The organism is Bacillus cereus group sp. BfR-BA-01382, assembly GCF_022663475.1.
In the GTDB taxonomy this organism is placed as follows: Bacteria; Bacillota; Bacilli; order Bacillales; family Bacillaceae_G; genus Bacillus_A; species Bacillus_A thuringiensis_S.
The window spans coordinates 57,672-111,534 of sequence record NZ_JAKUFQ010000009.1; the positions used below are offsets into that span (position 1 = coordinate 57,672).

The following is a 53,863-nucleotide window of genomic DNA, read 5'->3' on the forward strand; positions in this document are numbered from 1 at the left end:
GCGAACATATATTTATGAAACCGTCAAAAGCATTCATATTCATTTTAGTAGGCTTATTAGCTGTACGCGTGGCATTAAAGTCATATTTAAGCCAATCAATTGATTTGGCAGAGTTAAGCGGAATGTTTTTCTTACTTGCATTTGCGATGATTGTGTCGTGGAGAATTGCGATGTATCGCTCGTTTACTAAATTAGAAAAGACAATAAACAGAGCTGGAATTTCTATATAGGAAATCCAGCTCTGTTTATGTTTTATTAAAATTCTTTAGCGCGGAGCTCATTTGCTTAATTTTAAACGTATTTGAGCATCTTGTAATGCGGCTGGTGTAACGTTAAGACCATTTTGATCAACAATTTTTGTGTTTAATAAAATGGAATCTAAGCTTCCACGAAATGTTTGTGTATAGTTTTGACGCAACATTTGTTGTTCTTGTTTTTCATCAACTGTTAATCCAGTTGCTTTTTCTTTTTTTGACAATTCGTTAATACGGAATAAAATGTTTTGCATTTTGTTCACCTCTTATTTAAATTTAAATTAGTAACTTACTAATTTATAGTTATTGTAACTTGTTTAGTTGTCTGTGTCAATACTATCTAAAATTTAGTTAAAAATTGACGAAAAATTATAACAATAATAGAATGAAGTGTATTGAATAATTAGTTTCACAATTATACATAAAACGCTAGGGGGATTATTATGAAATCAACATTTTTTGCTCAAAATAGAGAACGATTAGCAAACACATTACCAGAGGAATCCATTACGATTTTATTTGCTGGACAAGCACCTCATATGTCAGCCGATGCACATTATAAATTTGTACCGAATCGTAATTTTTACTACTTAACGGGAATCGGTGAACCAAATGTTATTTTTATGCTGAAAAAGTTTGGGAATAGTGTAGAAGAGACACTTTTCATTGAAAAATCAGATCCAGTAATGGAAAAATGGGTTGGGAAAACAGTTTCTAGCGAAGAAGCAGAGGGAATTTCAGGTATAAAGAAAGTTGTGTATTTAGATAGCTTTGAAAAGACAATGTCAAATATACTTTTTACAGAAAATGCGAAGCATCTATATTTAGATATAGAAAGTCGTGAGTGGAATGGTATGGAGACAAAAACATTAGCATTTGCTAAACATGTAAGAGAAAAATTCCCACACGTAACAATTGGTAATGTATATCCGAACATTTGTGAATTACGAGTATTTAAAACAGAAGAAGAAATTGAAATTATTAAAGAAGCGATTGCTATAACGAAAGACGGTATTTACAACGTACTTAAGCATGCAAAAGCAGGCATGATGGAGTATGAATTAGAAGCACAATTTGATTTTACACTGAAATCATCTGGCATTAAGCACCATGCATTCAATACAATTTTGGCGAGTGGGAAAAATGCTACAGTTCTTCATTATGAAGATAATGATGCACAAATTCAAAATGGTGATTTAGTATTGCTAGATTTAGGCGCTCAAAAAGACTACTATAACGCTGATATTAGTTATACATTCCCGGCAAATGGAACATTCTCTAGTCGCCAAAAACAAATTTATAATATTGTATTAAAAGCATTAAAAGAAACAACAGAGATTATTAAGCCAGGATTAAAGTTCGCTGCATTAAATGAGCATACAAAAAAGGTACTGGCAGAAGAGTGTAAAGCAATTGGTTTAATTCAAGAAGATGAAGAGTTATCAAAATACTATTATCATGGTGTCAGCCATTTCCTTGGTTTAGATACACATGATGTAGGAACATATAAAGATAGAGTGTTAGAAGAAGGTATGGTTATAACAATTGAACCTGGTCTTTATATTGAGGAAGAGTCGATTGGTATTCGAATAGAAGATGATATTCTTGTAACGAAAGACGGGTATGAAAACTTATCAAAAGATATCATTAGAGAAGTTGAAGAAATTGAAGAATTTATGAGTGTAAATAATGAACATGTAAAAGGAAACCAAGCTGTAGTTAAATAATAAAAAAGTCATCACTAATTTATTTGAACTTTATCTCGAATCGTGGACAATTAAAAAATCCAGGATTCGGGATAGGGTTCTTTTTATCTTCGAAATACTAATCTTTAATTATTAATCCTAATAAAGTTGCAAACTGAACAGCTTGATATGTTGATACTTTACATCCTCTTAAATCGTTCACTGAAACTGTAAGTGTATCAAAGGTAGAAGAACTAATATCTATCCCCTTCAGTGATGTCTGATCAAAATTAGCTTCATCAAGACTACATAATTGGAATTCAACTTTTTTAAGTTTACAGTCAAAAAAATCTGCATTATTTAATGAAGTTTCATTAAATATAATTTTTTCTAGTTTAGAATTCCCAAATGCTGCTAAATTCAAAATTGAATTCTCAAATTTAACATTTCCTAAGCTAGATTCTGTGAAATTTACTCCGATTAATTTACTGTTTTTAAATTCGACTCTGTGAACAGAAGAATTGCTTAAATTAACATTTGATAAATCACAGTTTTCAAAACAAACATCTGTAATATCAATATTGCTAAAGTCTGTATTAGTAAACTTACAGTTTTTTATCACCGCATCATATAATCGTACTCTATCTACAGATTCATTTTCGAAAGTGGAGTCTATAATTTCACACACTTCCAATGTTGGATCTTCTTCATAAAAAATATCTTGAAAATTCTTTGAAGATAACTCTGGTGAAATTTTTGGTCTATCAATTTTCATCGTATATCAATCCTCTTCTATTTGATATATTTGTGTAATTTGAGTCTATTGTCTTCTTGTAAGGAACATTAGTTCTTATTATACAAAAATGTAAGTTCTTTTGTGAAGAGCATTTTAGCTACATTTTTCTTATTTAATAATAGAAGTGTTATTGTTTCTTAAGAAATAACGTCAAAACAAATACGAGAACGGCTAATATAGTCGCTACAAGGAAAGCATTTTGTATTTCTAAAATATTCGCCTCTTGTAATGTCTCCGCTTTTAGTAATCTTCCAATTAGCTTACGTAAGATCTAATTACATCTCCTTATTTTCTTGAAAATCAACTTCTATAATGATTTTGAAAAAGAAAAAGGGGGGATTTTCCATGAAGCGATTTGTATTAGCAGCCGTTACAGTCTATGTAATATTTTTAATTGCTGCCTGTTCTGTGACGACAAATACAACAAATGATCATAAAAATATGAATGATAAAAAAACAATACAGACTGAAACAGCTACAACACCATTGAAGGTTGAAAAAGGACCAGAAGTTACTTTAATAGCGAAAGAAGAAAAGCAAAAATTAAGTAACGGTGTTATTGTTCCAGTCTGGACATTTAATGGCTCATCTCCTGGTCCAGAAATTCGGGTGAAAAAAGGTGAAAAGGTGAAAGTGACATTAAAAAATGAATTATCTGTACCAGTATCTATTCATTGGCATGGATATCCTGTCCCAAATAACATGGATGGAATTCCAGGCGTGACACAAGATGCAGTTGAACCAGGAAAAAGTTTCACTTACGAATTTGAAGCGAACGTACCAGGAACGTACTGGTATCACTCGCATCAAGATTCTGTAAATCAATTAGATAGAGGTTTGTATGGAGCGCTCATTGTAGAAGATGCAAAGGAAAAATATGATAAAGATTACACATTAATGTTGGATGAATGGGTTACAGATAAAGAAGAAATTAAAAAGCAGTTAAAAGAAATGACAAAAGGGCAAATAGGTAATAAATCTAAAGGTGATGAAAATACGAAAAAGAATGACGATAAGAACGGCATGGATCATTCCGGTATGGACATGGACAGTGATCAAAAAGACTCTGGCAATATGACAGGAATGGACCATGGAAATATGAAGATGGAAGGTCATGATATGAGTATGTATGATTTATTCACAATCAATGGAAAAAGCGGTGATTTAGTAGCGCCATTAAAAGTGAATAAGGGAGATAACGTTCGTCTTAGACTCGTCAATGCTGGTTATCTATCACATGATATACATGTTCATGGTCATGATATAAAAGTAATTGCGACAGATGGTCAACCAATAAACGATCCAAAAGTTATAAAGGATAAAGTAATTTCAATCGCACCGGGTGAACGTTATGATATTGAATTTACTGCTAATAATCCTGGGAAGTGGTATGTTGAAGACCATTCAAAAAATAAAGGTGCAAAAGGAATGAAAGCTGTTATTGAGTATGATGGTAGCAAAGAGATGAAAGATAAAGCAGACGAAAAAGAAAAACTACCGAAAGTAGATATAATGAAATATGGTACTAAAAAATTAGGTAGTTTCACGTTAAATCAAGAGTATACTGCCACATATAATATGGACTTAAATACGCAAATGAATGGAAATGAAATGGTATATACAATTAACGGAAAGGTATTTCCGGATATTGACCCAATTCAAGTGAAAAAGGGTGATTTAGTAAAAGTGAAGTTGGTAAATCGTTCTAAAATGGATGATCACCCAATGCATTTACACGGGCACTTCTTCCAGGTGTTGAGTAAAGATGGAAAACCGATAAAAGGTTCTCCAATTGTAAAAGATACATTGAACTTAAAACCGGGTGAAGAATATGAAGTAGCCTTTGTAGCAGACAATCCGGGTGAGTGGATGTTCCACTGTCACGACCTACATCATGCTTCAGCAGGGATGGTAACGGAAGTGAACTATACAGATTATAAATCTGACTATGTTCCAAACCAAAACATTCCTAATAAGCCAGAATAATAGGAAGCAGTTATCCTATGGATAGCTGCTTATTCATTTTTGTTGCAAGTACTAATGTATATGTTGATTATGCCCAGGTGAAGGAGTATGATCTGGGAATGTCGCGAATACGGCAACGATAATTACTACACTAATTGAAAGTAATAACAAAAAACGCTGTTGGATAAAAGTAGAAAAGTTCTCCGATAACAATTGAATCACACAGGACATAGTAATCGTTATAGTAAGTAAAAGGCTAATGAACAATATACTATGAGCTTGTTGAGCGTTTAACATTTCTGTAATCATTGCTCCCATCGTACTTGCCATTAATCCAGAGAACATTCCTTCTAAAGCAGTATATAGGTGAAAACGTAGACCGATTAAGAAACCGATAAAACCACTAATTAAAATAGCAAGCAAAGTAGAATATAGTAATTCCCCCTTAAAGAGAATGCCTAAGTAAAAACCAATACTTAAACCGATACTCATACTAAAAGACATAATAAATACCATATACTCCATTAGGGTACTCTTACGTTTAGAAATATTGGATGCAATAAGAATTGAGGTACAGCAAAGTGTTAAGGTAGTTAACGTATAAGCAAACATTATGATACCTCCTTGTCCTATCGTTCATTTCATCATATGTTTATATGGAGAGTACTTATGCTTATTAATATCTGCATATTATCTGCACAATTTCATAGATGTAAGCAAAGGAACGCTTGATTTTTTAGGGCGTCTTTTTTAATTGTAAGCATGTGAAAGAAATTGTTATATTATGAGTTTCTATTGTGAAGCCATAAAGAATAAGCGTATAATATTATAGGTCTCACATTTGCGAGACAAACCGCGAATGATAAATAAGATTGTTGTTTTATCATCGCTTCTAAACATATATACAATGAAAGTAACACTGGAATACAGATAGGGAGTTATAAAATGAAATTAATTATTGCCGAGAAACCAGATCAAGGGTTGGCTCTTGTTTCACAGTTTAAATATCGCCGGAAAGATGGATATTTAGAAGTAGAAGCGAATGAGTTATTTCCAAATGGAGCGTACTGTACATGGGCAATTGGTCATTTGACGCAGTTATGTAATCCAGAGCATTATCACGCAGAGTGGAAAAAATGGTCACTTAATACGTTACCGATGATTCCAGAGCGTTTTCAATTTGAAGTTACAAAGTCAAAGTATAAGCAATTTAACGTTGTGAAACAGCTGTTACATAATCCACAGGTAACAGAAATTATTCACGCAGGCGATGCTGGGCGTGAAGGGGAACTGATCGTACGAAATATTATTAATCTTTGTAACGTGCAAAAGCCGATGAAGCGTCTATGGATTTCGTCTTTAACGAAGCAAGCAATTTATCAAGGGTTTAAAAATTTACTTGATGAATCAGATACAATTAATACGTATTACGAAGCATACACAAGATCTTGTGCTGACTGGGTTGTTGGCATGAATGCATCACGTGTGTTTAGTATTTTGTTAAAGAAAAAAGGAATGAATGATGTATTTTCTGCTGGTCGTGTCCAAACACCAACGTTAGCATTGATTGTAAAGCGTGAGAAAGAAATTGAAAACTTTAAGTCAGAGCCTTTCTGGGAAGTGTTTGCAACCTTTAATATAGAAGGAAAGAAATATGACGGGAAATGGGAGAAGGATAATGAATCCCGCTTAAAAGACCCTGATATGGCGAATAAAATTGCGGCATTTTGCCAAGGGAAACCGGCTGTTGTGAAGGAAATGAAAACGGAGCGTAAAGAGTTTCAGCCGCCGCTTTTATTCAACTTATCATCACTGCAAGCAACGGCAAATAAAGCCTTTAAGTTTTCACCGAAAAAGACGCTTGATATAACGCAAGCACTCTATCAAAAAGGGATTGTTTCTTATCCACGTTCAGATTCTAACTATGTTACTCAAGGAGAAGCAGCGACTTTCCCTGATATTTTACAGAAGTTAAGTCAGTTTGATGAATATAAAGGTTTATTACCGGCTCCGGTTGAATCCATTATGAACAATAAGCGTTATGTAAATGAAAAGAAAGTAACAGATCACTACGCGATTATTCCGACAGAGCAAGTTACAAACCCAAGCAGACTATCAGGTGATGAAAAGAAAATATACGATATGATCGTAAGAAGGCTTATTGCAGCTCATTATGAAGTTGCAATCTTTGACTATACAACGATTGTAACGCTTGTAGATGAACGTGCTGAATTCATTTCAAAAGGAAAACAGCAAATTCAAGAAGGTTGGCGTAAAGTTATTTTCCAAGACGATAAAGATGACGAAACCATTCTTCCAATTGTAGCTGAAGGTGAAGAAGGAAAAGTTGTAAAGGTGAAAGTGAAAGAAGGAAAAACACAGCCACCGAAGCGTTATACAGAAGGACAACTTATTACGTTAATGAAAACAGCCGGTAAGTATTTAGAGAATGAAGAGCTAGAGAAGGTATTGAAGAAAACAGAAGGTTTAGGTACGGAAGCGACCCGCGCGGGTATTATTACGATGCTGAAAGACCGTAAATATATAGATGTAAAGAAAAACCAAGTGTATGCGACTGATAAAGGAAAAGTATTAATTACCGCAATTGGTGACAAAATACTAGCTTCACCGGAAATGACTGCGAAATGGGAACAACGTCTTGCGGAAATTGGTGAAGGTACAGCTTCACCAGCTACATTTATGGAACAGACGAAAAAGCTATCAGCTAAAATTATTGAAGACGCAGTGGAAATGTCTGAGAAGTGGGATTTCACGGGACTACATGTTGAATCGATTGAACGAAAAGGATCGAAATTTACAACGGGTAAAAAGGTTGGTAGCTGTAAAAAATGTGATGGCGATGTAATTGATAAGTCAACGTTTTACGGTTGTTCTAACTATAATACAACGCAATGTGATTTCACCATTTCAAAGAAGATATTAAGTAAAACAATTTCGCAAAAGAATATGACAAAGCTCTTAAAAGGTGAAAAGACTGATTTAATTAAAGGCTTTAAAAAGGGCGAGAAAACGTTTGATGCGAAATTAGAGTGGAAAGATAATAAGATTAATTTTGTATTTGAGAATTAATTTGTTAAAAGAGCATGACAGTTTTATGTCATGCTCTTTTGTTTTTTCTTTTATATAAAATTTAACGATAAAAAAAATCCTTTAAATAATAATTTTTTATTGTAAAACGATAAATTTTGTATTAAAATCAAAATCATAATAAATGAGTGAGGTGCTTTTGTTAAAAGGTAACAACCTTATTTTTAAAATTAGAGGAGGTATAACTATGAACAGTAACAATTTGATTGTTAAACATATGGATAACCCCCATGAGTTGGAGAAGATGTATAGAAAAGATCCGAAAGCTTTTAAAAAAGCATTCTCACAAGCATGGGACCAAAACCCTGATTCTCAAATTCTAGGTGCTTGGTATGAAAGGTTGCATTTTAAGGAGAAAGTAAATAAAGAAAAAACATCTTTGTTTCAAAAAGGTTTCTTATTCATGGGCCTTTTAGCTATTCTGGCCGGCATAAGCACTAGAATCATTTTCCACTTTGTTGAGCAGGAAGCAATTGCTCCAATTAATTTGGCTTTTGGTGTAATTCCCTTTATTGCTGCTTATTTTGTTTACAATAATAAGCCGAAAAAAAGTATTATTTATTCCCTTATAGCGTTATTCCTAGTTTCCGGGGTGTATCTTAATACGTTGCCAATAAATTATAAAGACAGTACCATACTTGCGTATTTACATCTTCCTATATTTTTATGGGTCTTAGTAGGGCTTGCATTTACAGGAAATGAATATTCAAAAGGCAGTACAAGATTAGCCTATATTAAATTTAATTTAGAATATTGTCTTCTCTACGGGAGCATGGCAGTGAGCGGAATGATACTAGCAATATTCACCATGCGTTTATTTAGCTTTGTTGACTTAGATATAGGAGAATTCTATTTTAGTAATGTTGTTTTATTTGGAGCAGCGGCTCTCGCTATTGTGACTGCATACTTAGTATCAATGAATCTTAAGCTTGCTAAAAATATTACACCATACATATCTAAAATTTTTAGTCCTCTCGTCCTGATTACCTTGCTTATCTATCTTATAACGGTAATTTTGGTCGGGAAAAATCCATTCTTGGATCGCAATTTCCTAATGGCCTTCAACGGAATACTGCTTGGTGTATTGGCTGTTACTATATTTTCTATCGTTGAGAGTGACTCAGACGAGAAAAAGAGTATTTCAGATTATATAAATTTTGCCTTAATTGTTCTGGCACTTATTATTGATACTGTTGCATTGTCAGCCATCGTATTTAGACTTTCTTCTTACGGGATTACACCTAATAGACTAGCTGTTTTAGGTGTAAACATACTGATCTGGGCAAATCTAATTTGGATTATGTTTTCCTATATGCGTTTCTTGCAAAATAAATCAGGACCAAAAGCTATCCAAGATGCCGTTACGAAGTATTTGCCAATATACGGACTTTGGGCAGCTTTCGTCATATTTACGTTTCCTATCATTTTTAATTAGAAAGGATCTGTTAATGCGGGAGTGGTGAGGGCTAATAATCATTGGGGGAGGAACAAAACCCCCAATGATTAAAGTTTCACTTTATTATAATTGGTATTATTACGTTTGTAGTTTCGGTAATTTCATTTGTAATGATAAATAAGAAATAAGTGTTGTATGTAATCTTTCCATAATAAAAAACGTCCCAAAATGGGACGTTTTTTATTATGCGTATTGCCGTTTTTTCTTAATAAGCAACAAAACTTGTGACACACAAGCTAGTACTGGTAACTCAATCAATGGTCCAATAACGAGTGCAAGTGCGATAAGAGGCTCATCTGGAAAAGCGGTCACAGCGATAGCGAGTGCAACAGGTGAGTTTCTTGCTAACGTTGTTAAGCTTAGACTTACTGTATCTTTGTAAGATAAATGCATCATGCGCCCGATAAATTGTCCTAGTAAAAAATTAATGATGAAGAACAATAGAACAGGAACGAGTAATAATAAAACGACATTCATATTTTGCAGTAAATATTTACCTTGTGATGCAAACATCGCTACTATTGCTAAACTTAAAAATACAATTTGAGCAGAGCTGAAAAACGGAATGAGTTTATTCTCGAGAGTTTCAGCTTTTTTCATTTTATTCATAATGAATTTTGTAGCGTGTGCAAGTATAAATGGTAAGACGATTACGATAACAATACTTTCTAATAAAACAAAAACCGCTACAGTTTTCATGACACCAGCAAATAAAAATAAATAAATTGGAAGGAGTAGAACTTGCAAAATTAAATTTACAGGTAAAATTGCAGTAGAAAGTGCTACATTTCCTTTCGCTATTTCAGTAAAGATTAAGTACCAATCTGTGCATGGAGTAACCATTAACATTATAAATCCAACCCAAAGTGCTGGATGATCTGAAAGAAATAGTGCCCCTAACCCCCAAGCGAGTAAAGGTGTCCATAAGAAGTTAATAGTAAGACTTGTTCCAGCAAATTTTAAATTGCGAAATCCGTTTTTTATTTCTTTTAATGGGATGCTGAGGAATAATCCATATAGCATAAAAAATAAGAAGGGAACAATAAACTTGTCTGAATACGTATGTATCATATTAAATTGTCCGAGTACGATGCCGCATGTAACAGCAAAAAGAATAATAAAAGTTTGAATCTTTTCTATAGTGCTCATGAATAAATCCTTTCTATATATGAATTTTCCTCTCTAAGTTTATTATACAAGTAATAAAGATGTATTTGGTGTTCAATTGTATTTTAGTTAATATTTTTAAATTGAGATTTTGTTTTTTATTAAAAGTTACTTGACTAAAGTAAGTTGCTATATTACAATCACTTACATAAGGTAATTAAATAACAAAAAGTTTTGATTGGCTTTACTTAAGGTATCAATTGGAACTTTTTATTAGAATAAGAATTTTTATGATGATGAATAATGAATATGATAAGAAAGTTTAGGTGAAGAAAATGGGATTATTTAGCTCGTTATTTGGTAAAAAAGAAGAAAATAAGAATGTAGAGGGGAATAAAAAAATGTCAAAAGTATTATTTGTAAAAGCAAACGATCGTCCAGCGGAGCAAGCAGTTAGTTCAAAAATGTATGAAACATTTGTAAGTACTTATAAAGAAGCAAATCCAAATACAGAAATTACGGAATTAGATTTATTTGCATTAGATCTTCCTTATTACGGAAATATCGCGATTTCAGGTGGATATAAACGTAGCCAAGGCATGGAGTTAACAGCTGAAGAAGAGAAGGCAGTTGCTACAGTAGATCAATATTTAAATCAGTTTTTAGAAGCTGATAAGGTTGTATTTGCATTCCCATTATGGAACTTTACAGTACCAGCACCATTAATCACATATATTTCATACTTATCTCAAGCTGGAAAAACGTTTAAATATACAGCAAATGGCCCAGAAGGTTTAGTTGGTGGTAAAAAAGTAGTTGTGTTAGGTGCTCGTGGTTCAGATTACTCTTCAGAACAAATGGCTCCTATGGAAATGGCAGTTAATTACGTAACAACTGTACTTGGATTCTGGGGAATTACAAATCCAGAGACAGTTGTAATTGAAGGGCACAATCAATATCCAGATCGTTCACAACAAATTGTTGAAGAAGGTCTAGAAAACGTTAAAAAAGTAGCAGCGAAATTTTAATTCATGATAGTAAATGGAAAAACCAACATGGATGACCATGTTGGTTTTTTAGTCTATTTTTCATGTTAAAAAATGTATATTTATAAAATAAAAGAAAAGTTCGAAAATAGTATTGCAAAATATTATATAGCAAACTATAATGAGTTCAAGAATAGTTGATACTTAAATTAAATATTCAGAAAATTCAATTAGTTAAAATTGGAAAATGAGATAAGGAAATTTGAATGGGGGTTATATTATGGCGAATAAAGTACCGTTTTCGTTCATAGTAGTTATTGGATTAATGTTATTTGCACTATTTTTTGGAGCGGGAAATTTAATTTTCCCAGCGATGCTTGGTCAATCAGCAGGAGAGAATGTATGGATTGCTAACGCTGGATTTTTAGTAACTGGTGTTGGACTACCATTACTAGGTGTACTAGCATTTGGTTTTTCAGGTAAAGATGATTTGCAGTCATTAGCAAGTCGCGCTCACCCAGTGTTCGGGATTGTGTTTACAACAGTTTTATACTTAGCGATCGGTCCGTTATTTGCAATACCGAGAACAGGAAATGTATCTTATGAAATTGGTCTTAAGCCGTTTATGCCAGAGGGAGTAGGTTCTACACCTTTAATTCTTTTCACAATTATATTCTTTAGCATCACTTGTTTTTTTTCGCTAAATCCCGCGAAAATTGTCGATATTGTTGGAAAAATTTTAACGCCAATTAAGTTGACTTTCATCGGTATTTTAGTAATCGTTGCTTTTATACATCCGATTGGAGATATGCAAGCACCAGTGGAAGCTTATACATCACATGCATTCTTTAAAGGATTCCAAGAAGGATACTTAACGATGGATACGCTCGCATCATTCGTATTCGGGATTATTATCATTAATGCAATTAAAGAAAAAGGTGCAAAAACGAAAACACAAATTATGGTCGTTTGTGCAAAAGCGACCATAATTGCAGCATCTATTTTAGCAATTATCTATACAGCTCTTTCTTATATGGGTGCTTCAAGTGTTGCAAAGCTTGGACATTTAGAGAACGGTGGAGAAGTATTAGCGAAAGTTTCTAACTACTATTTTGGATCATACGGCGGAGTATTATTAGGATTAATGATTACAGTAGCGTGTTTAACAACTAGTGTGGGACTTGTATCAGCATGTTCTTCATTCTTCCATAAGTTATTCCCAAATGTTCCTTACAAAGCAATTGCAATCACGCTCTGTGTATTTAGTGCCATTGTTGCAAACGTAGGATTAACACAATTAATCGCAGTTTCTGTTCCAGTATTAACAGCAATTTATCCACTAGCAATCGTATTGATTTTCTTAACATTCTTCCATTCATTATTTAAAGGAAGAGCGGAAGTTTATCAAGTAAGCTTGATCGTAACATTTATCATCAGCTTATTCGATGGATTAAGTGCAGCTGGAGTTAACATTGAAGTAGTAAGCCAAGTGTTCACTAAATTCCTTCCGATGCAGGAAGTAGGACTAGGCTGGATCTTCCCAGCGATTATCGGTGGATTTATCGGATATGGCATTAGCATTTTAAAAGTGAAAAACCAAGTTCAACCAGCAACTAGAGCAGATAAGAAAATAGGTTAAATAAAAAAAGTTATAGACTTGTTTCTATAGCTTTTTTTGTTACTATTAATAATGAGAAAAAATAAAGTAGTAGGGGAAATAAAATGAAAAAAACAATTGATCATATCGGAATCGCAGTTCGTGATATAGATAGTACGATACGTTTTTATGAAAATGTGTTACTAGGAACTTTAATAGATCGTTACGTAAGTGAAGCTCCTGGTGTGGAAAGTGAAGTAGCCATTCTTGAAGTAGATGGAGATAGAATTGAATTACTTGCACCGACGAATAATACGACATCTCCAATTGCCCGTTTTATTAAACAAAAAGGTAAAGGTGTTCATCACGTTGCGTATCGAGTAGATGATTTAGATGTGGCTTTAGAGGAATTGAAAGAACAAGGTATTCGAACGTTAAAGCATACACTTCGAATTAATAAACACGGCAGAAGATTAATCTATCTTAACCCAGCGGATACAGAGGGAACAATCATAGAGTATTGTGATTATCCGGAAGAGAAATAGAAGAGGGATATTTTTTTAAAGGTGTTACGTAATAACGTAATACCTTTTTATTTATGTATTTCACACTTTCTTCACAAATGATTCACGATAACTTTTCTTCTTCAGGAACTTACGTAAATATATTTTATGATATAATAACAATCTACTTTAAAAATGTAAGTAGTATCTATGAAGGTAGTTACTATTATATTGGAAGTTTAGAGGTGAGAGAGAAATAAATAGTTATACTGTATAGAAGATTATATTTAATAAGGTTAATATTTCGCCCGATAATCAAACTTGGAAAGTTAAAGGAATGGAAGTATAGCGATGAGTAAGAAAGAAGTGAAGTGATTGTGAAAGTAATGAGAAAGTTAGGGACATGGTTATTAATTGCATGTGTGCTTATCATATCGATACCGAAAAGTACATCTGCTCATGCGTACGTTGTGAAATCAAACCCTGTTGAAAATGAAACTTTGAAGAAGGCACCATCTGTTGTGAAAATCGAATTCGATGAGGACATACAAGTTTCAAGTTTTAATACATTGTACGTGAGGGATACATCAGGTAAAAGGGTCGATTTGAAAGATGCTCATATTGATAAAAAAAACAAAAAACTATTAGAAGCAGGGTTAAAAGAAAATCTGAAAAACGGACTCTACTCTATTCAGTGGAAAGTGATTTCAGCTGATGGACATCCAATTCAAGGAGTTATTCCGTTCCGAATTGGTTCAGCGGAAGCGGGAGCAGATGATGTACAAGTAGAAGAGATGGGGTATGTCCCGCAAATAGATATGATTATGGAACGTGGGGTTCTATATACAAGTTTCTCACTATTTATAGGAGTGCTATTCTTTAATCTTATTATGTATAAAGGGAATGCAACCTCGGTTCGATCAAGGAGTAAGAACATAATATGGATTTCCTTATTTGGGATATTTATTAGCTTGTTATTCAATCTACCACTACAAGCAAAAATAAATGCAGATGTTTCATGGCTAGAAGCATTCAATCCTTTACTCTTAAAAGAAACGTTACAGCTTTCTGTTTTTGGATATGTATGGATTACTCAAATGGTTCTTATTAGTTCACTTATAATTGTTACGTATTTTGCGATGAAGTGTGGGAAGCTATCGTCGTTTAAAGTATGGAGTATTCCAATAGTATTGTTTATCGGGATACTTGTTATGAAAGCCTTTAATAGTCATGCATATGGTTTGAAGTTTAAAGAGATTGCTGTCGTTATGGATTTTCTGCATTTATTTGCAGCTTCATTATGGATTGGCGGTCTATCATCCATTATTCTTCTTTTACGTAAAGAGGATGACAAGTGGAGTATGTATTGGGATATGATTAAGCGTTTTTCACCGTGGGCAACAGGTGCTGTCATCGTGATTTTAATAACAGGTCTTTTTAACAGTACATTTTTTATTCCAACAATCCACTCTTTATTTGATACGAAGTATGGATTAGCTTTATTAGCAAAAATACTTTTATTCATTTTCATGGGGATATTGGGAATTGTACATTATGTGAAAGGGAAAATGAGAGCGCAGAAGGGATTAGGCGCTACGGTGAAAGTAGAGTTTATCATCGGAATTATCATTTTTGTCATCGTAGCTTTTATGACAAACGTACAAACACCACCGATGCCTCCTACTGGACCTTTTACAGAAAGTAAGCAACTGGATAATGGGTATGAACTTACTTTACATGTAAGTCCTAATAAAGTAGGACAAAATACATTTCATATTACTTTAAAGGATGAAAACGGACAACCTGTTACTGATATGGAGCAAATTATTTTAACTACTCAATCATTAGATATGAATATGGGAAAAGGTTCATTTAAAGTTTCAGCAGTTTCACCGGGAGAATATGAAGCAGAAGGTATGTATATTAACATGACAGGAAACTGGAATATACATGTTCATGGATTAACAAAATCTCTGGATAGCTTCGATACAGATTATAAATTTATTGTAGGTGGCAGATAAAGAGGCGTTATAGATGAAAGGGAGTTAATAGAAAATGAAACGTATAAAAAAATTAGGAACAACAATGATCGCAACAATAATTGCAATGGGAATCTTTTCGTTACCTGTTAGTGCTCATGTGACGGTAAAGCCAGAAACTTCTGATGTTAATTCATGGGAGACTTACACAATAAAGGTACCAGTTGAAAAAAATATAGCAACAACAAAAGTCACACTAAAAATACCGTCTGGCGTTGAGTTTCAACAGTATGAGCCAGTGCCAGGGTGGAAAGTGGAAGCGCAAAAAGATAGTGCTGGAAAAGTGAAAACTGTAGTATGGGAAGCGACAGGAGAAGGGATTTTAACCGGTCAATTCCAACGATTTACTTTCGTCGCTAAAAATCCGGATAAAGAGCAAAAAATAGCTTGGGACGCATATCAACAATATAAAGATGGAGAAATTGTTGAATGGACAGGCGATGAAAAAGCTGAAAAACCACATTCACTTACTACAATTGCAAAAGGTACGTCATTAACAGGAGAACATGGTGAAGTGTCTAGTGTAGAAAAGAATGAAGGCACTAGTAATATGCAAGTAATAGCGATTGTCTTATCTATTTTGGCGATTGTATCGTCGGTTGGTGCGTGTGTTTTTGTAGTACGTCGTAAAAAGTAAGACGTAAGAAAGAGCCTACAAACAGTAGGCTCTTTCTTACGTTTATTTCAATTCAACTTGCTGCCTTATAGCAAGTGCTTTTGGTTTTATATTTACAAAACAAATGCTCACAACAATAAATAATAGCCCAATAAATAAGCTCATTGTAATGGCCTCATGTAAGAAAATTGAACTTACAATAATAGCGATTAGTGGAATGAGGAATGTATAAGCCCCAACTTTACTTGCTTCACCAGCTCCAACAAGTGTGAAGTATGCAAGCCACCCCATTGCAATAACGAAGAACGAAATAAAGAGAAGTACGCTAACAAATGGTATACTCCAAGCGATACTAGACCAGCTTTCAAACTCTGAACCAAATCCAATTAAGCAAAGCCCGCCAATAATGAGCTGAAGTGTTACCATCCAAATGGAATTAACGCGGTGCCCAGTCTTCTTAATAAATACTGTTCCAAGTGCCCAGCCAATAGCGCATCCTATCGCGAGAAGGATTCCGATAATAGAGATATGTCCAGTTAAACTACTAGAGCTAATGACACCCACGCCAATAAATCCAAGAACAAGCCCAAAAATTTTTAAGCCGTACATAGATTCTTCAAGCCAAATCCATGAGAAAACGCCGAGTAAAACAGGTTGTAGAAATACAATGGCGGAAAATAACCCAGCTGGCATATATTGAAGGCCTACAGTTTGTAATCCGTAAAATATAATGATGTTAAGTAAAGAAGAAATAACGTATAAATGCCAAGTTTCTTTTAAGTGTAACTCTTTGTATTTCGGTAATGCGAAAAGGAGTAAAATGAATCCTCCAATTAAAGTTCGAACGCCTGCAAATAAAACGGGTGGTGTATAATGCAGGGCAAACTTAGATAAAGGCCAATTGATTCCCCACATGAAAACGAGAAAGGTAAGGATTATGGCCGTCTTAGTTCGAGAAAGCTGTGTCACGGTAAGACCTCCTTGTTGTTATTCATTTCACTATGATATGATATCGACTGTAATAAATAAAATGAATCTTTTTTATGGGGAGTATAAGTGATTAGTTATGACCATTACACAACTGCAAGTATTAATAAAAACCGTTGAGTTAGGTAGTTTTACGAAGGCAGCTCGGGTGTTAAATATGACGCAGCCAGCTGTTAGTCATGCGATTTCAAGTATTGAGTCAGAGATAGGAGTTACGATTCTTATACGTGATAAACGAAAAGGATTAATTGTTACGGATGTAGGAAACAGAATTCTTGTACATATTAGAGAGATTTTGAACGGTGTAGAGAAGATTGAACAAGAAGTTGCGATGGAGAAAGGGCACGAAGTTGGGACGATTCGAATTGGGAGTTTTCCGAGCGCTTCTGCACATTTCTTACCCAAAATGATAAACCTTTTTAAGGAGAAGTATCCGAACTTAGAAGTCGTTCTTTGTGAAGGAACGATTAAAGAAGTTGAAGATTGGTTAGTATCGAGGGTTATTGATATAGGAATTGTTATTTTGCCTAATAAAGATATGGAGATTGTTCCATTAACGAAGGGGAAAATGGTTGCTATCTTAAGAGAGGATCATCCTCTCTGTAAGAAGGACGCTCTTACAATTTGTGATTTAGAGAATGAACCGATCATATTATGTAAGGGTGGATACGAACCACCCATTATTGATATGTTTAAACAAGCAAACGTACCACTTCGGGCTGAATATGTAATTTCGACAGTTACTACAGCTTTAAATATGATTCAAGAAGGATTGGGCATTGCAATATTAGCTGAATTATCTTTAACGAATTTACCAAAAAATGTGCAAACGAGAGAATTGGAACCACAAGTATGGAGAGAAATTGCTTTAGCTGTTCCTTCATTAAAGGATTCTTCAATCGCTGTGCAGCTATTTATTGAAGAATTTCAATCGCTATTTGCAGAATAAAAAGAGGTGTCTCATATATCATAATGGGACACTTTTTAATTTACTTATAAAAAATCTATGAAAAGGATTGACTTATTTTTTAGTTGTAACTATAATAATTACATCGAGGTGGTGATTACGATGAAAATTAGTAGCCGCTTTTCCATAGCTGTTCATATTTTATCTATTTTGAAAAACAATCCATCTTCACTTTGTACTTCAGACTATATGGCTGAGAGTGTCAATACAAATCCAGTAGTCATTCGTAAAATCATGTCGTACTTGAAACAAGCTGGCTTTGTTTACGTAAATCGTGGACCGGGTGGCGCGGGATTACTAAAGGATTTATATGAAATCACATTGTTAGATGTGTATCATGCAGTGAACGTAGTCGAAGAAGACAAGCTATTTCATATTCACGAGCAACCGAATCCAGATTGTCCAATTGGGACGAATATTCAAGCGGTGTTAGAAATTATTTTAATTCAAGCACAATCCGCGATGGAAGAAGTTTTGAGAAATATTACAATGGGGCAGTTGTTTGAAACTTTGCAAGAAAAAATGAATGCTTAAATCCTATTTATATTTTTTTGTCATTAATGTAACTGATTTGATTACAACAATAAAGGTAAGGTGTAAAAGTTATGACTGTAAAAATGAAAGTATACTCAGATTTTATATGTCCGTTTTGTTTTTTAGCAAAAGGTCCATTAGATGAGGTAGCGAAAGAGAAAGATGTAGAGATTGAATGGATGCCATTTGAATTACGTCCAAGTCCATATTCAAAAATAGATCCATGGAATGAACCAGAAAAATTAGGTTCATGGGATGCTTTCATTCTTCCGACAGCGAAGAAGTTAGGAATTGATATGCGCTTGCCACGTGTTTCACCACATCCATATACACATTTAGCTTTCGAAGGATGTCAATTTGCGAAAGAACGTGGACTAGGTAATGAGTATCATCACCGCGTATTCACAGCATTTTTCCAAGAAGAGCAAAACATTGAAGATATTGATGTGTTAACAAAATTAGCGGTAGAAGTAGGACTTCCTGAGGCGGAATTTAAAGATGCTTTAGTAACTCGTAAATATAAAGAAAAGCATCAAGAAGCAATTCAACACGCATATGATGAAGCGAATATTATGGCTGTTCCAACTGTCATGATTGGAGATGAAGTCATTCAAGGGCTTGCTAGTAAAGAAACACTAGAAAGGGTCATTGATAAAGAAATTGAAAAGGATAAAACAAATTCATTTGAAGGTATGCAATGTAATACCGATGGATATTGCTAATTCGCTTGTTATGAAATAACAAAATAAATTATTAAACAAACATTTGGAGGAATTAAAATGTCAGCAACTACAACAAACTTAAAAGAAGCAATCGTGAACCGCCGTTCAATTCGTAAAGTAGCAAAAAACGATGCAATTACGAAAGAAAGAATTGAAGAAGTGTTAAAAACAGCTTTACACGCACCAACATCTTTCAATATGCAAAGTGGTCGTATGGTTGTATTAATGGATGGAGAGCATGAAAAGTTTTGGGATATTGTTAAAGAAACACTAAGAGCTCGCGTACCAGCAGAAAACTTTGAAGCGACTGTAGAAAGATTAAAAGGTTTCCATACAGGTGTTGGGACTGTGTTATTCTTTGAAAATCAAGCAACAGTAGAAAAAATGCAAGAAAATGCACCATTATATAAAGATCAGTTCCCATTCTGGTCTCATCAAGGAAATGCAATGTTACAACATACTGTATGGATGTTATTATCGGCTGAAGGAATTGGAGCGTCATTACAACATTACAACCCAATCGTAGATGCTGAAGTGAAAGAAACTTGGAACATTCCAGCAGAGTGGAGCTTAGTAGGTCAAATGCCATTTGGTGAACCAAACGAACAACCAGCAGAAAGAACGTTCTTGCCTACTGAAGATGTAGTGAAATTTTATTAAGAAATACAATATGTAACGAGAAGGAAGCTGTGCTTAAAAACAGCTTCCTTTTTTGTAGTGGTGTTAATTTATGTGCATTTAGGGAAGAAATATAAGAAATAATCCGGTGAGAAGGGAATTAGAAAAATGAATGATGAGAAAAAATATACAGTGGTAGGTACTGATGTTGAGGAAGTAAAGCGTTTAAATAAAAATTCAGGGTTAACGTATAATCAAGTGAAAGAAATGTTAGCAAAGCAAATGCAAAAAAGAAGTAATTAGATTGAAATCTTTCATTTTTTCATTTAGCATTTTGATTGGAGAGAGTTAAGTAAAAGGTAACTCTCTTTTTCGTGTAACGAAGCACCTTATAGAGTGGAGGAAGCAACATGAAGAAATGGGTAAAGGTAACGCTGTCTATCGCTGGAGGCATTGTCTTATTAGCGTGTGTCGGCGGATATTACGTGTATAAAAATTATTTTCCAAAGGAACCTGAGCGTATTGTATATGATAAAGAAAGAGTGCTACAACCGATACATAATCAGCTTAAAGGAATCAATATAGAAAATGTAAAAATAAAAGAAAAAGAAGTCGTAAATGCGACTGTAGATGAGCTTCAAAAAATGATTGATGATGGAAAGTTGTCATATGAAGAATTAACGAGCATTTATCTCTTTAGAATACAAGAACATGATCAAAATGGAATAACATTAAATTCTGTTACAGAGATAAATCCTAATGCGATGGAAGAAGCAAGAAAGTTAGATCAAGAGCGGGGTAGAAACAAAAATTCGAATTTATATGGTATTCCTGTCGTTGTAAAAGATAATGTACAGACGGAAAAAGTGATGCCGACTAGTGCAGGAACTTATGTATTAAAAGATTGGATTGCAGATCAAGACGCAACAATTGTGAAGCAGTTGAAAGAAGAAGGAGCATTTGTTTTAGGAAAAGCGAATATGTCTGAGTGGGCGAACTATTTATCTTTTACAATGCCAAGTGGGTATAGCGGGAAGAAAGGACAAAATTTAAACCCGTACGGTCCGATTACATTCGATACTTCAGGATCAAGTTCAGGATCTGCTACAGTAGTTGCGGCAGATTTTGCGCCGCTTGCAATTGGAACAGAAACGACGGGATCGATTGTTGCACCAGCGGCGCAGCAATCAGTAGTTGGGTTACGTCCATCTTTAGGTATGGTAAGTAGAACAGGAATTATTCCATTAGCTGAAACTCTTGATACAGCAGGACCTATGGCAAGAACAGTAAAAGATGCAGCAACGTTATTTAATGCAATGATAGGTTATGACGAAAAAGATGTTATGACAGAAAAAATGAAAGATAAAGAAAGAATTGATTATACAAAGGATTTATCAATAGATGGATTAAAAGGGAAAAAGACAGGGCTTCTTTTTTCTGTAGACCAACAAGATGAAAATAGAAAAACAGTAGCAGAAAAAATTAGAAAAGACCTTCAAGATGCAGGTGCGATATTAGCTGATAATATCCAGTTAAGTGCTGAGGGTGTAGATAATTTGCAAACATTAGAATATGAGTTCAAGCATAATGTAAACGACTATTTTTCACAGCAAAAAAATATACCGGTAAAATCGTTAGAAGAGATTATAGCGTTTAATAAAAAGGATAGTAAAAGACGAATAAAATACGGACAAACATTAATTGAGGGGTCTGAAAAATCTGCTATAACGAAAGAAGAGTTCGAAAACGTAGTACAAACGAGTCAAGCAAATGCAAAAAAAGAGCTAGATAGGTATTTAGTAGAAAAAGGTTTGGATGCTCTAGTTATGATTAATAACGATGAAATTCTTCTATCAGCTGTAGCTGGTTATCCGGAATTAGCGGTTCCTGCTGGATATGATAAAAATGGAGAACCAATCGGTGTAGTGTTTGTAGGGAAACAGTTTGGTGAAAGAGAGCTTTTCAATATGGGATATGCGTATGAACAGCAGTCTAAAAATAGAAAATCACCTAGTTTATAAAAAGATTATATGAAAAATAACTGGAGTCCACCGAAATATGTTGGTGGATTCCAGTTAAACGAATCTAACAATATGAAAAGAAAAAAAGGATTCTTCTCAATTAGTAAGAAAGATTGTCTATAGGAGTTCATAAAATGTAATAGATTCAATTTCCATCCATTGGAGGGGGAGGTTAATTCTTAATGAATGAAGTAAAGAGTTTTTTTCGAAGTAGAGGGTTTCAACGGTTTCTCGTTTTAATAATAGTAGCGCTTGTATTATATGCATTAAAAAGTATGATCAATTTAATATTAATTACGTTTATACTGACGTTTTTAATGGATCGATTTCAACGTTTTATTTCAAGGAAATTGAAAGTAAACCGGAAAATTGTTATTGCATGTTTGTATATAATACTAGTTTCCTTTATAGGCACAACGTTATATAAATATTTACCTGTGCTGACGATACAAATTTCACAATTAATTTATCAATTTAAACTATTTTTTCAAAATCCACCTGATAATGAAATCGTTAAATATGTACTTTCGACAATTAATGGGATGGAAGTATCAAAATATATAGAACAAGGTGTAGATGTTATATATCAATCAATAGCAAATATAGGGAAGGTAAGTTTACAAATATTATTATCTCTAATTTTAAGCTTATTTTTCTTATTAGAAAAAGAGCGTATTATTACATTTACATCTAAGTTTAAAGATAGTAAGTTAAAAATCTTTTATGAGGAAATTGCATATTTTGGTGAAAGATTTGCAAGATCGTTCGGAAAAGTAATTGAAGCTCAGTTTTTAATTGCCGTTGTAAATTGTATTCTTACTGTCATTGCATTAATTGTTTTAGGATTTCCACAGCTACTTGTATTAGCTGTTATGGTTTTCTTACTAGGGTTGATTCCTGTTGCAGGTGTGATTATTTCTTTGTTTCCACTTTGTATCATTGCTTACAACGTAGGCGGAGTTATGTACGTAGTATACATACTCGTGTTCATAACAGTAATCCACGCTCTTGAAAGTTATTTTTTAAATCCGAAGTTTATGTCTGCAAAAACAAATTTACCAATCTTTTATACATTTATGATTCTCATCTTCTCAGAGCATTTCCTCGGAATATGGGGGCTTATTATCGGGATACCAATCTTTATCTTTTTATTAGATGTACTTGATATAAATAATGAGGATGCGACTAAAAAATAAGAAATGATAGAAAATCATTAAAAGGTCATAGGGGATAATTAAGATAAAAAAGCAATCCAAAATAAATTGGATTGCTTTTTTATCTTAATTAAAGAACCGGAGCCATTGTTTCTTTTAATACTTGAACAGAGTGATCGAATTTTAATTCTTCTTCTTCACTTAATTCAACCTCTAAAATTTCACGAACACCGCCGCGATTTAAAACAGCAGGCACCCCGATATAAACATCTTTTTGACCATATTGACCTTCTAAGTAAGCTGATACAGTTAATACACTATTTTCGTCGTTTAAAATTGCTTTTGTAACACGTAGAAGTGACATACCGATACCATAATAAGTTGCGCCTTTACGCTCAATAATATGGTAAGCTGCATCACGGACGTTTATGAAAATTTTGTCTAAATCTTCTTGATTATACGTGTTGTCTTTTTCAAGCAGTGTTTGTAGTTTTTGGATACCAACGGAAACATGACTCCAAACAGGAAGTTCAGTATCGCCGTGTTCTCCGATAATATAAGCGTGAATGTTGTGTGGACCAATATCGAAGTACTCACCTAACATATAGCGGAAACGAGCAGAATCAAGCGTTGTACCAGAACCGATTACACGTTCTTTCGGTAAACCAGATTCTTTCCAAGTTACGTAAGTTAAAATATCTACAGGGTTTGTTGCGATTAAGAAGATGCCATCAAATCCGCTATCCATAATACTGCGAACGATTTGTTTAAAGATTTTAGCGTTTTTCTCAACTAAATCTAAACGTGTTTCGCCTGGTTTTTGTGGTAATCCAGCTGTAATAACTACAAGGTCAGCATCTTTACAATCTTCGTAGCTGCCTTTCCATACTCTAGTTGGAGCTGGTGCGAATGGAACAGCATGACTTAAATCCATTGCCTCCCCTTCAGCTTTTGCCTCATTTACATCGACTAAAACAAATTCTTCAGCTACGGCTTGGTTAATCATGCAGTAAGCATAACTACATCCAACTGCTCCTGTTCCTACTAATACAACACGGTTAATACCTTTTTTCATTTCAAAATTCCTCGCAATTTCATTGATTTTATTATGTAAGATAATACGTCTTACTTCTATAGAGTCATATCTAGTTTATTACATTTTATAAAAGATATTCAAGTATTTGAAAATGTATCCGTGCAAATCCGCGAACAAAACATAGGAATTCAGTGAACCGAATATAATTCAGTAAAATCCTTTGTAAAAGGGGAAATGGCATGGGGAACCCATTAGCAATGGAAGAAATGCTTCATATTATTCATGCAGGGCTTGTCAAAAAGAATAACCCAAAACGGATTACGATTGCAGGTGCAGGGATTTCTGGATTAGTTGCAGGTTCTTTATTAAAAGAGGCTGGGCACGAAGTAACGATTATAGAAGCAAATAACAGAATAGGTGGCAGGGTGTATACGATTCGGGAACCATTTAGTGTGGGTTTATATTTTAATGCGGGACCGATGAGAATCCCTGACACCCATAAGTTAACCTTAGCGTATATTCATAAATTTAAACTACCTTTAAACCTTTTTATAAATAAAACTTTTGCAGATATCATTTATACGAATAACATTCAAACGAGATTGAATGTGTTTGAAAATGATCCAAGTGTACTTGAATATCCGGTTTTGGATAAAGAAAGAGGAAAAACGGCAGAAGAGCTAATGATTGAGGTATTAGAACCAATACTAAATTATATTAAGAAGGATCCTGATAAAAACTGGCTTATCGTTGAAAAAAAGTATAAAACGTATTCGCTTGGTTTATTTTTAATGGAGTATTATTCAGATGGTGCAATAGATATGATTGGGGTACTTCTTGATATGGAAGCTTATATGGGAATGTCCTTAATTGAAGTATTACGTGAAATGATTTTCTTTACTTCAACGACGAAATATTATGAAATAACTGGTGGAATGGATAAGTTATCGAATGCATTCTTACCACAATTAAGAGAACATATTTTAATGCCATATAAGGTTGATAAAATTATACAAGAAGATAATAAAGTAATGTTACAAGGAAATCATGAACAAACGTTAGAGCAATTTACAATAACAAGTGATTTTGCTATTATTACAATTCCATTTTCAGCGTTAAGATTTGTAGAAGTTCAGCCATACTATTTATTCTCTTATTTTAAAAAAAGAGCAATTCGTGAATTAAATTATATTGCTGCAACTAAAATTGCAATAGAGTTTAAAAGTAGATTTTGGGAGAAAGCGGGACAGTGTGGCGGTAAATCTATTACTGATTTACCGATACGGTTTACATACTATCCGAGTTATGGCATTCATACTCCAGGACCAGCTATCGTAATAGCAAGTTATACGTGGGCAGATGAGGCGTTAACATGGGATAGTCTCCCGCAAAGAGATCGTATTCGTTACGCATTAAAAAATTTAGCGGAAATATACGGTGACATCGTCTATAGTGAGTTTGTCACTGGAACATCTTTTAGCTGGAGTAAAAATCCGTATTCTTGCGGTGCATTTACAGCTTTCGAACCAGGCCAAGAGCTCGAGTTATTTCCGTATATTACACCACCATCTGGAAAAGTACATTTTGCAGGAGAGCATACGACATTAACACATGGATGGATGCAAGGGGCAATTGAGTCTGGAGTAAGAGTTGCATATGAAGTAAATGAACAGTGAATCTCTTATATTTACAAATGGTCATTCTTTTAATAAAATGATAAATATAAATCGTAATTATTACGCTTTGAATACATTTGAAGTAAAGAAATGGATGGTCGGTTGAATGAATAAAGTGGAGATTCATATATTAGGTGGTTTTTTAGGTAGTGGAAAATCAACATTATTACAAAATTTATTGTTAGCAGAGAAAAAGAAGAATAGAAAAGTTGCAGTATTAATGAATGAAATTGGTGAATACTCGGTAGATACAGATATTATTGGAAAAGAGAATGTTTTAAGAGAACTTCTTAAAGGCTGTATTTGTTGTACGTTAAAAGAAGAGCTTGAAATACAATTACATTCGTTATACCAACAAGAAAGACCAGATGTCATTTATATAGAAACGACAGGTGTTGCGCATCCAATTGAAGTGTTAGACGCGTGTGTCTCGCCAATTTTAGCTCCTTTCCTGGAAGTGAAATCAATTGTAGTCGTTTTAGATGCAGTAAGGTGGTTAAACAAAAGTATATTAAGTGCAAATGTACAACAGCTATTGCATGAGCAACTGAAATTTGGTAGTCACATTCTTGTTAATAAAGCAGATTTACTAACAGATGAAGATAAGAACATAGTACTTGAAGAAGTAAAGACAATAAATGATCATGCGAAAATGTATGAGACAAAGTATTGTAATATATCTTTAAAAGATATAGAAGAAGCAGAATTTCCAAATGATGAGGAACATGAGACACTACACGTTAAACAGCATTTACATATACAAACGATGACGTATCAATTTACGAAACCGATTGATCAAGACAAATTATATGAATGGCTTTCGAATTTACCAGATAGTATTTATCGAGTGAAAGGCTTTGTGAAATTCCATGGAGATAAATACCCTCACCTATTCCAATATTCGTTCGGAGTACCGACTTTACTGGAACAAGATTTCGGTTTCCCAACAAACTTAGTAGTAATTGGAGAAGGAATAGATAAGAAACGATTGGCTGAAGGGTTAGAGAAAGTAGAACTTAACTCTAATTAAGGTGAAAAGACTAACTTAAAAAATAAGTTAGTCTTTTTGTATGGCCATTACTAAAATGAAACAGTATTTTCAATTGGATTGCAGAATATATATTGATTGTATGTCCGTTTCCATTACATAGGAAGGTGATTATATATTTGTGCCGAATGTAGAGGGTACTACAAGAGTTTTCCATTATCTATCGTATTAGTTAGTCATGATTACGGACAGGGGATTTTGGCGTGTTTGATTCTATCAGAAAGTAAAGTATGGGGAGGATCACAATGTCGATGAAAAAACGTAAGTGGCTAAAGACAATGTTTACTGGTTGTGTTTTAGGTTCGTTATTAATAACGGCAGCTTGTTCAGGAAAGAAAACAAGTACAGAAGATGAAAAAACGATTAAGGTAGGAGTCCTTGCTTCTTTAACAGGACCGCTAGAATCGTATGGAAAACAAACAGTGAACGGATTTGAATTAGGGTTAGACTATGCAACTGGTGGGACTGGGAAAGTAGATGGGAAAAAGATTAAGTTTGTTGTAGAAGATACAGAAACGAAAGCGGATGTAGCAGTGAAGAAAGCTACGAAGTTATTAGAAGAAGAGAAAGTTGATTTTTTAGTTGGATCGTCTAGTTCAAGTGATACGTTAGCGGTTTTACCACTGGCAGAAGAATATGAAAAGATTATGGTTGTAGAACCGGCAGTTGCGGATAGTATTACCGGGAAGAACTGGAATAAATATATTTTTAGAACTGGAAGAAGTTCCTCACAAGATGCGATTGCAGGAGCAGCAGCAATTGCGAAAAAAGATGTAAAGATTGCGACATTTGCCCCAGATAACGCTTTTGGTCGTGAAGGGATTGCTGCATTTAAAGCGGGTGCGAAAAAATTAGGTGCGAACATTGTGAATGAGCAATACGCGGATACAAATTCAACAGATTTTACAGCGAATATTCAAAATATCATTAGTTCAAAACCAGATTATTTATTTATCGTTTGGGCAGGGGCAAATTCACCTTGGAAACAGTTGAAAGATATGAATGTGGAAGCGCAAGGTATTAAAATTTCTACAGGTGCGCCAGATATACCAGCATTAAAAACAATGGATGCATTAGTAGGTATGCAAGGTTTTTCTGTATATTATCACACGCTTCCAAAAAATAAAGTGAATGATTGGCTAGTTGAAGAGCATAAAAAACGTTTTAATGGTGCAGTGCCAGATTTGTTTACAGCGGGAGGAATGTCAGCAGCAATTTCTATTGTAGAAGCCTTAAAGAAAACAAAAGGTGATACAGATGTAGATACCTTGATTAAGAAAATGGAAGGAATGGAATTTGATACACCAAAAGGAAAGATGAAGTTTAGAGAGAAGGATCACCAAGCGATGCAGACACTGTATTCTATCACATTGAAAAAGCAAGACGGTGTTGATTATCCGGTGCCAGTGTTAGAGCGAGAATTAACGATGAAAGAAACAGAACCACCAGTTCAAAATAAATAGACTGAATTTTCTGTTGTTTTTGTATAAAGAGGGGGGACCCTCTTTATACATATTTCTTTCATACTCACGGCTTTAAAGGGAGGGGATTTCGTGACACATTTGTTAGAGACGAAAAATCTTAGCGTATCTTTTGGTGAAGATCATGTTATTAAAGATGTAAATTTAACTGTCCAAAAAGGAAAACTCATTTCTATTATCGGGCCAAATGGTGCGGGGAAGACAACATTATTTAATTTACTAAGTGGACAGATTTCACCCACAACAGGTGAAGTGTATTTTAAAGGGCAAGATATTACAAAACTATCGATTTCAGATCGAACACGCTTAGGAATCGGTCGCTCTTTTCAGCTTACAAACATATTCCCAGAATTAACGGTACTTGAAAATGTCCGTTTAAGTGTTCAATCATTCGTACAAGATTACTATAGTTTTTTCCCGAGTCCAGCAAAATTAAAGCAACAAGTTGGAGAGGCGAGACGTTTCTTAAAAACAGTATTACTTCACGAGAAAGAGAACGTATTAGCGAAAGATTTGGCACATGGAGAGAAAAGAAAGCTAGAACTTGCGATGTTATTAGCTTTAAAAACGGATGTGTTATTACTTGATGAGCCGACGGCAGGTATTTCGGTTGAGGAAGTCCCTGCTATATTACAAGTGATTGAAAATATTAAGAAACATCCAGAGAGCACAATTGTACTTATCGAACACAAAATGGATATGATACTAGGTTTGTCAGATCATCTTATCGTTTTATTTCATGGAGAGTTATTGGCTGAAGGATTGCCAGAAGAAATTATAAAAGATGAGCGTGTACAAAGTGCTTATTTAGGGGGATTATATAGTGGCACTATTACAAGTGAATAATATAGAAACGTATTTAGATCAGTTTCATATTTTGCAAGGAGTATCTCTTACTGTTGAGAAAGGGACGATTACTGTACTGTTTGGTAGAAACGGGGCAGGGAAAACAACGACATTACGCTCAGTTATGGGGTTTCACCGGATTGCAGATGGTGAAATTTATTATGATAGTGCAAAAGTAAGTGGATTACCTACACATTTAATTTCAAGGAAAGGAATAGGGTATGTACCAGAAAATCAAGGTATTTTTCATGATTTGACAGTAGAAGAAACATTCGCTCTTGCTAGGGGGAAAGGTGAAGAAGTAGAAGGGAAAATAGAGTGGATGCTGGAACTATTTCCGGATTTAAAGCAGTTTTGGAATAAGAAAAGTGGGCTCTTGAGCGGAGGGCAAAAGCAAATGTTGGCTATTTCAAGAGCTTTTATTAATAGTGATGGATTATTACTTATTGATGAACCGAGCAAAGGGCTATCCCCGATAATGGTGGAGAAATTAATGGTAGCTATTTTGAAGATGAAAGAGAAAACAACAGTTTTACTTGTTGAGCAAAATTTTATGATGGCTAGTCAAATTGGCGATTATTTTTACATTATGGATAACGGACGAATTGTTCATAACGGTTTTATGAATGAATTAAAAAAGGATAAGGAAATGTGTCATAAATATTTAGGAATCTCTTAACATGAACCCGAGGTGAAAAGGATGGATGTGTTAATAAATTTATTTGTAAATGGGATTTCAACAGGGATGCTCATTTTTTTGTTAGCATCAGGTCTTTCACTTATTTTCGGTCTAATGAGCGTTTTAAACTTTGCACACGGTGGTTTATTTGCGTGGGGAGCATTTACAGGTGTTTGGTTATTTAATATGACAGGAAGTTATATATTAGCTTTAGTTGGAGCAGTAGCTATGGGAATGTTCCTAGGATTTATTTTAGAAAGGTTTCTTATTAGACCAGTATATGGAAATCATGTTCGACAGCTGCTCGTTACGCTTGGAGGAATGCTCGTTCTTAGTGAGTGTATTAAAATATTTTGGGGGCCAAACCCTATTAGTGCAAAATTACCGTTATGGTTACAAGGAAGTTTTACATCCGGAGGTATTATATTAATTAAATATCGTCTATTCGTTATTTTGATTGGGATAATTATTTACATTGCACTACTATTATTACTCAAAAAGACGAAGATAGGTCTTATGATCCGTGCTGGTGTAATGGATAAAGAAATGGTTCAAGCGCTTGGTATTAATGTAAAAGCGATATTTTCTTTCGTCTTTTTATTAGGAGCAGGGATGGCAGCTTTGGGAGGATTCTTATTAGCACCGTATTCGGGTGTTATTTTCGCCGAGATGGGCATGCAGTATGCAATTTTAGCATTTATAGTAGTAATTATCGGTGGATTAGGAAGCGTACAAGGTTCAGCTATTGCTTCTTTAATTGTCGGATTAGCTGGTGCTTTTACAGCGTATTTTATACCAGATTTATCACTTGCAATTAATATGTTAATGTTACTATTTTTCTTAATAGTGAAGCCAACTGGACTTGTTGGTGAAAAGGGGTGAAATGGTGAACAACACATCGGACCGAATTAAAGTATACTCCGGAGTATGTATGCTCATTTGTTTAAGTGTATTTCCGTTCGTAAATGATTCACGGAGCCTGTTAATTTTGTTCACTCAAATCTTCATCTTTGCTATTTTTGCAATGAGTTTTGATGTATTGCTTGGGTATACAGGAATTGTATCGTTCGGTCATTGTATGTTCTTTGGGATAGGAGCATATGGGGTAGCGCTTTTATTTGATCGACAAGGCGTATCAATAACGAACTTTTTAATTGGAATAGTAGCTGCAATTATCGTTTCAGCAATCGTTAGTTATATAATTGGTTTGCTTTCTTTACGATTGAAAAGTCATTTTTATGCAATGTTAACACTTGCTATTTCACAGTTGTTTTTCGTACTTGCTGAAAAATGGCGTGGGCTTACTCACGGAGGAGATGGTTTTACATTTGGGGTACCAGAAATATTCCGTGATCGTTTTACTTTTTATTATGTATCACTTGTATGTTTATGCTTCATTTTTATTCTATTACGTCTTTTTACAAAGTCTTCTATTGGGAAAGTATTAAAGGCAATTTCACAAAATGAACAACGTGTTGAAGCACTTGGATATAAAGTCCTCCATTATAAAATAATCGCAAGTGTAGTCGCAGGAATAGTAGCTGCAATTAGCGGTGGTTTATTTGTTATTACATTACGCTTTGTCAATACGACTGTATTTTCAATTGAAATGACACTAAATGCACTCTTAATGACAATGATTGGAGGAGTCGGAACATTAATTGGAGCTATTGCTGGGTCTGGGATTATTGAATCACTAAAATATTATTTATCAGAACTAGCGACGGAATATCCGATTTTTGAAAGATGGACGATTATTCTAGGTTTATTGTATATTATCGTGCTACTCGTTTTTCCGAAAGGATTGGTTGGGACGGTTAAGAAATTGAAGAGTTTTAAAAGGAATAAAAAGGAGAAAAGTACAGAAGTGGAGCAAAACGTGTGAAAAATCAATTGTATACAAAATAAAAATCCCTCTTGTATATTCGTTAAAGAGGGATTTTTATTTTGAAAAAAGTTTGTAATCAAAGTCATTTTATTAATCAAATAGTTCATCAGGGATATGCTTGATAAAGGTTTGATTCGTAAAAAAATGAACAGCTAAATTCTCAAGGGGAACATCTTCAATTATTACTAATGTATCATTTTTAATCGGTAAAAAAGCTATTCCTTTTCCATCAGCAATAAACTCTTCCATAAGCGAATAAGAATCCAACTGTTGAAGTTGTCGCTGAGATAGATTGTTTTCTTTTAGAAATTGTATTGTCTTATTCCTAAAAGGGCACTTTTTGTCATTGCTAACGAAGAAAATTTCTTTTGAATAATCAATGGTACATTTTTCTTTCGCTTTTAATAAGCCTACAGAAATTGAGGTTGTGAACACTTTTTTAAACGATGCGTCAGGATAATCCTCATAAGTTATGACCATATCAACTTTTTGTTGCTGCAGTAATTTTTGCAAATGACTACTACTTTCTACATATATTTGATAATTTCTGAAATTTACTTTAATACGCTTACTTAAATAATTTGTCAAAATAGATTGTGACGTCGCTATTATATAAGAAGAACCACTCGTTTTAATTTCATCTTTTACTTCTTCTAATAGAGTTAATATTTTATTCGTGTAATCTAATAAAATGTCACCAGCAGGTAACAAGGAAACACCTTTGTTATCTCTATGTAGTAAAGGCGTTTCTAATTCTTGTTCTAATTTTTTGATTCGCTCAGTTACGTTCGGTTGAACATATCCTAACTCTTTAGCAGCTTTACTAATAGAACCCTCACTGGCCACAGTTTTGAATATAATAAGATCATTTATTTCCATGTATCTCAGCCCCTTATGCACTATCATTATAAATGATACCAAACATAATTTATACCTATTTTACGTTAGCCGCTTATCGATTTATCATAATGTATATAAGATTGAAAGCGAGTGATAAACATGATTGGAATGCAATATAAGGTCATTCTTCCAAAGGATTATGACATGGAAATTATTAAGAAAAGGGTAAAGGATAATGGCTATAAAACTGATGGTTTCCAAGAACTAAATTTTAAAGCTTATTTAATTACGGAAACGGAGAAAGACGGGAATTTTTATAACTGCTATGCACCTTTATATATTTGGAATGGTCATGAAGGGATGAATAAATTTATCTTTGAAGGGTATTACGATAACATTTTACAATCTTTTGGATGGCAACAAATACATATAGGTGTTCCATTAGTGGTTAATCTAAGTGATGGATTTAAGAAAAGTAGATATGTTGTTGAATATGCAGGAAGTATTTCTCAAAGTAAAACGTTGATTGGGACTCAATTAAGCACGATAAATGAAGATGTACAAAACAACGAAAAGTGTTTAGGGAATGTAATCGTTTATAATCCGGATAAATGGGGATATAGTAGGTTTGAGTTTTATGAAGAGAAGCCTGAAATGGTAACAAATAAAGGTGTTACAGTATATGAGATTTTGCACATTTCACGATGAAAACTTGTTGAAATTAAATTAAGAAAAAGGAATGAAAATGTATGCCTTTTGTGAACGTTTATTATCATGAAAATATATTAAATAAAGAAGAGTTGAAAAAGATAGGTGAATGTAGCCTATATAAATGTAACTACAGCTAAAACCTCTGAAGATGTGACGTAAAGTAAGCGATATCTACAGTGGAGATGGTTTTTCTATTTTTTTAATCATAACTTACAGAATTATTCTTTTGAATAAGACGTCTTTCACCAGTGTTAATTGGTTCAATATCTTATAAAATAATGTATAGTAAATTAAAAACTAAAAGTGGAGTAAACATATGGACAAAAATCGGAGTTGAAAATGGAATATTATAAGGTTAGTTTTATAAAAATGAAGACTATAGTTCTATTATTGTTAGTAAATTCTAAATAGTAAATTACATTTTAGCTTACTGAACAAGTGATAATCCCCATGCCCAGTAAGCTAAAAAAATTATAAATTTGTACATCAAAATTCCGGGCGTTTTGTAAGGTTTACACCAACCCCACTTTATGGAAGCCTATTAATCGTTTACGTCTATTGTCTGCTCTAGCCAATACATGCTCAGGAACCCTATAATTTAAGAGGGGATAAAATGACTGAGAAATATAAGATTTACTATAAACAACTTGCTGTACGATTCTTGGTTTTTGATTAAGGTTTAAACCGCCACGGTGCCAAACCTGATTGTTAAAAATTAGACAATCACCAGCTTTTGCTTTAAAAGTCACGGGTTTTTTTCCATTATAAACAGGGAGTTCTTGTTTAGTGTCTGGAAATTTACCGCTTCTATGGCTACCAGGAACTAATTGTGTAGGTCCCATATCTTCCTCAACATCCGCGAGATAGTATAGACAGTTGACAATAAATACTGGCATTTGAATATTATTATCCCAATCAACATTTTTTGGAAGTGGGAAAAACATTTCATCATCAATTAAATCGATATGCCATTGATCTATTCCTGTTCTTCTAGGGGTCTTAATTGCATTCATACTACGCAAATGACAATTATCCCCTAAAATTGCTTCGACTAAATTAATAACTGGAGGCAAATCGATTAAATTTTCAAAGACTTCACCACGTTCGAACATCATACCACGAAAAATAGGAGCGTACCCATTCCTTGGACCTCGAAAAGCTTCTTCAACCCCGGTATTCAATAAATTGATTTGGTCTTCATTTAGAACATTACTCATAAAAACAAAGCCATCACTATGAAATTGTTTCACTTTATCACTTAGATCATGCATAAAATATTTCCCCCTGAATCCTAGAGTTTTTTATAATTTCCTATTGCTGAAGATAATTATTAGATAAAAAATTCACTTTACTGTTCAATAAAAACTAATATAACAGTACAAAAAAATGCAACCGATTGCATTTTGGAGGGGAGGAAGGTTTATTTAGAAAAAACATATTCTATCATCTCCGCCTCTTGGATGAAAGTGTTTTCATTCCACCTTCGGTAATTAGTCTAACATTATTTTTGGTAAAAATAAACAAGAGTAGTAACTTCAATTGTTTATTTTTCGAGTTTGATTTTTTTGAAAAGTATGTTTGATGAAGTAACAGGCAGTAAATATTATGAAAATATCTTGATTTATAAGCTTTTTGTATATTTTTCACAAAAAAATAATAGTAAAGAAGTTAATGTAGAAGTAGATATTGAATTATTATTAGAATATTTAATTTATTTATCAGGTTGCGTTTTGTTTTGTTGGATAATTCATAATTAGATAAAAATAGTAAAAAAATGTATTTACAATTTATAGTAATAGGTTTATAATCCATAACTGTGCAAACGTTTTCTTTTATGGTTCGAATTTTAAGAATCAATAAAATATTTGCTTAGTAAAATACATACGAAAGGATGAGATAGGTGAAAGTAGTTATTCTTTGTGGTGGTTTTGGAACGAGAATGCAATCGCATAAAGATAATATTCCTAAACCGATGATTACGATAGGGGACAAGCCAATATTATGGCACATTATGAAATACTATTCTTCATGGGGACATAATGAATTTATTTTATGTTTAGGTTATCAAGGGTGGAAAATAAAAGAGTATTTCATGAATTATAAGTTAATCAATAGTGATTTTTCAATTTCTCTTAATCAGCCCAATGATATTCAATACCATAATAGATTGAGTGAGGAAGATTGGAAAATTACGATGGTAGAAACAGGTTTAGATTCAATGACAGGGAGTCGTATTAAACAAATTCAAAAGTATATTGGAGATGATTCAACCTTTATGCTTACTTATGGAGATGGAGTTTGTAATCTTAATATTAATCGTCAATTGGACTTTCATCATTCACATGGAAAAATACTAACTGTTACAGGTATTTCAAGAACAGGGCAGTATGGGGAGTTGCAATGTGACAGTGAGGGGCATGTAACAGAGTTTCAAGAAAAACCTCAAGTTGCTGATGCAAAAATTTCTGGTGGATATTTCATTTGTAACAGAGGGATTTTTGAATATCTAGACAATGATAAAGAATTAGTATTTGAAAAAGAACCGCTACAAAAATTAATGGGAAATAAACAAATGATGGTATATAACCATAGTGATTTTTGGGGAAGTATGGATACATATAAAGATCAATTAACTTTAAATCAAATGTATGAAAATATGGAGGCACCTTGGAAATTATGGAATTAACTAAAGACTTGTCTATATTTAAAGGGAAAAAGGTACTTGTTACTGGGGATACAGGATTTAAAGGTGCATGGCTTTGTATGTGGTTAGATATGTTAGGTGCAGATGTTGTCGGATATTCACTACCTCCTGATAAAAAAGATTGTCTTTACAATATATTAGGTTTAGAGGAAAGGATTTTACATATTGATGGAGACATACTAGATTTAGAATATCTAAAAGAAGTTTTCAGAAAACAAAATCCAGAATTTGTTTTTCATCTGGCTGCTCAACCACTTGTAGGAGTTTCGTATACAGAACCCAAACGCACTTTTGATGTTAATGTAATTGGTTCAGTGAATTTGTTAGAAGTTGTTCGTCACAATAAGTCGGTTAAGTCGGTAGTATATGTTACGTCTGATAAGTGCTATAAAAATAAAGAATGGTTATGGGGGTATAGGGAAAATGATGAATTAGGAGGAGGAGATCCTTATAGCGTTTCTAAAGCAGCTGCAGAGCTAATATTTACTGCATATATAGATGCTTATTTTTCTGAGGACAGTAAAATTGGTTTAGCGAGTGCGAGAACAGGAAATGTAATTGGTGGAGGAGATTGGGCGGAGGGGCGAATTATACCTGACTGTGTTAGAGCTCTTTCAGCGAAAAAAGTAATTGAATTAAGAAAGCCCTATGCTTTTAGACCTTGGCAGCATGTACTTGACGTATTGTATGGTTATTTGCTACTAAGTATAAATTTGTTTCACAACCCTAAAAAGTATAGTGGAAGTTGGAACTTTGGGCCAACTAATACTTCCATTTTACCAGTACAAAGATTAGTAGAAACGTTTATTGATAATTGGGGGAACGGGTCCTATAACTCCGAAAATTATAATGAAAATTTTTATGAATCTAATAGTCTAAGTGTTAATTCTGAAAAAGCTGTTTATCAATTAAAGTGGAATTCAAAATGGGATTTTAATCGTACAGTTAGTGAAACAGTAAACTGGTATAAAAATTTTGAAGAAGGTAAGGATTCTTATCATTTCACGTTAGAACAAATTCAGGCATATATGAAAATACATAAAGAAAGGGAAGTGAAACCTTGAAAGTATTAATTTTTTCGCGTGAGTATCCGCCTAATACAATTGGCGGAACAAGTACAGTAGCCAGATCATTGGCTGAAGGTCTAGCAAAATCAGGATATAAAGTAGGAGTAATTACAAATAATATAGAGGAAATTTTAGTAACAGAAGTAATTAATGATGTTAATATATATCGAATTAGCAATAAATCTTTATATACAGAAGAAGCTGGTATAAGTGACAATTCTCTTGTTTCTCATAGAAGATTAATGAAGGGTGTAAATCATTTCGTAAATAAGTTTGGTGCACCATCAATAATTATTTTTCCGGACTTGTTTTGTTTTCCTGAAGCTTCTATTTTAGCAAAACAGTTTGGATGCCCACTCATTAATATCCTTTTACAAGATTTTTCAAAGATGGTTCCTTACGATAGAAATGGGGTTCATCGAGTTTCAAATAATGTTGAAGCTAGAAAAGAGTTAATTCTTGAATTGGAGAGAAAAGCATTAATGCACTCTACCCATACTGTGTTTATTAGTAATGCGTTATCCGAAAGTATACATAAGCAGTATGAGGATTTATCGAGAGATAAAACAAGCGTAATTCATTTAGGAATTTATCCAGATGAACTTGCAAGAAAAGAAAATGTAAATTATAGACGAAGAAGAAGCGTTCTAGCAAAAGAGGAAGAAATTATAATTTTAGGTTGCGGTAGATTAGTACCAGTGAAAGGATTTGATTATTTAATTAAAGGATTTGCAAAAGTTTGGAGAAATTACCCAAAAGTTAAGCTCGGAATTATTGGTGTTGGACCAGAGCTAGAATATCTCAAGGAACTAACTAAAAAGTTAAATGTAAGCGATTCAGTAATTTTCTTAGGTGATATAACACGAGAGGAGGCAATTGAATACTTTCATGTAGCAGATATATGTGTAGTACCTTCATTATGGGAGTCGTTTTGTTATGTTGCTGCTGAATTTATGGCTGTAGGTAAGCCTATAATAGCCTCTTCGGTTGATTCGTTAAATGAGTTATTACGTGATAACAAAGAAGCTTTGAAATTAACTGTAAACGAAGATAAGTATGGTATACGTGAGTTAGATGAAAATGAAATTGCCTATAAGATTGAAAGATTGTTAAATAATCAAGAATTAGGTGATAGTTTAGCAAACGCGGCTAGAGAAAGAGTATCAAGGTATTTCATTAATCAACATTTTATTAATGGTGTATCAGAATTAATAGAGGAGAAACTCCATAAGAACACAGATAAAATTGCGGGGTGTTCTGAATGAAAGAGAATATTCAATCATTAAAAGAACTTATTGATAAGATAACACCTATCGATAAATATGCCGAAAGAAAATTTCACATTAGCCAAATGCGAATAGCAAAGCCATTAAAAAGTTTAGGGGCGTTAGATAAGATAGCCTATCAGATTGCAGGTGTACGAGGAATAACTCAGATAGATGATTTCAAAAAAAGTATTGTTATTTTTGCAGGTGACCATGGTATAGCATCAAAGCATGTATCATTATTTAAATCAAATGTTACGAGTAAGGTATTCAAAACGATAGCCGATGGTTTAGCACCTATTAATGTAATTGCTAAGCAGGTTGGGGCAGATATTACTTTAGTTGATTTGGGTTTGAAAGAATGTATTGATTCAGATAATTTTCTTAACTGGAAGGTTAAGGAAGGAACGAATGATATGACGAATACAGTGGCAATGAGTATATCTGAAACAATAGAGGCTATATTAAAAGGTGCTAAAGTACTAGAGACTGAAAAAAATCAAAATTCAAATATTATAGCAGTTGGGGAAATTGGTATTGGAAATACCACAGCCGCTAGCGCTATAACTTCAGTTGTTTGTAATATCTCACCAAATGATGTTGTAGGAAAAGGAACGGGTATATCGTGCGAAAAGGTTAAATATAAAACTGAAATTGTAAAAAAGAGTATAGATTATCATAATCTCAAGGTCACTGATGATCCTCTTCGTATAATTAGTTCTATTGGTGGACTGGAAATAGCTGGGGTAGTAGGGCTAATTCTGGGAGCAGCAGCACGGAAAATACCTATAATTATTGATGGATTTATAACTACAGCTGCGGCTAGTATTGCGCAATTATTATGTCCAGATATATCTAATTATCTTATTGCGTCCCATGTCTCTTCTGAACCTGGGCATAAATTCTTACTGGAAAAGATGGGGTTGTCACCATTACTTGATTTACAGATGAGATTAGGAATGGCTTCGGGAGCGGCAATTGCAACTTCATTAGTAGAAATAGCCTGCAAAGTAAGCTGTCAGACTGGACCATATATCGATATGAATATTGAACATATTGATCGAAATTTAAACTGGGGGAGTACTGAACATTAATGATTAATAAAGTATCCACAGTCATATTTGATTTAGATGGAACGTTGGTTAATAGTTGGAAAATTCATTTGGAAAGTTGTAAATATGCTTATTCAAGGGTTATGAATAAAACTTGTAGTACACTTCTAATCAAAAGATATGCTATGCCTACAGAAGAGGCTACACTTGGTTGTTTAGTAGGAGAAGAAAATAAAGAAAGAGCATTAAAATTTTATAATAAGTATTTCCTAGATAATTTGTGTGAATTATTTTTAATACCTCCAATTGATATACACAATATGTTGGAGTACCTAAAAGATAGGAAAATGAAACTAGGGATTTTTACGGGCAGATCAAGAGAAACGACTTACGCACTACTTAAATATACCGATTTAATTAAATATTTCGATGTAATTATTACTTCTAGTGATAATATACCAAGTAAACCCAATCCAGATGGATTAGCTTTAGCAATAGAGATGTTGGAGGCAAAAAAAGAAGAAAGTATATTTATTGGGGATACAGAGAGTGATTTGGATATAGGTAAGAAAGTAGATGTTTATACAATCAAAGTAGATTGGTTTACTGAAAATTTTTCAATGAATAAATCATACGAGGTAGTTACCGCTAGTACGCCAATGGATTTGAAAAATAGAATAACTTCAAAGATATGAGGGGTTTTTAGTGATATACAATCAGATCAAGAAGAACAATCCAGAACACATCGCTTTTATAAGAGACGAAAAAGAGGTTAGTTACAAAGAGTATATAGAAGAAATTGAAAAATGCCGTAGTACGATTATTAAGATTGGGTTATCTCAAAGTAAATTAGTAGGATTATGTTTAAAAGATTCATATAGATTCTCAATACTTTTCGTTTCATTATGTTCTTTGAAAATTCCAATTATACTATTGGATCCTTATACAAAAAGTGAAGAATTTCAAACTGTTATCAACATGTATAAGCCAAGTATTTTAATAACAGATACAAAAAAACTAATAGATATAGAAGATGATATGGTAATTGAAGAAAAAATGGAGTTTGAGAAGCCCATAAGACTATTTAATTTAAGAACACAAAATTTGTTCTTTAAGAAGAACAAAAGTGTTGATGAAGGGAACTTAGTTATCTTTTTATCATCGGGATCCACCAATATTCCAAAAGCTGTTTTGAAATCAGAGAAACGATTATTAAATGAAGGTTTACAACTTAAAAAAACATTAGATTTAAAAGAAGAAAGAATACTGTCTATTGCACCAATATTCCATGCGTATGGTTTTGCTTTTGGGTTTATTGCACCATTAATTTCGGGTGTAACAATAACTTATTTACCCGCGTTAACTCTCGCAACAAAGATTGAGAAGGTAATTTTAGAAAGGGAAATTGAAATTTTAATTGCACTTCCAGTTCATTATGAGATGTTAGCAAGCCATTGTAAAAGTAAGTTAACAAACTTGAGATACGCTCTTACCGCAGGAGGGATATTAAACCAAGAAGTGTTAACAAAGTGTGAGGAATTAATTGGATTAAATTTAAACAATGTATACGGTATGACAGAAACAGGTGCCATTTCAATCTTACATGAAAAGTATGAAAATAAACTATATAATCAACCATCTGTTGGAAAAGTAATATCGGATACAAGTGTATTACTAAATTATTCAGATCCTGTGGAATCAAAAGGGTTACAAATTTTCGAAATACTGATCAAAAATAAAAGTATGACAATGGGTTATCTAGATGGTGAAGGTAATTTGGATTCCATTATCGATAAAAAAGAGTATTTTAAGACTGGAGATTTAGGGATATTCGATGAAAAGTGTCATCTTTATATATATGGGAAGCAAAAACTCACTATTAATGTATCCGGAAAGAAGGTAAATCCTTTAGAAGTTGAAGAGGTTATTCAAACTCATCCTGCTGTTAAAGAAGCAGTAGTAGTGGGACAAGAAGATTCAATTAGAGGAGAAATACCAGTCGCCCATATAGTTTTAAATCATCCTTCTAAGCAAGAAGAAATATTATCCCATTGCAGAAGGTATTTATCAGCATATAAGGTACCTAGAAAGATATTTTTTCAAGAAAAACTTGAGCAGACTTCAACAGGTAAGGTGAAAAGGCAAGCGTTGAAAGAGAATTTATAATCTAATTATAAAAAATAAAAGACAAAAAAGGGGTTAATAAAAATGAACACACATGTTGAGATGGAAAACATTCAAAAGGTATTAAAAAACATCATTGCTGAGGGTGTAACAGAAGGAACCGAAACTAATATTTCACCAAATGAAATCCCTAACGATAGCAATTTAATTGATTATTATAATATAGATTCAATAATGGTTTTAGAAATTTTATTGAAAATAGAACAAACATTTGAAATAGAAATTCCAGATGAAGAACTTAGTGTCGATCTTGTTAGCACAGTTGAATCTTTAACTACTTATATTATAGAAAAGTTAAATAAATAATAAGAAGAACTATGGGGGGAGGAAAAGGTGTGTATTCAATAAAAGTAAATAATCTTCAGAAAGAATATCGCTTTCATCGAAAGGAGCCTGGGTTTCTTGGTTCTATTAAATCTATGGTAAATAGAAAGTACGAGCAGAAAATAGCGGTTAATGATTTAAGTTTTAAATTAAAACAAGGAGATTTTGCTGGTTTTATTGGTCCTAATGGAGCAGGTAAAACTACAACTCTAAAAATCTTAACGGGAATTTTAACGCCCTCCCATGGTGAAGTTGAAATAATGGGATGTGTACCGTGGAAGAGAAGTTTGGAACATCGAAGACAAATATCGATTATGATGGGAAATCGAGGACAACTAATTTGGGATTTACCTCCATTGGAAACTTTTGAACTTAATAAGGAATTATATTCTATATCAAGTAAGGATTATAAAAATCGGCTTGAAGAATTATCTGGTTTATTAGAAGTTGAGCATTTGCTCAAAGTTCAAACAAGAAAATTATCTCTTGGTGAAAGAATGAAAATGGAAATGATTGCAGCTCTTCTTCATGCTCCTAAAGTTCTGTTTTTAGATGAACCAACTATAGGGTTAGATTTGTTTGCTCAAAAAAAAATTAGGGGTTTTCTCAAAGAATATAATCAACGTTATAATGCTACAATTCTGCTAACAAGTCATTATTTAGATGATATACAAGATCTTTGTGAGAAGTTAATGATATTAAATAAAGGGAATTTAGTATATAACGGTTTAACAGCAGATATAATGAAAGATTTTGATGTTAATAAGTATATATCTGTTAGTTTTAAAGAAAAAATATCCTCATCACAAATTGAACGATTAGGAGCAAAAGTTACATTGCAAGAGCAAAACAAAATGGTATTATGTGTGAATAAAAATGAAATGAAAAATGTAGCTACAATTTTATTAAATTCTTTTCCTATAGAGGACTTAACAGTAGAGAATATCTCAATAGAAGGCGTAATAGAGAAAATTTACTCAAAATCCAACAAACAGCTAATTAGGGGTTAATCACATGAAAAAAGCTATACCAATAAATGCTTATTTTAAAATTGCACAAACAAGTTGGCTTAGAGGAATAGAATATCGTTTTGGGGTATTCTATATGATTTTAGAAGCTTTTTTACCCACAGTTGCAATGTTTTTGATGTGGAAAGCTATTTATGCAAACGGAGATACAGTAGCTAATTATTCACTTAATCAATTAATAACTTATTTTATTGGTGCTCGAATAATAAACTATTTAATTTGGTATCAGGTAGATTGGGATTTGAATGAGAAAATAAATAAAGGAATATTAAGCAGTCTGTTATTGAAACCAATTGATGTTCAAGCTTACTATGTTTCTGAAATGATAGGTGATAGGTTTGTAAAGTTTTTCTTGGGTTGTATACCTTTGTCCATAATCATGCTAATTTTAAAAAAATATATTAGTATATCTTTAGATTTAAAGTCCATAATAATATTTATTATTGCAATTATAGGATCAGCGGCTCTATGGTTTCTATTGTCATGGATAATTGGCTGCTATGCATTCTGGGCACATAACCTGGTAAATATTTTATTTGTAAAGCATTTAATTATAACTATACTGTCAGGAGGATTTTTTCCGCTAGATTTGTTACCACATACAATAGTAAGGGTAATAGATTTTACACCTTTTCCATATCTAGCATTTTTTCCATTAAAAATAATTACTGGATCCGCTAGTCAAGATTATATAGTACATGGACTTATAGTCCAACTGATTTGGATAATATTATTTTTCATATTAGGGAGAGTAATTTGGAGAAAAGGGGTTAAAAATTATGTGGAAGTAGGTGGATAAAATGAATAAAATAAAGGTTTTTAAAAAAATAGCTACATTAAGTTTACAAAAGGATTTAGAATACCGAGCAAATTTTTTCGCTATGGTTGTATCAGGATTACTTTGGATTAGTGTACCATTAATATTCTTTAAAGCTATATATTTAAATGTAGAAAATATATTGGGATGGCAATGGGCCGAAATGTTAATTTTAGTAGGGACATATATGATTATTGATGCAATTATGATGTTCTTAATGATACATAATATGGGTATGCTTCAAAATGACATTATGGATGGAAGACTGGATTTATTGTTGATAAAGCCTATTGATTCTCAATTTTACGCATCATTTAGAACTTTGAATTATACCCAAATATTGAATGTAATTCCAGGGATGATAGTTGTAATTATTGGAATGAATTCAATGTCCAATGTTTTAAATTCAATTAATTTATTGGGATATTTTCTCTATTTATTTTCAGGAATGATTATTTACTACTGTATTTGGTTTATGTGGACCATTACAGCTTTTTGGTGGCCAAGTATTCAAAATAGAGAAGGAATGTTTTTAAGTACAATAATAATGGCTAGATTTCCAGATGATATTTATCAAGGCATAATAGGAATGATCTTCAAGTATATGTTCCCCATTGCTTTAGTTGCTAGCCCTGCTGCAAAAATAGTTACTGGAAAATTAGATATTGTATTGGGAATACTTACTTTTGGGATTAGTATAGTGCTTTTAATTATTACACGTTTTGTGTGGAATAGGGGATTAAAAGCGTACAATAGTTCTGGAAACTAAATAAAAGGAGTTTTATTAACATGGCAAATATCGCTGCTAGCATTGTACTAATCACAAGAAACAAGCTCGAACGTATACAGCATACTTTGAAATCGCTTTCTCTACAGAATACCAGGGGGATTCTTTTTGAAGTAGTTATTGTTAATAACGGTTCTACTGTGGATTACACGTCAGTAATAGAGTTGTATAAGGGGCAACTACATATGCAGTATACAGAAAGAGAAGCTGCATCTATTGCAAAAGCTAGGAATATAGGAATTAAAATGGCAAAAGGAGATATCATCATTTTTTTAGATGATGATATCTTATTTGGATCGCAATTTATATACGAGCATATAAAACCGCATTTAGAAAGTAAAGATGAAGTCGTTGTTGTAGGTGACCGTTATAATGTATTTTTTGGGAATATAACTTCTCATAGGACAGAAACAATCATACATAATGCATTATTAAATGATATAAATCAACTAAATGGAACAGCTAGAGAAGATTTTTATGCCAAACAAACGTTTAAATTGTTTGGGTGGCATCCAAATGGAGGGCATATTGCATGGACCTGCTTTGTAACACGAAATGCCTCGGTTAGTAAAAAGTTGTTAGAAAAGGTAAATTATTTTGATGAAAAGTTCCTTGGTTGGGGGGGAGAAGATATTGAATTAGGATATCGCTTATATAATCAGAATGCTAGATTCATATATCAGAAAAACGCTAAAGTTTATCACATGGAACATCCAGTTGGTAAAAATAGAATTGAAAATTTGGCTAAAAATATGAACTATTTCTGTGAAAAATATTCTGAGCACTTAGATCCCAAATTATTTGTAAAATTTATAAATAATCAAATATCATTAGAGGAATTTTATAACTCAAATAATGCTTTAAAGCTACACATTAAAAATAGTTCACAAACCTATTTTAAAATGATTAGGTAATGAAGAACTGGAGAGTAGGAGGAAAATAAAATGAAGGTTTTAGGATTGGGTGGATCTTTACATGATTTTTCAGCATGTTTAGTTGATAATAGTGAAATTAAGGTTGCTGTAGAAGAGGAAAGGTTAGTACGGGTTAAATATGCATATAAGCTAGGTGAACGTGTTTCGAGGTGTAAGGCTGCAAAATATTGTTTAGATTCGGAAGGAATTTCTATTGATGATGTAGATTTAATAGTGGCAAATGATTATCTAACACCTGGTTATTACCTTAAATATAGAAAAAAAGTTAAGTTAATTAGTCATCATCTTAGTCATGCAGCTAGTGTATTTTATCCATCGAAATTTGAAAAATCAGCTATTTTAGTTTTAGATGGTGGAGGGAGCCAAATAAATAGTAAGAATCAAATATTTGGAGAAACAATAACATATTATTTAGGAGAAGGATCTCAGATTTCTACTTTAAAGGATATTAAAGGCGAAGTAGTAGGTGAGGATTATGAACAGGTTTATACAAATTCATTAGGATTTTTTTATGGAATAGTTACTAATAGCATAGGATTTAACTCACAGGGTTATATTGAACCTGGTAAAACAATGGGCTTAGCTCCTTATGGTACGGACAAATATGTGAAGGAATTTTATAAATTCTATAATTGTGATATAAATGGGAATTTCAATCAAAGCTTAGAGCAACAGAGAGAAATGGAACAGTACATAAATCACGTATTGGAAAATATGAAAACGCTTAAGAGATTGGAGCAAGCAAAAGCTGATTTTGCTTTTGCAGTTCAATATCATACTGAGGATATTGTAATTAAACTTTGCAATTATTTATATGAAAAAACTCAAATAAAAAACTTATGTATTTCTGGAGGTGTAGCTTTAAATAGTGTTGTAAACTATAAAGTTTTAGAGAATACTCCTTTTGAAAATATATTTGTAATGCCTGCAACAGGTGATACCGGTACTGGAATTGGAGCGGCCCTTTATGGGTATTATGCTTTAGGAGGAAAGCATAGGAATCCCTCTAAAACAGATTTTTCTCCGTACTTAGGAAAGGAATACACTGAAATAGAAATAAAACAGTCTCTAGAACAATATAAAGAATCAATAATAGTATCAGAACCAAAAAATTTGCATAAAACGGTTGCTAAATTAATTAGTGATAAAAATATTATAGGGTGGTTTCAGGGGAAATCAGAAGTAGGTCCAAGAGCATTAGGAAATCGTAGTATATTAGCAGATCCTAGATATAATGATATGAAGGACCTTATAAATACAAGAATTAAGCATAGAGAACCGTTTCGACCATTTGCACCTGCTGTTTTAGAAGAAGAACAAGATAAATATTTTTCTATGAAAGAAAGTTCTTACTATATGTTGTTTGTTCCGAAAATCCATAATTCTAAACAAAAGGATGTACCTTCAATTACTCATATTGATGGGACTGGAAGAATGCAAACAGTATCAAAGGATATGAATCTGAATTTTCATAAATTAATTTCTGAGTTTAAAAATTTAACAGGTATTCCAATTCTTTTGAATACTTCATTTAATGATAATGGAGAACCGATAGTTGAATCACCAAATGATGCTATTAAATGCTTTTTAAATATAGATTTGGATTATTTAGTAATCGGAAAGTATTTAATTCAAAAAAATAAAAATTAGGAGAGAATGCCGTGTGCATATAAAAGAATACGAACTAAGTAGTTATGGGCGACTAGTGACATATACTAAATCTTCGATGACTGAATTACTAGAAATATACCATAATACTATTATAAAAGTGAATTTAATACGGCAGAATACAGATCTGCCTATACTAAAAGTATTTAATACAAAATTACCTGATTATTTCCTAGTTAGAGAAGCAACTTTAGAAAGTGAAGAAACAGGCGAAATATTCTTATATGCCATTTCTATTGTATTTATAGAAAAGTTTCAAAAAGAAGTTATGGAAGATTTGATAAAAGGGGTTGAGCCAATCGGAAAAATTTTAGATAAGTATAAGCTAGATACCAGTAGGAAAATTGAAAATGTAAATATATATCAAGAAGAGGGGATGGCTAAACATCTTCAAATAGGGTGTGAAGACAAAATTTTAGGGAAAACCTATACTATTAACAGTGAAAAAGAACCACTGTTTCTAATTTCTGAATTTTTCCCTTTAAAAAAACTAATTGAATAGGAGAAAATAATGGGTAAAAAAAAGTTGCCAATAGAAAAACCACCAGTTTATGGATATCAATTTTACGCCTATCCATTAGCCATTATCTTAAATCACGAAGAAGCGTATCCATGGTTCTATAGTAATTACATTCAAGTAGCATTTGATAAGGAATTTAAATCACCGGTACCATTTTGTTTTTATATGTATGATCATACTATTTGTCCATGGTTAAAAGTACAGAAGCTACAAAGAGATTTAATTAAATTTACAAATCAGGACATAATAGATTTTGTAATAAAGTCCCTGAATGAAAATTATTATGTGTATTTGAATGTAGATGAATATTATATTCCGGATAGACGTACCTATAAAAAGAGACATTTTTCTCATGATATATTAGTATATGGTTATGACATAAATTCAGAGACGTTTGATGTATTAGGGTTTAATAAGAATGTTTCTTTTAAGAGTTCAAAAGTAAGTTTTTCTGAATTTAGAAAATCCTATTTATACCTAGAGAATATAGAGAATGAATGTAATCAAGTTTACTTATATAAGTTTAATCCAGAAGGAGAATATGAATTTAATAAAAAATTAGTGATTGAATCTTTGGAAGATTATCTTCATTCGAGAAATACTTCTGAGAAGTTTAGTATGTTATTGGAACCCTGGGAAAGATTTTATGGTATGGAATCTTATAAGCAACTTTATAATTACTTCGAAGCATTAATCCAGGGAGAGGTATATATAGATATAAGAAATACACATATTTTGTGGGAGCATAAAAAGGTTATGGCCTCCCGGATTAACTTTATGTTAGAAAATCAAATAATAGAAACGAAAATATATCAAGATGCAAAGAAAATTGAAGATCGAGCATTAATTATACGCAATATGTTTGTTAAATATAGCTTAGTAAAAGATAATGATATTATTTTGAAAATTGTAGATAGGCTAGAAGAATTAAAAAATGATGAGGAAAAATTGATAAAAGATTTGATTAATGCATTAAAAATATAGATAAATTTCATTATTTCATTAGGTAGCTTCTTGGGCATGAATCCGATATTGTATCGGACTCATGCCTTTTAGTTTTGCCTTAATTCTTTTATGATTATAGTACGCTATGTACTTTGTTAGTTCGTGTTTAAAGTGGTCTATATTTTTAAATTCTTTTCGGTATAGAAATTCAGACTTCATGATTCCAAAGAGATTTTCAATTACTGCGTTATCGTAACAGCTGATGCATCCATATCAAAATTAAAATTGGTTATTAAATATTTAGGCATTAATTTATGAAATACAGTAGAATTTGAAGGTGCTTCAGCTCTTATGTGCAGTTGAGATAACTAACTCAATTGGGAAATCAATAACACAGCTGTAATTACAACTATACTCCATTTTTTGAATAGATTTTGGCTCGTTTCTAGGATTCACATCGTTAAATAATCCATCAATTTTCTGAAAATAGATAAATCAGAAATTCATTAATAAGAATATTTGTAATTAATAAATGATTAACTTGAATTCATTTTACATACCTTCACAAATGTAATTAGCCGTACATAAGGATATTGTAGTAGATAGGATAAGGGTATAACCAGTGTTATATTACGCTATAAGAGTGATTATGAATATTCATTTTTTAGTTTTTTACATTTATTCAATAATTATTTATTATTTTCATACCCTAAAATCTACAAAGATATCAGAGTGTTAGGAAACCTAAAGGGTTTATCTAAGCACTCTTGTTTGTTTATTGGTGATTCAGGAGTTATATAGATTGGTTTAGTGGATACGTAATATAATGTCGAATACTTTTTCACTTGCATTACCATCACTTGAGTGGTAAAGTGATAGTAAGATGAACGCTAGGAAGTGATGAAACATGCGTGATAATACGATAGGATCATTAATATGGTTACGTTTAATACGATTTACGAACCAAAGTAATCAAATGTCAAATGAGTTTTTAAAACGTTTTGATTTAACGACAGCTCAATTTGATGTGCTTTTGCAAATACGTACGTATCAACCACTAACACAAATGGAGTTAGCTGAAAAGGTAACTGTTACACAAGGTGGCATTTCTCGAATGTTAACTCGTCTTGAAAAAGAAGGATATATTGTACGAAAACAAGATTGGAAAACGAAAACAATTAGTCTTACAGAGCAAGGAGAAGCAGCTTTAGAGAGAGCATTGCCAGAGCAACTTGCATTTCAATCTTCGTTTTTTGATGATGTATTAAATGAAGAAGAGCAGAAAATATTATACGAGCTGATGACGAAAGTTCATAAGCATAGCGAAAAAAAAGAATTACCGCAAGAGTAATTTTTTTTACATCATCAATTGACTAATCAAGTGATGAGATAGGTAATACGGAGATATACTTGACTTACCAACGTTTTTAGAAGAAAAACTAATACTACTTTATTAAAGGGGAGAGTAACTATGGAAAAATACCGTATAGATACAAGAAAAGGAATTGAGTTTGGGTTATATTCAATTGGCGATCATGTATTAAATCCACATAATGGGGAGAAAGTTACGCCAGAAAAAAGAATTCACGAACTAATTGAAACAGCTAAGTTAGCAGATGAGGCAGGGCTTGATGTGTTTGCTGTAGGTGAAAGTCATCAAACGCATTTTACAACGCAAGCTCATACAGTTATTTTAGGTGCGGTCGCGCAAGCTACGAAAAATATAAAAATTGCAAGTTCCGCAACGATATTAAGTACATCTGACCCAGTTCGAGTATATGAGGATTTCGCTACCATTGACTTGATTTCTAATGGTCGTGCTGAAATCGTAGCTGGTCGTGGATCTCGTATTGGAGGATATAGTTTACTTGGTTATGACGTGAATGATTATGAAGAATTATTTGAAGAGAAGATGGATCTTTTATTAAAAATTAATAACGAGGAACATGTAACATGGAATGGACAGTTCAGAGCACCGCTCGCACATGCATCGGTTATTCCAAGAGCGAAAAATAATAACTTACCAATTTGGCGTGCAGTTGGAGGTCCACCAGCTAGTGCAATTAAAGCAGGACGTGCAGGTGTGCCAATGATGATAACAACACTTGGTGGTCCAGCAATTAACTTTAAAGTGTCAGTAGATGCTTACCGCGAGGCTGCTCAGCAAAGTGGATTTGATCCAGCTAGTTTACCAGTTGCGACAACGAGTTTATTTTATACGGCAAAAAATTCACAAGATGCACTTAGTGAATATTATCCTCACATTAATGCTGGTATGCTTACACTGCGCGGTGGTGGGTATCCGAAACAGCAATTTACAAATGCAATAGATTACCGTGATGCTTTAATGGTTGGTAGCCCACAACAAATCATTGAGAAAATGCTTTACCAATATGAATTGTTTGGCCAACAACGCTTTATGGCACAAATTGATTTTGGCGGTGTACCATTTGATAAAATTGAGAAAAATATTGAATTAATTGCTACTGAAATATTACCAGCCGTTAGAAAACATACAGCAAAACAAATAAAAAAGCTGAGAGTCTAATTGACTATCAGCTTTTTTATTTGTTATGGAAAAATGACAAAAGAATGAACTTTTAGTCGAGGAAGAGGGAAGCTATTTTCTATTTTTGAATAACATTATTTCGAGTTTGAATTTTGGAAATATATTTTTCTCTTGACAAAAAATAAGCATTTATCGAGGGTGGTTGTGAGGACATTTTTTCGGGTGAAAGTCAAGTGTATGAAGAAAAAACGATTGTTTTATAGATATAAAAGTAAGCCGTATATTGAAAAAACATATTTTGCTAATGAGGAAAATATGATTCAAAAAAATGACAAAAGACATATTTCAGACAAAATGATGTCAATAATACGTCAAAAATAACCTGAATTTACTATGCAGGTATATTATACAATTCGATTAACGAATAAAACACTACAGAAATAGTGAAAAGGTAAAAATTAGCATTGAAATAGTTTGAAAAACTGAAACTTCGTATTTTTCGACAATACATACAAAATGTTTTTGTCTTTTCGTATTTCTTAATAATTGAGTTTGATAAGATTGCTCAATTAACTTTGATTATAAAAACTATGAAGGAAGTGATTTTAGTATGGAAACGCTCGAATTGGCACGAATACAGTTCGCATCAACAACGATTTTCCATTACTTTTTTGTTCCGCTGTCAATTGGTTTAGCTTTTATTATTGCGATAATGCAAACGTTGTATGTGGTAAAAGGGCAAGAAGTATATAAGAAGATGGCAAAGTTTTGGACGCAATTATTCCTTATTAACTTTGCAGTAGGTGTAGTAACAGGTATTTTACAAGAATTTCAGTTTGGTATGAACTGGTCAACGTATTCACGTTTTGTAGGTGATGTATTTGGTCCCTCACTTGCAATTGAAGGATTACTGGCATTTTTCATTGAGTCTACATTCCTAGGTTTATGGGTATTCGGTGAGGATAAATTACCGAAGCGAATTCACTTAATGTGTATTTGGCTCCTTTCAATTGGAACGATGTTATCAGCATTCTGGATTTTAACTGCAAGTGCATTTATGCAGTCACCTGTCGGGTATGAAATGGCAGCTGATGGTCGTGCACAAATGAATGATTTCTTAGCCATTATTCAAAACCCACAACTATGGGTGCAATTCCCGCATACAATTACAGCAGCAATTGCAACAGGTGCATTCTTTATTGCGGGTGTAAGTGCATGGAAAATTACAAAAGGACAAGAAACTGTAGTATTTAAAAAATCTTTCCGAATTTCTATCATTGTTGGAACAATTACAACGGCGCTTGTATTATTCTTCGGTCATGCACAAGCGCAACAATTAATTAAGACACATCCAATGAAGATGGCGGCAGCTGAAGCACTATGGAATACAAGTGAGGATCCAGCGCCATTTACAGTATTTTCGAAAATTGATACAGAGAAGAAAGAAAATTCGTTTGAAATTCAAATCCCTTATATGCTAAGTCTATTATCGTATGATAAGTTTAGCGGTCAAGTTGAAGGGATGAATCAAATTCAAAAACAATATGAAGAAAAATATGGACCTGGGGATTATATTCCTCCAGTGCATACAATGTTTTGGAGTTTTAGAGCGATGGTAATGAGTGGAACATTCATGCTTCTTCTAGGAGCTTACGGATGGTTCTTATCAAGAAAAGATCGTTTAGCTGAAAAAACGTGGTATTTAAAATTAATGGTGTATGCAATTTCTCTTCCATTCATCGGTAATACAGTAGGGTGGATTATGACTGAAATGGGTCGTCAACCTTGGGTTGTATTTGGTGTAATGAAAACAGAAGATGCTGTATCACCAAATGTAACATTCGGTGAAGTATTATTCTCACTTATTTCATTCACATCAATGTATTTAATTATGGGTGGAATTTGTGTGTACTTATTTGTTCGTACCATTAAGGGCCACACGAATAAGAAAACGAAAAAGGATTATCAAAGCCATGATCCATTTGATAAGGAGGAAGAGTATGTTATCTCTTAATGAGTTATGGTTTTTAGTTATTGCAATCTTATTTGTTGGATTCTTCGTACTGGAAGGTTTCGACTTTGGGGTAGGAATGGTTTCGAGGTTTTTAGGAAAGAATGATTTTGAAAAACGAGTTTACTTAAATACAATAGGACCGTTCTGGCACGCGAATGAAGTATGGCTTGTTTGTGCTGGTGGAGCCATGTTTGCGGCATTTCCGCACTGGTATGCAACTTTATTTAGTGGTTTTTATATTCCGTTTGTATTTATGCTTCTTGCTTTAATTTTAAGAGGTGTTTCCTTTAAATTTCGTGCGAAAATAGATAATCATAAATGGAAGAGTGCGTGGGATTGGGGGATGTTTATTGGAAGTATGTTACCTCCTATCCTTTGGGGAGTTGCGATTGCAAACTTTATGGTAGGTGTACCTATTGATGAGAGTAAAAACGTTGTAGGTGGATTCCTGCAATTACTTCATCCATTTGCGTTACTTGGAGGAGTAATGTTTCTCCTACTATGTATTGTTCACGGATTACAATTTCTTACGATACGTACAACTGGTAAATTGAGAGAACGTGCACGAATTGCTGCAATAAAAATTGCACCATTTTCATTAATTACACTTCTTGTTTTTGCTGGTGTGGGGTTATGGAAAACCGACATTTTCACTGCCCATGGAACAGAATGGATTATGGTACCAGTCGGAGCTTTTGTAGCACTATTAGTGTCCACTTTATTA

The 53,863-nt window shown here is 33.1% G+C and carries 51 protein-coding genes and 2 pseudogenes (1 of these 53 running past the window's edge); 44 read left to right on the forward strand and 9 right to left on the reverse strand.

The window, feature by feature from the left end:
- Positions 1-230 carry the end of a CcdC family protein gene (locus tag MR160_RS06465; RefSeq protein ID WP_000561074.1) on the forward strand. It extends 250 nt beyond the left edge of the window, so the window shows 230 of its 480 coding nt (coding positions 251-480); its start codon lies beyond the left edge, outside the window; the stop codon is at positions 228-230.
- A 47-nt stretch (positions 231-277) separates the two neighbouring features.
- On the opposite strand, the gene MR160_RS06470 is transcribed toward MR160_RS06465, so the two are convergent.
- Positions 278-508 carry a DUF896 domain-containing protein gene (locus MR160_RS06470; RefSeq protein ID WP_001179614.1) on the reverse strand — a complete coding sequence of 77 codons (231 nt, stop codon included), beginning with the start codon at positions 506-508 and terminating at the stop codon, positions 278-280.
- 189 nt (positions 509-697) lie between these two features.
- Between MR160_RS06470 and MR160_RS06475 the strand changes: the two genes are divergently transcribed.
- Entirely contained in the window at positions 698-1,981 is a 1,284-nt protein-coding gene (locus MR160_RS06475) for an aminopeptidase P family protein (protein ID WP_000842960.1), read from the forward strand.
- Between the two features lie 97 nt (positions 1,982-2,078).
- Here the strand turns inward: MR160_RS06475 and MR160_RS06480 are convergent, their stop codons facing one another.
- Complete coding sequence (locus tag MR160_RS06480) at positions 2,079-2,714, reverse strand: pentapeptide repeat-containing protein (RefSeq protein ID WP_000687270.1); 636 nt, start codon at positions 2,712-2,714, stop codon at positions 2,079-2,081.
- Positions 2,715-3,080: 366 nt separating this feature from the next.
- Here MR160_RS06480 and MR160_RS06485 point away from each other — a divergent pair, with 366 nt between their 5' ends.
- Positions 3,081-4,721 (forward strand): multicopper oxidase family protein, encoded by a 1,641-nt coding sequence (locus MR160_RS06485; RefSeq protein ID WP_098832836.1) that lies wholly within the window; start codon positions 3,081-3,083, stop codon positions 4,719-4,721.
- A gap of 51 nt (positions 4,722-4,772) precedes the next feature.
- Here MR160_RS06485 and MR160_RS06490 read toward each other — a convergent pair whose 3' ends face one another.
- Positions 4,773-5,312, reverse strand: coding sequence for a hypothetical protein (locus tag MR160_RS06490; RefSeq protein WP_086403329.1), 540 nt, complete (start codon positions 5,310-5,312; stop codon positions 4,773-4,775).
- A gap of 333 nt (positions 5,313-5,645) precedes the next feature.
- On the opposite strand from MR160_RS06490, the gene topB reads away from it, so the two are divergent.
- Entirely contained in the window at positions 5,646-7,790 is a 2,145-nt protein-coding gene (gene topB / locus MR160_RS06495; protein WP_000766771.1) for a DNA topoisomerase III, read from the forward strand.
- Positions 7,791-7,995: 205 nt separating this feature from the next.
- The gene (locus tag MR160_RS06500) at positions 7,996-9,243 is read left to right on the forward strand and encodes a DUF4153 domain-containing protein (RefSeq protein ID WP_001087655.1); all 1,248 of its coding nucleotides are present in this window, start codon (positions 7,996-7,998) and stop codon (positions 9,241-9,243) included.
- A gap of 204 nt (positions 9,244-9,447) precedes the next feature.
- On the opposite strand, the gene MR160_RS06505 is transcribed toward MR160_RS06500, so the two are convergent.
- The gene (locus tag MR160_RS06505) at positions 9,448-10,413 is read right to left on the reverse strand and encodes an arsenic resistance protein (RefSeq protein WP_098832835.1); all 966 of its coding nucleotides are present in this window, start codon (positions 10,411-10,413) and stop codon (positions 9,448-9,450) included.
- A gap of 293 nt (positions 10,414-10,706) precedes the next feature.
- On the opposite strand from MR160_RS06505, the gene MR160_RS06510 reads away from it, so the two are divergent.
- The 5 genes from MR160_RS06510 to MR160_RS06530 all read left to right on the forward strand — a co-directional run bounded on the left by MR160_RS06510 (position 10,707) and on the right by MR160_RS06530 (position 16,133).
- Positions 10,707-11,399: an FMN-dependent NADH-azoreductase gene (locus tag MR160_RS06510; protein WP_000522502.1), complete on the forward strand. Its 693-nt coding sequence runs from the start codon at positions 10,707-10,709 to the stop codon at positions 11,397-11,399.
- A gap of 238 nt (positions 11,400-11,637) precedes the next feature.
- Entirely contained in the window at positions 11,638-12,996 is a 1,359-nt protein-coding gene (brnQ, locus tag MR160_RS06515) for a branched-chain amino acid transport system II carrier protein (RefSeq protein WP_001284783.1), read from the forward strand.
- An 83-nt stretch (positions 12,997-13,079) separates the two neighbouring features.
- Positions 13,080-13,499 (forward strand): VOC family protein, encoded by a 420-nt coding sequence (locus MR160_RS06520; RefSeq protein ID WP_000750851.1) that lies wholly within the window; start codon positions 13,080-13,082, stop codon positions 13,497-13,499.
- A 329-nt stretch (positions 13,500-13,828) separates the two neighbouring features.
- Complete coding sequence (locus MR160_RS06525) at positions 13,829-15,478, forward strand: copper resistance CopC/CopD family protein (RefSeq protein WP_002083252.1); 1,650 nt, start codon at positions 13,829-13,831, stop codon at positions 15,476-15,478.
- 34 nt (positions 15,479-15,512) lie between these two features.
- Positions 15,513-16,133 carry a YcnI family copper-binding membrane protein gene (locus tag MR160_RS06530; RefSeq protein WP_000821388.1) on the forward strand — a complete coding sequence of 207 codons (621 nt, stop codon included), beginning with the start codon at positions 15,513-15,515 and terminating at the stop codon, positions 16,131-16,133.
- A 42-nt stretch (positions 16,134-16,175) separates the two neighbouring features.
- On the opposite strand, the gene MR160_RS06535 is transcribed toward MR160_RS06530, so the two are convergent.
- Positions 16,176-17,081, reverse strand: a complete 906-nt coding sequence (locus tag MR160_RS06535) for a DMT family transporter (protein ID WP_000192819.1) — start codon at positions 17,079-17,081, stop codon at positions 16,176-16,178.
- Positions 17,082-17,178: 97 nt separating this feature from the next.
- On the opposite strand from MR160_RS06535, the gene MR160_RS06540 reads away from it, so the two are divergent.
- The 7 genes from MR160_RS06540 to MR160_RS06565 all read left to right on the forward strand — a co-directional run bounded on the left by MR160_RS06540 (position 17,179) and on the right by MR160_RS06565 (position 23,157).
- A complete protein-coding gene (locus MR160_RS06540; protein WP_000156761.1) occupies positions 17,179-18,048 on the forward strand; it encodes a LysR family transcriptional regulator in 870 nt (289 codons plus the stop codon).
- A gap of 120 nt (positions 18,049-18,168) precedes the next feature.
- Positions 18,169-18,600 (forward strand): Rrf2 family transcriptional regulator, encoded by a 432-nt coding sequence (locus tag MR160_RS06545; RefSeq protein ID WP_098832834.1) that lies wholly within the window; start codon positions 18,169-18,171, stop codon positions 18,598-18,600.
- 71 nt (positions 18,601-18,671) lie between these two features.
- A complete protein-coding gene (locus MR160_RS06550) occupies positions 18,672-19,322 on the forward strand; it encodes a DsbA family oxidoreductase (RefSeq protein ID WP_000216673.1) in 651 nt (216 codons plus the stop codon).
- 57 nt (positions 19,323-19,379) lie between these two features.
- Positions 19,380-19,982: a nitroreductase family protein gene (locus MR160_RS06555; RefSeq protein WP_001277014.1), complete on the forward strand. Its 603-nt coding sequence runs from the start codon at positions 19,380-19,382 to the stop codon at positions 19,980-19,982.
- 126 nt (positions 19,983-20,108) lie between these two features.
- The gene (locus MR160_RS34810; RefSeq protein ID WP_000997346.1) at positions 20,109-20,243 is read left to right on the forward strand and encodes a hypothetical protein; all 135 of its coding nucleotides are present in this window, start codon (positions 20,109-20,111) and stop codon (positions 20,241-20,243) included.
- 107 nt (positions 20,244-20,350) lie between these two features.
- Positions 20,351-21,961 carry an amidase family protein gene (locus MR160_RS06560; RefSeq protein ID WP_242297114.1) on the forward strand — a complete coding sequence of 537 codons (1,611 nt, stop codon included), beginning with the start codon at positions 20,351-20,353 and terminating at the stop codon, positions 21,959-21,961.
- A 182-nt stretch (positions 21,962-22,143) separates the two neighbouring features.
- The gene (locus tag MR160_RS06565; protein ID WP_001006602.1) at positions 22,144-23,157 is read left to right on the forward strand and encodes an AI-2E family transporter; all 1,014 of its coding nucleotides are present in this window, start codon (positions 22,144-22,146) and stop codon (positions 23,155-23,157) included.
- 88 nt (positions 23,158-23,245) lie between these two features.
- Here the strand turns inward: MR160_RS06565 and MR160_RS06570 are convergent, their stop codons facing one another.
- Positions 23,246-24,190, reverse strand: coding sequence for an L-lactate dehydrogenase (locus MR160_RS06570; protein ID WP_000715322.1), 945 nt, complete (start codon positions 24,188-24,190; stop codon positions 23,246-23,248).
- Positions 24,191-24,390: 200 nt separating this feature from the next.
- On the opposite strand from MR160_RS06570, the gene MR160_RS06575 reads away from it, so the two are divergent.
- The 7 genes from MR160_RS06575 to MR160_RS06605 all read left to right on the forward strand — a co-directional run bounded on the left by MR160_RS06575 (position 24,391) and on the right by MR160_RS06605 (position 31,766).
- Positions 24,391-25,827 carry a flavin monoamine oxidase family protein gene (locus MR160_RS06575; protein WP_000527999.1) on the forward strand — a complete coding sequence of 479 codons (1,437 nt, stop codon included), beginning with the start codon at positions 24,391-24,393 and terminating at the stop codon, positions 25,825-25,827.
- Between the two features lie 106 nt (positions 25,828-25,933).
- Positions 25,934-26,857: a CobW family GTP-binding protein gene (locus tag MR160_RS06580; RefSeq protein ID WP_001044926.1), complete on the forward strand. Its 924-nt coding sequence runs from the start codon at positions 25,934-25,936 to the stop codon at positions 26,855-26,857.
- A gap of 263 nt (positions 26,858-27,120) precedes the next feature.
- Positions 27,121-28,338 (forward strand): substrate-binding domain-containing protein, encoded by a 1,218-nt coding sequence (locus MR160_RS06585; protein WP_000061996.1) that lies wholly within the window; start codon positions 27,121-27,123, stop codon positions 28,336-28,338.
- 90 nt (positions 28,339-28,428) lie between these two features.
- Positions 28,429-29,202 carry an ABC transporter ATP-binding protein gene (locus MR160_RS06590; protein ID WP_000149310.1) on the forward strand — a complete coding sequence of 258 codons (774 nt, stop codon included), beginning with the start codon at positions 28,429-28,431 and terminating at the stop codon, positions 29,200-29,202.
- Entirely contained in the window at positions 29,180-29,881 is a 702-nt protein-coding gene (locus MR160_RS06595) for an ABC transporter ATP-binding protein (protein ID WP_001196709.1), read from the forward strand. The genes MR160_RS06590 and MR160_RS06595 overlap by 23 nt, the downstream gene beginning before the upstream one ends.
- 21 nt (positions 29,882-29,902) lie before the next feature.
- Complete coding sequence (locus MR160_RS06600; RefSeq protein WP_000382788.1) at positions 29,903-30,763, forward strand: branched-chain amino acid ABC transporter permease; 861 nt, start codon at positions 29,903-29,905, stop codon at positions 30,761-30,763.
- A 49-nt stretch (positions 30,764-30,812) separates the two neighbouring features.
- Entirely contained in the window at positions 30,813-31,766 is a 954-nt protein-coding gene (locus tag MR160_RS06605) for a branched-chain amino acid ABC transporter permease (protein WP_002083259.1), read from the forward strand.
- Between the two features lie 93 nt (positions 31,767-31,859).
- On the opposite strand, the gene MR160_RS06610 is transcribed toward MR160_RS06605, so the two are convergent.
- Positions 31,860-32,648: a LysR family transcriptional regulator gene (locus MR160_RS06610; RefSeq protein ID WP_000404994.1), complete on the reverse strand. Its 789-nt coding sequence runs from the start codon at positions 32,646-32,648 to the stop codon at positions 31,860-31,862.
- 120 nt (positions 32,649-32,768) lie between these two features.
- Here MR160_RS06610 and MR160_RS06615 point away from each other — a divergent pair, with 120 nt between their 5' ends.
- Positions 32,769-33,317, forward strand: coding sequence for a DUF4865 family protein (locus MR160_RS06615; RefSeq protein WP_000579907.1), 549 nt, complete (start codon positions 32,769-32,771; stop codon positions 33,315-33,317).
- Between the two features lie 41 nt (positions 33,318-33,358).
- Positions 33,359-33,430 (forward strand): annotated as a pseudogene (locus MR160_RS06620) (tautomerase family protein); the annotation flags it as partial.
- A gap of 402 nt (positions 33,431-33,832) precedes the next feature.
- Here the strand turns inward: MR160_RS06620 and MR160_RS06625 are convergent.
- Positions 33,833-34,591 (reverse strand): phytanoyl-CoA dioxygenase family protein, encoded by a 759-nt coding sequence (locus tag MR160_RS06625; protein ID WP_000543792.1) that lies wholly within the window; start codon positions 34,589-34,591, stop codon positions 33,833-33,835.
- Positions 34,592-35,220: 629 nt separating this feature from the next.
- Between MR160_RS06625 and rfbF the strand changes: the two genes are divergently transcribed.
- Genes rfbF through MR160_RS06695 form a run of 14 tightly spaced genes read left to right on the forward strand, consistent with a single transcriptional unit; the run spans position 35,221 to position 48,655 of the window.
- On the forward strand, positions 35,221-36,006 hold the full coding sequence (gene rfbF / locus MR160_RS06630) for a glucose-1-phosphate cytidylyltransferase (RefSeq protein ID WP_000869622.1): 786 nt from the start codon (positions 35,221-35,223) through the stop codon (positions 36,004-36,006).
- Complete coding sequence (rfbG, locus tag MR160_RS06635; protein WP_242297115.1) at positions 35,997-37,088, forward strand: CDP-glucose 4,6-dehydratase; 1,092 nt, start codon at positions 35,997-35,999, stop codon at positions 37,086-37,088. Before rfbF ends, rfbG begins: the two co-directional genes overlap by 10 nt.
- Entirely contained in the window at positions 37,085-38,356 is a 1,272-nt protein-coding gene (locus MR160_RS06640) for a glycosyltransferase family 4 protein (protein ID WP_044783463.1), read from the forward strand. The genes rfbG and MR160_RS06640 overlap by 4 nt, the downstream gene beginning before the upstream one ends.
- Positions 38,353-39,450 carry a nicotinate-nucleotide--dimethylbenzimidazole phosphoribosyltransferase gene (cobT, locus tag MR160_RS06645; RefSeq protein ID WP_000662058.1) on the forward strand — a complete coding sequence of 366 codons (1,098 nt, stop codon included), beginning with the start codon at positions 38,353-38,355 and terminating at the stop codon, positions 39,448-39,450. The genes MR160_RS06640 and cobT overlap by 4 nt, the downstream gene beginning before the upstream one ends.
- Positions 39,450-40,103, forward strand: coding sequence for an HAD family hydrolase (locus MR160_RS06650; RefSeq protein WP_000608988.1), 654 nt, complete (start codon positions 39,450-39,452; stop codon positions 40,101-40,103). The genes cobT and MR160_RS06650 overlap by 1 nt, the downstream gene beginning before the upstream one ends.
- Positions 40,104-40,113: 10 nt before the next feature.
- Positions 40,114-41,574: a class I adenylate-forming enzyme family protein gene (locus MR160_RS06655; protein ID WP_242297116.1), complete on the forward strand. Its 1,461-nt coding sequence runs from the start codon at positions 40,114-40,116 to the stop codon at positions 41,572-41,574.
- Positions 41,575-41,616: 42 nt separating this feature from the next.
- Positions 41,617-41,898, forward strand: a complete 282-nt coding sequence (locus MR160_RS06660) for an acyl carrier protein (protein ID WP_001091896.1) — start codon at positions 41,617-41,619, stop codon at positions 41,896-41,898.
- A 29-nt stretch (positions 41,899-41,927) separates the two neighbouring features.
- Positions 41,928-42,926 carry an ABC transporter ATP-binding protein gene (locus tag MR160_RS06665; RefSeq protein WP_000286890.1) on the forward strand — a complete coding sequence of 333 codons (999 nt, stop codon included), beginning with the start codon at positions 41,928-41,930 and terminating at the stop codon, positions 42,924-42,926.
- Between the two features lie 4 nt (positions 42,927-42,930).
- Positions 42,931-43,743 carry an ABC transporter permease gene (locus MR160_RS06670; RefSeq protein WP_000709301.1) on the forward strand — a complete coding sequence of 271 codons (813 nt, stop codon included), beginning with the start codon at positions 42,931-42,933 and terminating at the stop codon, positions 43,741-43,743.
- 1 nt (position 43,744) lies between these two features.
- Positions 43,745-44,530: an ABC transporter permease gene (locus tag MR160_RS06675; protein ID WP_001033633.1), complete on the forward strand. Its 786-nt coding sequence runs from the start codon at positions 43,745-43,747 to the stop codon at positions 44,528-44,530.
- A 20-nt stretch (positions 44,531-44,550) separates the two neighbouring features.
- Entirely contained in the window at positions 44,551-45,462 is a 912-nt protein-coding gene (locus MR160_RS06680) for a glycosyltransferase family 2 protein (RefSeq protein ID WP_001273689.1), read from the forward strand.
- 30 nt (positions 45,463-45,492) lie between these two features.
- Positions 45,493-47,133 carry a carbamoyltransferase family protein gene (locus MR160_RS06685; protein ID WP_242297117.1) on the forward strand — a complete coding sequence of 547 codons (1,641 nt, stop codon included), beginning with the start codon at positions 45,493-45,495 and terminating at the stop codon, positions 47,131-47,133.
- 13 nt (positions 47,134-47,146) lie between these two features.
- Positions 47,147-47,653 (forward strand): chorismate--pyruvate lyase family protein, encoded by a 507-nt coding sequence (locus tag MR160_RS06690; protein WP_000547679.1) that lies wholly within the window; start codon positions 47,147-47,149, stop codon positions 47,651-47,653.
- Positions 47,654-47,662: 9 nt separating this feature from the next.
- The gene (locus tag MR160_RS06695; RefSeq protein ID WP_000516762.1) at positions 47,663-48,655 is read left to right on the forward strand and encodes a cysteine peptidase family C39 domain-containing protein; all 993 of its coding nucleotides are present in this window, start codon (positions 47,663-47,665) and stop codon (positions 48,653-48,655) included.
- A gap of 18 nt (positions 48,656-48,673) precedes the next feature.
- On the opposite strand, the pseudogene MR160_RS06700 reads toward MR160_RS06695, so the two are convergent.
- Positions 48,674-48,877, reverse strand: a pseudogene (locus tag MR160_RS06700) (IS3 family transposase); the annotation flags it as partial.
- Between the two features lie 646 nt (positions 48,878-49,523).
- Here MR160_RS06700 and MR160_RS06705 point away from each other — a divergent pair.
- The 4 genes from MR160_RS06705 to cydB form a co-directional block, all read left to right on the forward strand.
- Positions 49,524-49,967, forward strand: a complete 444-nt coding sequence (locus MR160_RS06705; RefSeq protein WP_001205523.1) for a MarR family winged helix-turn-helix transcriptional regulator — start codon at positions 49,524-49,526, stop codon at positions 49,965-49,967.
- A 120-nt stretch (positions 49,968-50,087) separates the two neighbouring features.
- Entirely contained in the window at positions 50,088-51,164 is a 1,077-nt protein-coding gene (locus MR160_RS06710) for an LLM class flavin-dependent oxidoreductase (RefSeq protein ID WP_000417554.1), read from the forward strand.
- Between the two features lie 571 nt (positions 51,165-51,735).
- Entirely contained in the window at positions 51,736-53,139 is a 1,404-nt protein-coding gene (gene cydA, locus MR160_RS06715) for a cytochrome ubiquinol oxidase subunit I (protein WP_000448870.1), read from the forward strand.
- Positions 53,126-53,863: cytochrome d ubiquinol oxidase subunit II (gene cydB, locus MR160_RS06720; protein WP_242297118.1), on the forward strand; the 738-nt coding region annotated here is incomplete at its 3' end. The genes cydA and cydB, both read left to right, overlap by 14 nt.

Bases quoted from the DNA above. Each gene is read 5' to 3' on its own strand.
- MR160_RS06605 (WP_002083259.1), top strand. From the start codon at position 30,813: ATGCTCATTTGTTTAAGTGTATTTCCGTTCGTAAATGATTCACGGAGC.
- MR160_RS06545 (WP_098832834.1), top strand. From the start codon at position 18,169: ATGAAAATTAGTAGCCGCTTTTCCATAGCTGTTCATATTTTATCTATT.
- rfbG (WP_242297115.1), top strand. From the start codon at position 35,997: ATGGAATTAACTAAAGACTTGTCTATATTTAAAGGGAAAAAGGTACTT.
- MR160_RS06540 (WP_000156761.1), top strand. From the start codon at position 17,179: ATGACCATTACACAACTGCAAGTATTAATAAAAACCGTTGAGTTAGGT.
- cobT (WP_000662058.1), top strand. From the start codon at position 38,353: ATGAAAGAGAATATTCAATCATTAAAAGAACTTATTGATAAGATAACA.
- MR160_RS06585 (WP_000061996.1), top strand. From the start codon at position 27,121: ATGTCGATGAAAAAACGTAAGTGGCTAAAGACAATGTTTACTGGTTGT.
- MR160_RS06560 (WP_242297114.1), top strand. From the start codon at position 20,351: ATGAAGAAATGGGTAAAGGTAACGCTGTCTATCGCTGGAGGCATTGTC.
- MR160_RS06710 (WP_000417554.1), top strand. From the start codon at position 50,088: ATGGAAAAATACCGTATAGATACAAGAAAAGGAATTGAGTTTGGGTTA.
- brnQ (WP_001284783.1), top strand. From the start codon at position 11,638: ATGGCGAATAAAGTACCGTTTTCGTTCATAGTAGTTATTGGATTAATG.
- cydA (WP_000448870.1), top strand. From the start codon at position 51,736: ATGGAAACGCTCGAATTGGCACGAATACAGTTCGCATCAACAACGATT.
- MR160_RS06695 (WP_000516762.1), top strand. From the start codon at position 47,663: ATGGGTAAAAAAAAGTTGCCAATAGAAAAACCACCAGTTTATGGATAT.
- MR160_RS06615 (WP_000579907.1), top strand. From the start codon at position 32,769: ATGATTGGAATGCAATATAAGGTCATTCTTCCAAAGGATTATGACATG.
- MR160_RS06470 (WP_001179614.1), bottom strand. From the start codon at position 508: ATGCAAAACATTTTATTCCGTATTAACGAATTGTCAAAAAAAGAAAAA.
- MR160_RS06685 (WP_242297117.1), top strand. From the start codon at position 45,493: ATGAAGGTTTTAGGATTGGGTGGATCTTTACATGATTTTTCAGCATGT.
- MR160_RS06650 (WP_000608988.1), top strand. From the start codon at position 39,450: ATGATTAATAAAGTATCCACAGTCATATTTGATTTAGATGGAACGTTG.
- MR160_RS06670 (WP_000709301.1), top strand. From the start codon at position 42,931: ATGAAAAAAGCTATACCAATAAATGCTTATTTTAAAATTGCACAAACA.
- MR160_RS06485 (WP_098832836.1), top strand. From the start codon at position 3,081: ATGAAGCGATTTGTATTAGCAGCCGTTACAGTCTATGTAATATTTTTA.
- MR160_RS06575 (WP_000527999.1), top strand. From the start codon at position 24,391: ATGGGGAACCCATTAGCAATGGAAGAAATGCTTCATATTATTCATGCA.
- MR160_RS06705 (WP_001205523.1), top strand. From the start codon at position 49,524: ATGCGTGATAATACGATAGGATCATTAATATGGTTACGTTTAATACGA.
- MR160_RS06505 (WP_098832835.1), bottom strand. From the start codon at position 10,413: ATGAGCACTATAGAAAAGATTCAAACTTTTATTATTCTTTTTGCTGTT.
- MR160_RS06625 (WP_000543792.1), bottom strand. From the start codon at position 34,591: ATGCATGATCTAAGTGATAAAGTGAAACAATTTCATAGTGATGGCTTT.
- MR160_RS06490 (WP_086403329.1), bottom strand. From the start codon at position 5,312: ATGTTTGCTTATACGTTAACTACCTTAACACTTTGCTGTACCTCAATT.
- MR160_RS06580 (WP_001044926.1), top strand. From the start codon at position 25,934: ATGAATAAAGTGGAGATTCATATATTAGGTGGTTTTTTAGGTAGTGGA.
- MR160_RS06565 (WP_001006602.1), top strand. From the start codon at position 22,144: ATGAATGAAGTAAAGAGTTTTTTTCGAAGTAGAGGGTTTCAACGGTTT.
- MR160_RS06600 (WP_000382788.1), top strand. From the start codon at position 29,903: ATGGATGTGTTAATAAATTTATTTGTAAATGGGATTTCAACAGGGATG.
- MR160_RS06555 (WP_001277014.1), top strand. From the start codon at position 19,380: ATGTCAGCAACTACAACAAACTTAAAAGAAGCAATCGTGAACCGCCGT.
- MR160_RS06675 (WP_001033633.1), top strand. From the start codon at position 43,745: ATGAATAAAATAAAGGTTTTTAAAAAAATAGCTACATTAAGTTTACAA.
- MR160_RS06610 (WP_000404994.1), bottom strand. From the start codon at position 32,648: ATGGAAATAAATGATCTTATTATATTCAAAACTGTGGCCAGTGAGGGT.
- MR160_RS06500 (WP_001087655.1), top strand. From the start codon at position 7,996: ATGAACAGTAACAATTTGATTGTTAAACATATGGATAACCCCCATGAG.
- MR160_RS06520 (WP_000750851.1), top strand. From the start codon at position 13,080: ATGAAAAAAACAATTGATCATATCGGAATCGCAGTTCGTGATATAGAT.
- MR160_RS06550 (WP_000216673.1), top strand. From the start codon at position 18,672: ATGACTGTAAAAATGAAAGTATACTCAGATTTTATATGTCCGTTTTGT.
- MR160_RS34810 (WP_000997346.1), top strand. From the start codon at position 20,109: ATGAATGATGAGAAAAAATATACAGTGGTAGGTACTGATGTTGAGGAA.
- MR160_RS06570 (WP_000715322.1), bottom strand. From the start codon at position 24,190: ATGAAAAAAGGTATTAACCGTGTTGTATTAGTAGGAACAGGAGCAGTT.
- MR160_RS06475 (WP_000842960.1), top strand. From the start codon at position 698: ATGAAATCAACATTTTTTGCTCAAAATAGAGAACGATTAGCAAACACA.
- MR160_RS06530 (WP_000821388.1), top strand. From the start codon at position 15,513: ATGAAACGTATAAAAAAATTAGGAACAACAATGATCGCAACAATAATT.
- MR160_RS06660 (WP_001091896.1), top strand. From the start codon at position 41,617: ATGAACACACATGTTGAGATGGAAAACATTCAAAAGGTATTAAAAAAC.
- MR160_RS06510 (WP_000522502.1), top strand. From the start codon at position 10,707: ATGGGATTATTTAGCTCGTTATTTGGTAAAAAAGAAGAAAATAAGAAT.
- MR160_RS06680 (WP_001273689.1), top strand. From the start codon at position 44,551: ATGGCAAATATCGCTGCTAGCATTGTACTAATCACAAGAAACAAGCTC.
- topB (WP_000766771.1), top strand. From the start codon at position 5,646: ATGAAATTAATTATTGCCGAGAAACCAGATCAAGGGTTGGCTCTTGTT.
- MR160_RS06480 (WP_000687270.1), bottom strand. From the start codon at position 2,714: ATGAAAATTGATAGACCAAAAATTTCACCAGAGTTATCTTCAAAGAAT.